The 48,712-nt window shown below is 73.4% G+C and carries 40 protein-coding genes and 1 pseudogene (1 of these 41 running past the window's edge); 19 read left to right on the forward strand and 22 right to left on the reverse strand.

What is annotated here, in order from left to right:
* The 3 genes from IE180_RS23715 to IE180_RS23725 all read right to left on the reverse strand — a co-directional run.
* Positions 1 to 44, reverse strand: the start of a protein-coding gene (locus IE180_RS23715) for an antibiotic biosynthesis monooxygenase family protein (protein ID WP_190158951.1). 250 nt of this gene lie to the left of the window's left edge; the window shows 44 of its 294 coding nt (coding positions 1–44); it begins with the start codon at positions 42 to 44; its stop codon lies off the left edge, out of view.
* Between the two features lie 92 nt (positions 45 to 136).
* Positions 137 to 2,050 (reverse strand): DUF8823 domain-containing protein, encoded by a 1,914-nt coding sequence (locus IE180_RS23720; RefSeq protein WP_444545784.1) that lies wholly within the window; start codon positions 2,048 to 2,050, stop codon positions 137 to 139.
* Between the two features lie 133 nt (positions 2,051 to 2,183).
* Positions 2,184 to 4,574, reverse strand: coding sequence for a serine hydrolase (locus IE180_RS23725; RefSeq protein ID WP_190158953.1), 2,391 nt, complete (start codon positions 4,572 to 4,574; stop codon positions 2,184 to 2,186).
* Between the two features lie 183 nt (positions 4,575 to 4,757).
* Here IE180_RS23725 and IE180_RS23730 point away from each other — a divergent pair, with 183 nt between their 5' ends.
* The 3 genes from IE180_RS23730 to IE180_RS23740 all read left to right on the forward strand — a co-directional run bounded on the left by IE180_RS23730 (position 4,758) and on the right by IE180_RS23740 (position 6,924).
* A complete protein-coding gene (locus IE180_RS23730) occupies positions 4,758 to 5,456 on the forward strand; it encodes a GOLPH3/VPS74 family protein (RefSeq protein ID WP_030315572.1) in 699 nt (232 codons plus the stop codon).
* A 227-nt stretch (positions 5,457 to 5,683) separates the two neighbouring features.
* Positions 5,684 to 6,544 carry a helix-turn-helix domain-containing protein gene (locus IE180_RS23735; RefSeq protein ID WP_190158954.1) on the forward strand — a complete coding sequence of 287 codons (861 nt, stop codon included), beginning with the start codon at positions 5,684 to 5,686 and terminating at the stop codon, positions 6,542 to 6,544.
* 179 nt (positions 6,545 to 6,723) lie between these two features.
* Complete coding sequence (locus IE180_RS23740; protein WP_190158955.1) at positions 6,724 to 6,924, forward strand: DUF397 domain-containing protein; 201 nt, start codon at positions 6,724 to 6,726, stop codon at positions 6,922 to 6,924.
* A gap of 146 nt (positions 6,925 to 7,070) precedes the next feature.
* Here IE180_RS23740 and IE180_RS23745 read toward each other — a convergent pair whose 3' ends face one another.
* On the reverse strand, positions 7,071 to 7,904 hold the full coding sequence (locus tag IE180_RS23745) for a hypothetical protein (RefSeq protein WP_190158956.1): 834 nt from the start codon (positions 7,902 to 7,904) through the stop codon (positions 7,071 to 7,073).
* Between the two features lie 91 nt (positions 7,905 to 7,995).
* Between IE180_RS23745 and IE180_RS23750 the strand changes: the two genes are divergently transcribed.
* Positions 7,996 to 8,778: an SDR family oxidoreductase gene (locus IE180_RS23750; protein ID WP_190159003.1), complete on the forward strand. Its 783-nt coding sequence runs from the start codon at positions 7,996 to 7,998 to the stop codon at positions 8,776 to 8,778.
* Positions 8,779 to 8,946: 168 nt separating this feature from the next.
* Positions 8,947 to 9,174 (forward strand): annotated as a pseudogene (locus IE180_RS36660) (Na+:solute symporter); the annotation flags it as partial.
* A gap of 70 nt (positions 9,175 to 9,244) precedes the next feature.
* Here IE180_RS36660 and IE180_RS23755 read toward each other — a convergent pair.
* From IE180_RS23755 to IE180_RS23765, 3 genes are all read right to left on the reverse strand, one after another.
* Positions 9,245 to 10,363, reverse strand: a complete 1,119-nt coding sequence (locus tag IE180_RS23755; protein ID WP_190158957.1) for an ADP-ribosylglycohydrolase family protein — start codon at positions 10,361 to 10,363, stop codon at positions 9,245 to 9,247.
* Positions 10,364 to 10,872: 509 nt separating this feature from the next.
* Positions 10,873 to 13,458 (reverse strand): bifunctional FO biosynthesis protein CofGH, encoded by a 2,586-nt coding sequence (locus IE180_RS23760; RefSeq protein WP_190158958.1) that lies wholly within the window; start codon positions 13,456 to 13,458, stop codon positions 10,873 to 10,875.
* A gap of 79 nt (positions 13,459 to 13,537) precedes the next feature.
* Positions 13,538 to 14,368, reverse strand: a complete 831-nt coding sequence (locus tag IE180_RS23765) for an LLM class F420-dependent oxidoreductase (protein ID WP_190158959.1) — start codon at positions 14,366 to 14,368, stop codon at positions 13,538 to 13,540.
* Between the two features lie 132 nt (positions 14,369 to 14,500).
* Here IE180_RS23765 and IE180_RS23770 point away from each other — a divergent pair, with 132 nt between their 5' ends.
* The 4 genes from IE180_RS23770 to IE180_RS23785 all read left to right on the forward strand — a co-directional run bounded on the left by IE180_RS23770 (position 14,501) and on the right by IE180_RS23785 (position 16,757).
* A complete protein-coding gene (locus tag IE180_RS23770; RefSeq protein ID WP_190158960.1) occupies positions 14,501 to 15,241 on the forward strand; it encodes a GNAT family N-acetyltransferase in 741 nt (246 codons plus the stop codon).
* A gap of 174 nt (positions 15,242 to 15,415) precedes the next feature.
* Positions 15,416 to 15,883, forward strand: a complete 468-nt coding sequence (locus IE180_RS23775) for a carboxymuconolactone decarboxylase family protein (RefSeq protein ID WP_190158961.1) — start codon at positions 15,416 to 15,418, stop codon at positions 15,881 to 15,883.
* Positions 15,884 to 15,966: 83 nt separating this feature from the next.
* Positions 15,967 to 16,425, forward strand: coding sequence for a carboxymuconolactone decarboxylase family protein (locus tag IE180_RS23780; RefSeq protein ID WP_190158962.1), 459 nt, complete (start codon positions 15,967 to 15,969; stop codon positions 16,423 to 16,425).
* A gap of 113 nt (positions 16,426 to 16,538) precedes the next feature.
* Positions 16,539 to 16,757, forward strand: a complete 219-nt coding sequence (locus IE180_RS23785; RefSeq protein ID WP_190158963.1) for a hypothetical protein — start codon at positions 16,539 to 16,541, stop codon at positions 16,755 to 16,757.
* Positions 16,758 to 16,836: 79 nt separating this feature from the next.
* On the opposite strand, the gene IE180_RS23790 is transcribed toward IE180_RS23785, so the two are convergent.
* The 8 genes from IE180_RS23790 to IE180_RS23825 all read right to left on the reverse strand — a co-directional run bounded on the left by IE180_RS23790 (position 16,837) and on the right by IE180_RS23825 (position 28,474).
* Entirely contained in the window at positions 16,837 to 18,408 is a 1,572-nt protein-coding gene (locus IE180_RS23790; protein WP_190158964.1) for an APC family permease, read from the reverse strand.
* 237 nt (positions 18,409 to 18,645) lie between these two features.
* Entirely contained in the window at positions 18,646 to 20,103 is a 1,458-nt protein-coding gene (locus IE180_RS23795) for an aldehyde dehydrogenase family protein (protein WP_190158965.1), read from the reverse strand.
* The gene (locus IE180_RS23800) at positions 20,100 to 21,827 is read right to left on the reverse strand and encodes an N-acyl-D-amino-acid deacylase family protein (protein ID WP_190158966.1); all 1,728 of its coding nucleotides are present in this window, start codon (positions 21,825 to 21,827) and stop codon (positions 20,100 to 20,102) included. The genes IE180_RS23795 and IE180_RS23800 overlap by 4 nt, the downstream gene beginning before the upstream one ends.
* A 443-nt stretch (positions 21,828 to 22,270) precedes the next feature.
* Complete coding sequence (locus IE180_RS23805; protein WP_190158967.1) at positions 22,271 to 23,395, reverse strand: LLM class flavin-dependent oxidoreductase; 1,125 nt, start codon at positions 23,393 to 23,395, stop codon at positions 22,271 to 22,273.
* A 99-nt stretch (positions 23,396 to 23,494) separates the two neighbouring features.
* Positions 23,495 to 24,256 (reverse strand): SDR family NAD(P)-dependent oxidoreductase, encoded by a 762-nt coding sequence (locus tag IE180_RS23810; RefSeq protein ID WP_190158968.1) that lies wholly within the window; start codon positions 24,254 to 24,256, stop codon positions 23,495 to 23,497.
* Between the two features lie 28 nt (positions 24,257 to 24,284).
* Positions 24,285 to 25,202 (reverse strand): TIGR03619 family F420-dependent LLM class oxidoreductase, encoded by a 918-nt coding sequence (locus IE180_RS23815; protein WP_190158969.1) that lies wholly within the window; start codon positions 25,200 to 25,202, stop codon positions 24,285 to 24,287.
* 308 nt (positions 25,203 to 25,510) lie between these two features.
* On the reverse strand, positions 25,511 to 26,815 hold the full coding sequence (locus IE180_RS36665; RefSeq protein ID WP_229860788.1) for a hypothetical protein: 1,305 nt from the start codon (positions 26,813 to 26,815) through the stop codon (positions 25,511 to 25,513).
* 441 nt (positions 26,816 to 27,256) lie between these two features.
* Complete coding sequence (locus tag IE180_RS23825; protein WP_190158970.1) at positions 27,257 to 28,474, reverse strand: amidohydrolase family protein; 1,218 nt, start codon at positions 28,472 to 28,474, stop codon at positions 27,257 to 27,259.
* A gap of 166 nt (positions 28,475 to 28,640) precedes the next feature.
* Here IE180_RS23825 and afsR point away from each other — a divergent pair, with 166 nt between their 5' ends.
* A complete protein-coding gene (gene afsR / locus IE180_RS23830) occupies positions 28,641 to 31,820 on the forward strand; it encodes an SARP-family global regulator AfsR (protein WP_373302816.1) in 3,180 nt (1,059 codons plus the stop codon).
* Between the two features lie 212 nt (positions 31,821 to 32,032).
* Positions 32,033 to 32,242 carry a hypothetical protein gene (locus IE180_RS23835; protein ID WP_190158971.1) on the forward strand — a complete coding sequence of 70 codons (210 nt, stop codon included), beginning with the start codon at positions 32,033 to 32,035 and terminating at the stop codon, positions 32,240 to 32,242.
* A gap of 266 nt (positions 32,243 to 32,508) precedes the next feature.
* Here the strand turns inward: IE180_RS23835 and IE180_RS23840 are convergent, their stop codons facing one another.
* On the reverse strand, positions 32,509 to 32,739 hold the full coding sequence (locus IE180_RS23840; protein ID WP_190158972.1) for a hypothetical protein: 231 nt from the start codon (positions 32,737 to 32,739) through the stop codon (positions 32,509 to 32,511).
* 80 nt (positions 32,740 to 32,819) lie between these two features.
* Positions 32,820 to 34,406: a FadD3 family acyl-CoA ligase gene (locus IE180_RS23845; RefSeq protein ID WP_190158973.1), complete on the reverse strand. Its 1,587-nt coding sequence runs from the start codon at positions 34,404 to 34,406 to the stop codon at positions 32,820 to 32,822.
* Positions 34,407 to 34,490: 84 nt separating this feature from the next.
* On the opposite strand from IE180_RS23845, the gene IE180_RS23850 reads away from it, so the two are divergent.
* The 3 genes from IE180_RS23850 to IE180_RS23860 are packed head-to-tail and all read left to right on the forward strand — an operon-like array spanning position 34,491 to position 36,838.
* Positions 34,491 to 35,633, forward strand: a complete 1,143-nt coding sequence (locus tag IE180_RS23850; protein ID WP_190158974.1) for a lipid-transfer protein — start codon at positions 34,491 to 34,493, stop codon at positions 35,631 to 35,633.
* A 6-nt stretch (positions 35,634 to 35,639) separates the two neighbouring features.
* Positions 35,640 to 36,065, forward strand: coding sequence for a Zn-ribbon domain-containing OB-fold protein (locus IE180_RS23855; RefSeq protein WP_190158975.1), 426 nt, complete (start codon positions 35,640 to 35,642; stop codon positions 36,063 to 36,065).
* On the forward strand, positions 36,062 to 36,838 hold the full coding sequence (locus IE180_RS23860; protein WP_190158976.1) for an enoyl-CoA hydratase/isomerase family protein: 777 nt from the start codon (positions 36,062 to 36,064) through the stop codon (positions 36,836 to 36,838). The genes IE180_RS23855 and IE180_RS23860 overlap by 4 nt, the downstream gene beginning before the upstream one ends.
* A 956-nt stretch (positions 36,839 to 37,794) precedes the next feature.
* Here IE180_RS23860 and IE180_RS23865 read toward each other — a convergent pair.
* The gene (locus IE180_RS23865) at positions 37,795 to 38,415 is read right to left on the reverse strand and encodes a hypothetical protein (protein WP_190158977.1); all 621 of its coding nucleotides are present in this window, start codon (positions 38,413 to 38,415) and stop codon (positions 37,795 to 37,797) included.
* A gap of 123 nt (positions 38,416 to 38,538) precedes the next feature.
* On the opposite strand from IE180_RS23865, the gene IE180_RS23870 reads away from it, so the two are divergent.
* On the forward strand, positions 38,539 to 38,973 hold the full coding sequence (locus tag IE180_RS23870) for a hypothetical protein (RefSeq protein WP_190159006.1): 435 nt from the start codon (positions 38,539 to 38,541) through the stop codon (positions 38,971 to 38,973).
* Here the strand turns inward: IE180_RS23870 and afsK are convergent.
* Positions 38,970 to 41,393: a protein serine/threonine kinase AfsK gene (gene afsK, locus IE180_RS23875; protein WP_190158978.1), complete on the reverse strand. Its 2,424-nt coding sequence runs from the start codon at positions 41,391 to 41,393 to the stop codon at positions 38,970 to 38,972. The two genes, IE180_RS23870 and afsK, sit on opposite strands and share 4 nt — an antisense overlap.
* Positions 41,394 to 41,554: 161 nt before the next feature.
* Positions 41,555 to 42,340, reverse strand: coding sequence for a VOC family protein (locus tag IE180_RS23880; protein ID WP_190158979.1), 786 nt, complete (start codon positions 42,338 to 42,340; stop codon positions 41,555 to 41,557).
* 281 nt (positions 42,341 to 42,621) lie between these two features.
* On the opposite strand from IE180_RS23880, the gene IE180_RS23885 reads away from it, so the two are divergent.
* Positions 42,622 to 43,269: a TetR family transcriptional regulator gene (locus IE180_RS23885; protein WP_030691742.1), complete on the forward strand. Its 648-nt coding sequence runs from the start codon at positions 42,622 to 42,624 to the stop codon at positions 43,267 to 43,269.
* Positions 43,270 to 43,579: 310 nt separating this feature from the next.
* On the opposite strand, the gene IE180_RS23890 is transcribed toward IE180_RS23885, so the two are convergent.
* Together IE180_RS23890 and IE180_RS23895 are read right to left on the reverse strand one after the other, a co-directional pair.
* A complete protein-coding gene (locus IE180_RS23890) occupies positions 43,580 to 44,050 on the reverse strand; it encodes a nitroreductase/quinone reductase family protein (RefSeq protein WP_190158980.1) in 471 nt (156 codons plus the stop codon).
* Positions 44,051 to 45,223, reverse strand: a complete 1,173-nt coding sequence (locus IE180_RS23895) for an acyl-CoA dehydrogenase family protein (protein WP_190158981.1) — start codon at positions 45,221 to 45,223, stop codon at positions 44,051 to 44,053.
* A gap of 106 nt (positions 45,224 to 45,329) precedes the next feature.
* Here IE180_RS23895 and IE180_RS23900 point away from each other — a divergent pair, with 106 nt between their 5' ends.
* The 3 genes from IE180_RS23900 (at position 45,330) to IE180_RS23910 (ending at position 48,518) form a co-directional block, all read left to right on the forward strand.
* Positions 45,330 to 46,493: a thiolase C-terminal domain-containing protein gene (locus IE180_RS23900; RefSeq protein WP_190158982.1), complete on the forward strand. Its 1,164-nt coding sequence runs from the start codon at positions 45,330 to 45,332 to the stop codon at positions 46,491 to 46,493.
* Between the two features lie 112 nt (positions 46,494 to 46,605).
* A complete protein-coding gene (locus IE180_RS23905; protein ID WP_190158983.1) occupies positions 46,606 to 47,868 on the forward strand; it encodes an FAD-dependent monooxygenase in 1,263 nt (420 codons plus the stop codon).
* Positions 47,865 to 48,518: a pyridoxine/pyridoxamine 5'-phosphate oxidase gene (locus tag IE180_RS23910; RefSeq protein WP_190158984.1), complete on the forward strand. Its 654-nt coding sequence runs from the start codon at positions 47,865 to 47,867 to the stop codon at positions 48,516 to 48,518. Before IE180_RS23905 ends, IE180_RS23910 begins: the two co-directional genes overlap by 4 nt.
* Positions 48,519 to 48,712 lie beyond the last annotated feature (194 nt).

The raw sequence follows: 48,712 nt of genomic DNA on the forward strand, positions 1-48,712 counted from the left end.
TCCTGTCCGGCGCCCGGCAGGTCGAAGGTGACGATGATGGCCATGCGGGTGCCTTTGCCTCGGTCCGCCGCGTGGCTGCGGCAGCGTCCGTGGATCCTAGCGCTTCGGAGCCGTTCGAGCACGCAGAGTGAGACGGTCAGCGGAGTTCTTCCGGGCAGGCCGTGCCGCGCGAGAGTTTGTACGGGGCTCCCAGGCGGTAGACGCCGGCCTTCGGGGCGACGAGTTCCGTCCACTCGTCGCCCTCCGGGTCCGCCTCGGCCTTGAAGAGGCAGCCCTTCTCGTTGGCGAAGACCTTGGGGATCTCGGTCTCCGAGGCCTCGCGGGCCAGCTTCGAGGCCTCCGTCTCCTTCGGCGGTTCGATCTTGCCGCCGTTCTCGTCCATGAGGGCGAGCCAGGGCGAGTACGGGACGCGGATCAGGACCCGGCCGGGGCTGTCGACCCGGATCACGACCTCGTTCTCCTCCGCGCTCTGCACCTCGGCCGGCGGGTCGGCGAGAGGCGTCGGGTTCTGCACCTCGTACAGCCGCCAGTTCTCGTCCGACCAGACCTGCTTCAGGTACGACAGGCCCTCGCCGACCAGCTCCGCCTCCTGCTCGGCGCCCGAGTCGGGGGCTCCGGTGGGCAGGACGACGTAGTGGACCGCCCAGCGGTGGAGCCAGTCCCGGTAGTTCGCGGCGTTCAGCGTGTCGTCGTAGAAGAGGGGATTGCGCTCCATGTCCGCCTGGCGGTTCCAGCCGCGCGCCAGGTTGATGTACGGGCTGAGCGCGGAGGACTCGCGGTGGCTGGACGCCGGCACGACCTCGACCCGCGCCTTGCCCGCGTCCCGGACCTGGAGCTGGTTGACGAGCGGCGCGAGCTCGCGCGCCCAGGACGCGTCCGGGGCGGTGCGGATGACGTCGTCGACGCCCTTGAAGCCGATCCAGAAGTTCAGTCCCGCGACGGCGAGCAGCAGCGCGTACCAGCGGCGTGAGCGCGGCGTCGTGTACGGCAGGGCGGCGAGCAGCACCACGCCCGCGAAGAGCATCGGCAGCCGGGAGATGTTCGAGCCGATCTGGGAGTCGATCAGCCAGGTCAGGAGGGTGCCGATCGTGTAGACCGCCGCCGCCGTGCGGACCGTCCGCCAGGTCTTCGGGACGAGGAGGAAGGTGAGGGCGCCGAAGAGGAGCGGCAGCGCCGTCGAGCCGAAGGCCATCGGCTGCGTGCCCGAGAACGGGAAGAGCCAGGAGGAGAGGGCGACCACCGCCACCGGGGCGAGGCCCAGGGCGTACGCGCCCGGGCGTCGTTTGTTCAGGAACAGTGCCGCCGCCGCGATCCCGAGGAACAGGCCCGCGACCGGGCTGCACGCCGTCGCCAGGCCGGCCAGCGGGGCGGCGACCGCCGCCTTCGCCCAGCGTTTGCGGCGCCAGCGGTACGGCCAGCAGAAGACGGCCGCGACCGCGCCGAGCGCGAACATCATGCCGAGGCCGAAGGTCACCCGGCCCGAGAGCGCGTTGCAGAGGAAGGCGAAGACGCCCGCGATCGAGCAGACCAGCGGGTTGCGGACCGCCCGCACCCGCACCAGGATCAGCGCGGTCAGGCCGGCCGACAGCGTCCCCGCGACCATCATCGTGCTGCGGACGCCGAGCACCGACATCAGGTAGGGCGAGACCACGCTGTACGAGACCGGGTGCATCCCGCCGTACCAGGCCAGGTTGTACGCGGAGTCCGGGTGCCGTCCGACGAACTCGGCCCAGGCGTCCTGCGCGGCCAGGTCCCCGCCGCTGTTCGCGAAGAGGAAGAACCACAGGACGTGGGTGAGGGCGGCGAGCCCGGTGGCCGCCATGACCGTGTACCGGCGCTTGCGCCGTGGGGCGCGGGCGGGGGTGGGAGCGGGGGGTGCCGGGGCCGGTGCCGGGGCGGGCCGCTGCGTCGGAAGCACTATTCGCGGGAGCGAAGAGGGTCCGATATCCGTGGTCGGGCCGCCGTCGGTGTCACGAGCTTCATGGGCATCACGGTAGACGTCGGGGTCGGAGTCCGCGCGGTCGGCGCGTGTCGGCTCGGCGGTGGTCACTGCGGCCCTTTCCCGTGCTGCTGCCCGTCTCGCTTCTCGCTTCTCGCGCGGGTCACGCGTACTTCTCGCCCCCCGGAGACGCTAACAGCCGGGCGCCCCGGAGAATCCGGGGCGCCCGGCCGAGCGGGTGGCCTCAGCCCAGGCGGGTCAGCTTCTTGTCGAAGCCGGGCTCCATCAGGTCGGCCTGCAGGGCGACCGGGGAGCTGACCTTGCCGGTGCCGGTGCCGATCGACACCTGGCCGACGACGTCGCCCGCCTTGCCGGAATGCGGGAGGGCCTTTCCGCCATCCGTGAGCTCCAGCTTCACTTCCAGGCCCGGCCAGCCGACCGCCTTGAGCTCCTTGGTGGCCACGATCGGGGTCCGGCCGCCGAGGCCGTCGTCCACGTAGCCGAGGACCTGGCCCTTCTTGACCACCGCGGCCGAGGTGACGTCCTTCTGGGCCTGCTGGATCAGCTTGAGGCTGTTGTCGATGGCCAGCTGGAGCTTGTCGTTGAGCAGCTTGCCGTTCTTCGCCCCCATGACGATGCCGAGGATGCGCCGGTTCTGGCCGTCCACGACGGTGTTCGCCGCCCAGAGCAGGTTGCCGCCGGCCGGGGTGGAGGAGCCGGTCTTGATGCCGCTCACGCCCGGCTCGAGCAGGATGTTGTTGTTGTTCTCGATCCGGCCGGGGATGCCGTCGACCGTCACGTTCGGCATGTTCACGATCTCGCGGAACACGTCGTACTGCATGACCGCCTTCGCCAGCTTCAGCTGGTCCTGCGGGGTCGACATGGTGGTGTCGAGCAGGCCGGACGGGTCCGTGTACGTCGTCTGGGTCATGCCCAGCCCCTTCGCGGCGGCGTTCATCTTCTCGACGAACGCGGCCTCCGAACCGGCGTCCCAGCGCGCGAGCAGCCGGGCCACGTTGTTCGCGGAGGGGATCATCAGGAGTTCCAGGAGCTCCTTCTCCGTGTACGTCTGGTTCTCCTGGACCGGCGCCGTCGACTCCGACGCGTGCTTCCCCTGGTCGGCGGCCTTCTTGTCGATCGTGATCTCGGGCCCCTGCTGCTTCCCCTTGATCGGGTGGTCGCGGAGGATCACGTACGCCGTCATCGTCTTGGTCACGGACGCGATCGGGGCCGGCTTCTGCGCTCCGTACAGGCCCACGGAACCGACGCCCTCGACCTCGACGGCGCCCTGCCCCTCGGTGGGCCACGGCATCTGCAGCTTGCCGCCGCCGAAGGTGAACGTCGGCTCGGCCGACAGCGTCAGCGCGGGCGCGGGCAGCGGGCGGACCATCTGCGCGATCGCAAAGACGATCAGGAGGAGCAGGACCAGCGGGGTCCAGATCCGCACCCGGCGCAGGGCCGTCCGCAGCGGGCTCGGCGGCGGGGGCGGCGTGTTCGTCAGCTCCGCGAGCAGATCGAGCGGGGGCAGCGGCGGCAGCGGCTGCTGCCGGGTCCGCTCCGGCTCGGTGAGCGCGGCGGGCGCCTTGGGGGCGGGCTCCTTGGGCGCGGGCGCCTTGGACGCGGGGGCCTTGGGGGTCTCGGGAGCCGCAGGGGCCTCGGGCGCCTTGGGGGCGGCCGCCGGGGCCGCGGAGGCCTTGGCGGCCTCCTGCGCCGCCTTCTCGGCCTTCTCGGCCTTCTGCTCGGCCGGGATGTCGGGACGCAGCGCGCGGAAGACACTGGTGCGCTCGCTGTCGGAGTCCGCGGACGGACCGGACGGGAGCTTCAGGGCGGTCGTCGGCTGGTCCACGACCGGCGGCCGGACCATCTTGAACATGGTCGTCGGCTGGTCGACGGGCTCCTCGTCCTTGGAGGAGTCGGAGGAGTCCGAGGAGTCCGAGGAGTCCGAGGAGTCCGAGGAATCGGAGGAATCGGAGGAGTCAGGAGAGTCGGAAGCGTCGGAAGGGGCGGTCTCGTCCGAGGGGTCGGAGGAGTCGGTTTCGTCCGAGGGCTTCGCCGGCTTCTCGTCGGCGTCCGGCTTCCGCGCGGCGAACCAGGAAGCGGAGGGCGCCTTGTCCTCGGCGTCCCCGGCGTTCTCGGTGTTCTCGGTGCCTTCGGCGTCCTCGACGGTCTCGGCGTCCCCGGCCGACGTCTTGCCCTCGGCCTTCTCGACGGATTCCTCGGCCGTCTCGCCGTCGGACTCGCCGTCAGCCTCCTCGGCCCCGCCCTCGTCCTCCGGCTGGGGCTCGTCGGCCCCTTCCGCTCTCTCCGCCGCCTCCGGCTCCTCCTCCGTCGCGACCCACGCCGCCACGGCCGCCTTCAGACGGTCGCCCTCCGCGCCGGGCTCAGCCCCGGCCCCCGGCTCCGAACCCGCCCCGGACTCCGGCTCCGCCTCCGTCTTCGGCTCGTCGTCCTCGGGCGTACGCGGCGTCAGGGTCTTGAACACGGCCGTCGGCTGGTCCACCCGGACCGCCGAGGACGGCGAGGGCTCTGACCCGCGGAGCACGGAAAGCCGAGGATCCCGGCCGCCGCCGCCCGAGGCCGTCGTCTCCTGAGACGACCCCTGCTGCTCCGCCTTGTCGGGGGACTCGCCCGCCACCGTGCCTCCTCCATGCGTCATACGTACGTCCGAACCGTCTACCAGTGTCCTGTGTGAACCCCTTGGCTCCCGTGCTAGACGAGAACGACATACCTGCCGGTTCCCGGATGAACCAACCAGGCGCTCTCGACAGATGAATGTGAGAGGGGTCACCCTGTCATTCATCCACGCGGGGAGGCATGGATGGGCAGGAGCCGCAGAACTATTCCGGAAGAGCTTCTGCTGCTCGCTCTGGACCCGACCACGGGTACCACAGCGCAGCCGCAGTCGCTCGACCTCGGTCTGGCCGGAGCACAGCTAGTGGAGCTGGCTCTGGCAGGCCGGATAGCCCCTGACGGGGATCGTATCGCCGTGGTGATGCCACGGCCGACCGGAGATCCGACACTGGACTCCGCACTGGAGCTGCTGCGCAGGCGCGGCAGTCCGGTTCGGGCCGTCCACTGGATCGGCGGGCCCCGGCTGGGGCTCCGTCAGACGTATCTCTCGCATCTGGAGCGATGCGGCATGGTGCATGCCGTGGAGGGCCAGATGTGCGGGGTGTTGCCGACGACTCGCTACCAGGCGACCGACACGGCGATCAGTCGGGAGATCCGTTCCCGGCTGGACAGTGCGATCCGCACCGGCGTACCGCCGGACCCGCGGACCGCGGCGCTCGCCGCGCTGGCCCACGCGGTCGGTCTCGGCAAGCACCTCTACCCCGGCAACGAAGGACGGTCGTCGCGGTCCCGGCTGCGCGACCTGATCCGGCACGACCCGATGGGCGGACTCGTGGCGCACGCCGTGATGGACGTCCAGAACGGTGCGGCGGCACAGCCGCGCCGGAGCGCCGCGGGCGTCCCGGCGCAGCCTCGCGGCAGCATGGCCCGCGCGGCCGCGCACTGAACACGACCGCCCGACGAGCAGCACCAGCACCACGAACCACCATGACCCGGCACCACGAACCACCTGGAACCACTCCGGGAGCCGCACAGGTGTGCGGGACGGTCTGGACGGCCGTCCCGCACACGTGCGTTGTCCTGTTTTCCCAGCGCGCACCCGGCCATTGGTGGCAGTCTGCCAAGCGGTAGGTACTCACAGCTACGCAGCAGACAGCCGGAGGTGCAGTTTCCGTGGCGTCCAACGTCAACCCCACCGTCAGGCGACGCCGATTGGGCCAGGAGCTGCGCAAGCTCCGCGAGGCGAAGAACATGACGGCCGAGCAGGTCGCCGAGCGCCTCCTCGTCTCCCAGTCCAAGATCAGTCGACTGGAGAACGGCCGTCGCTCCATCAGCCAGCGTGACGTCCGGGACCTGTGCGGTGTGTACGAGGTCGAGGACGAGCGCATGGTCGACTCCCTCATGCAGATGGCCAAGGACTCGCGTCAGCAAGGCTGGTGGCACGCCTTCGGTGACATCCCGTACAGCGTCTACATCGGTCTGGAGACGGACGCGGAGAGCCTGCGGATGTACGAGTCGCAGATCATCCCGGGCCTGCTGCAGACCCCCGCGTACGCGGAGGCCGTGATCTCCGGCGCGATGCCGGAGTCGACTCCGGTGGAGATCGAGAAGCGGGTCACGGTCCGGCCCCGCCGCCAGGACCGGATCCGGGACGAGGAGCGTCCGCTGCGGCTGTGGGCGGTGATCGACGAGGGCGCGCTGCACCGGATCGTGGGCAGCCGGCAGCTGATGGTCGAGCAGCTGGAGCACCTCGTCGAGCAGTCGCACCTGCCGCACGTCACCGTGCAGGTGATCCCGTTCGAGATGGGCGCGCACCCGGGGATCAGCGGGCAGTACTCGATCCTGGAGTTCCCGGACACGTCGGACTCCAGCGTCGTCTACATCGAGGGCGTGACGAGCGATCTGTACCTGGAGAAGGCGCAGGACGTCAGCAAGTACTCCGTCATGTACGAGCACCTCAGGGCGCAGGCGCTGAACGTGGAGCAGACGCGGGAGTTCATCTCGAAGATGGCGAAGAAGCACGCCCAGGGCTGACCTTCGGGGGGCGGGGCAGGCACCGTACACCCCGTGATCGCTTGCGCGGAAGCACGGTTGGAATATGCCACTCGGACGTGTGAACGCCGGTCCCGCCGGACGGGACCGGCGAGTAGCGTCGATCACGCCATCAAGAACGTTGGCGCGACACACTACTCGGCAGAACCGGAGTGAGCAGCATGGCGATTATTCAGGGTGGTACGGACACCTGGACGAAGTCCTCGTACTCGGGCGGGAACGGGGCCTGTGTCGAAGTGAAGTCCCCCGTCATGGCCGCGATCGCGGTGCGGGACTCCAAGGCGCCCGAGGGCCCGTCCCTCTCTTTCGGTCCGGGATCGTGGAACGCCTTCGTCGGCCAGGTGAGCAACGGGGCCCTCTGAGCCCCGGTGCGCGCACGCCGTCGCCGGCAGTACGAGAAGAGCCCTCTCGACCGGTCCGCCGTCCTGGCCGAGGGGGCTCGGCTTCTGCCCGCGCGGAGTCGGCTGCGAAGTCCGCTGCCCCCTCGGCCGCCGGGTCGGCCGCCGGGTCAGCGCAGCTCGTCCACGTAGCGGTCCGTGCCCGGGATCGTCGGGACGAAGGGCGCGACCAGTTCCACCCGCCCGCCGGGGCCTCCGAGGGAATCCAGGTCCGCGAAGTGTTCCGTCCAGCACGCGCGGGGGTCCTGTTCCAGGAACCAGAGCAGGGTCAGCCGGGTGTCGACGCCCTCGACCTGCTTCACGTACGTCATGCGGTCGCCGGGCAGCGGGGTCGGGCGGAAGAGCGTCACCAGCGCCGCCGGTGAGCCGGCGAGGCGGCGGGGCAGGTCGTGGGCGCGGAGGCGGTCGAGCAGGGCCGTCCGCTCCTCCGGGCCCTCGGCGTCGATCACCTGGAGGACCAGACCGGCGTAGGGGTGGTCGAGGGCGTGGAAGTCGCGCGGGCCGGCCGCTCCGTCGCGGTAGACGGTCGCCTCGTGGTCCTGGAACGAGGTGAAGACGTGGGTGCGCTCGTGGTGGACGCGGGCGTCGCGGTTGAGCCGCTTGTTGATGCCGACGGTCCACTTCATGTGGTCGTCGTAGCGGCCCTCGGTGATCCAGTACGTGGAGAGGTAGCACCCGGCGGTGACCGGCCGGGCGACCGCGGACTTCTCCGGGCGCCGCAGCTCCTGGAGCTCACGGGTGGCGACCCAGCGCCGGCCGGCGTACATCCAGGGCATGGCCATGGCGCCCGCGTAGTAGTGGTCGTCCTCGTACCAGCGGTTGTAGGCGTACTCGTGGCCCGGGTGCGGTTCGACCATGGTGATCAGCGCGTGGCCGGGGCGGACCCCGTACGGGCCGACGGCCGCCAGTTCCGCGTACGTCTCGCTGCGGGTCTCCTCGCTCACTCTCGTACCCCTTCCCGTGTCTTCCCTTGTCGGTGACGGACACCTACTCTGACGGACCGTCAGATACATGGCCAGGGTCGAGGAGGTCCGGATGCCGCTCCAGGGGAAGACGGTCGTCGTGTCGGGGGTCGGTGCCGGGCTCGGACACCGGATCGCGGAGACGGTGGTGCGGGACGGGGGCAACGCGGTCCTCGGCGCCCGCACCGAGGCCAACCTCGCCAAGTCCGCGACGGAGATCGACCCGGAGGGCCGCAGCACCGCGTACCGGGTCACGGACATCACCGACGAGGAGCAGTGCGAGGCCCTCGCCGCGCTCGCCGTCGAGCGCTTCGGCGGGATCGACGCGGTCGTCCACGTCGCCGCGTGGGACTCCTACTTCGGAGGCCTGGAGGACGCGGACTTCGGGACCTGGCAGGGGGTGCTCGACGTCAACCTGCTCGGCACGCTGCGGATGACCCGGGCCTGCCTGCCCGCCCTGAAGGAGCGCGGCGGTTCGGTGGTGCTGATCGGGACGCAGTCGGCGGTCGCCGCGCCCTCGCAGGTGCGGCAGGCGGCGTACGCGGCCTCGAAGGGGGCGCTGACCTCGGCCATGTACTCGCTCGCGCACGAGCTGGGACCGCACCGGATCCGGGTCAACACCGTGCTGCCGGGCTGGATGTGGGGGCCGCCGGTCCAGGCGTACGTGCAGTTCGCCGCGCACGCCGAGGGAGTGCCGGAGGCCGAGGTGCTCGCCCGCCTCACCGAACGGATGGCGCTGCCCGAGCTCGCGACGGACGGGGACGTGGCGGAGGCGGCGGTCTTCCTCGCCTCGGACCGGGCGCGGGCCATCACGGGGCAGTCGCTGCTGGTCAACGCCGGGGAGCTGATGCGCTGAGCCGCCTCCCCGGCGAGGCGGCGAGGCGGCAGGTTCATGTCCGTGGAAAAGGCCGGTGAAGCGAAAGGTCTTGCTGCCCCTTGGCCCGTCTCCACAGGGCCGGTGCCTCACGGCTCCCCACACCATGGACCGCGTTCACAAGGCGGACCGGGCCTCATGGAGGGCGCGGTGAACCGTCTCGACCGGGCCGTGCTCATCGGCTGCTTCGGCGTCATGGTCGCGATCGGCGTCCGGTCCCACGAACGCGTGGACACCGTCTCCGACCTCATCACCGCCGGCGGCCGGACGCCCTGCCGGCTCTCCGGCACCTCCCGCCCCATGTCGGGCCACAGCGCCGTCGTGTTCACCGGACACGCGGGCATCGCCCGCACCTACGGCGTCACCTCCCACGTCACGGATCGGATCGGGTCGGGTCGGGTCGGGTCGGACGGCGACGCGGTCCCCGCGCAGCAGGGCGCCGGACGGATCAGCCCCTCGGGTAACGGGCCAGCCAGCCCGGGGAGGACTCCGTCGCACCGTGCAGGGCGGCCCCCTGCGTCATCTCCATCGCGAAGTCGTCCGCGAGCTCCAGGACCGTCGGGCGCCCCTCCAGCTCGGCCAGCCAGGCCGGCGGGAGGGCCGTCTCGCCGTGCAGGGCACCGAGCAGCGCTCCCGTGAGCGCGCCCGTCACCGACGAAGGCCCGTCGTGGTTCACCGCGAGCCGCAACCCGTGCCGTACGTCCTCGCCGACCAGGGCGCAGTAGACCGCCGCCGCCAACTGCCCCTCGGCCCGGTCCTCGCCGGCCCCGAGGGCCGTCACCCGGTCCGCGTCCGGCGCCCCCTCCCGTACGGCGGTCAGCGCGGCCCTCAGCGCCTCGGTGACCGGCTCGTGGCCGGGGCGCACCGCGAGCTGCTCCAGGGCACGGGCCACCGCCGCCTCCACCGAGCCGCCGCGCGCGAGGCCGTGGACGGTGACCGCGAAGGCGCCCGCCGCGAGGCCCGCCTCCGGGGCGCCGTGCGTCTGCGCCGCGCACTCCACCGCCAGCTGGCACACGAGCTGCGGCTCCCAGCCGACGAGCAGCCCGAAGGGGGCGGAGCGGGGCAGGGCCCCGGCGTCCCGCGCGTCCGGGTTCTTCGGCCGGTCGAGCGTGCCGAGGACCTCGTCGCCGAGGCCGGTGAGGCAGGCGCGGGGCGGGTTGCGGCGGGCGTAGAGCCACTCCTCACGGGCCAGCCAGCCGTTGTCCTTGCGGCGCTCGTCCGGGCCCCAGTCGCGCTGGGTGGCCGCCCAGCGCAGATGGGCCCGGTGCACGTCGGTGGGCGGGTGCCAGGCGCCCGTGTCCCGGCGGACCTGGGCCCTGATGAGGCCGTCCACGGTGAACAGGGCCATCTGGGTCGCGGCGGTGACGGCGCCGCGGCGGCCGAAGGCGAACGCCGGGTCCGTGAGTCCGTCAGGTCCGTGGGCCTCGCGGAGCCCGGCGAGGGTGTGCCCGTCGGCGGGCGCGCCGAGCGCGTCACCGAGGGCTCCGCCGAGCAGGCAGCCCCTGACGCGGGCCCGGAAGTCCTGCTGTTCGGCGCGGCCCCACACGGCCGCGGCTGTCGTGGCCACGTCGTGCCCTCCCCCCGTCGAGCGGTCTGCGCAGCACTGTAATGGACCGGGTACGCGCGTTCGGGGCCCGGAACGTTATGTGATCGGACGCCCTTCAGGCCCCGTTTGACCGCGTTGCCCGCCCCTCGCGCCCCGCCCCGTTGGGGGCCCGCGCCCCGCCGTTGTGGGCGGTCGTTCCGCTGGGGCGAGGGGGTCCCCCTGCTCGAACGGAGCCGAGAGCTCGGGGGAGGGTGGGCACAACGGACGGCGCCCCTTGCCGGCGCCCGAGGCTCCCGCGCCTGGACCCGCACCGGAACGTGCGCCGCACGACGTGGTGCGGGTCGGGGCCCGGAACGCGGAGGCGCCGCTCAGGGCGCCGTCCCGTGTGCCCACCCGTCCCGCCCAGCGGGACGATTGCCCACACGGGAGGGTGCGGGAGGGGCATCGCCCCGCAGGGCGCGGGCCCCGCGCGAACAGGGGTGCCGCGCGGTCGAGCGTGGGGCTTGTGCGGTGGGGGCTCGGTTCGGGGGCTACTGCTGGGGCAGGACCGGCAGGAGTTTCGGGAGGTGGCCGTCCGAGGACCTCGCCGTGTGGCGGCGTTCCTCCGGCACCTCGCCGTACAGCGTCGTCCGGGGACGGGCCGGCCGCCCCGCCGCCTCCGCGATCGCCTCCAGGTCGCGGATCGAGCGGTACGAGCCGTAACCGGAGCCCGCCATCCGGGAGATGGTCTCCTCCATCAGCGTCCCGCCCAGGTCGTTCGCGCCCGAGCGGAGCATCTCGGCCGCGCCCTCCGCGCCCAGCTTCACCCAGCTGGTCTGGATGTGGGGGATCCAGGGGTGGAGGAGGAGGCGGGCCATGGCCGTCACCGCGCGGTTGTCGCGGACCGTCGGGCCCGGGCGGGCGATGCCCGCCAGGTAGACGGGTGCGTTGGTGTGGATGAAGGGGAGGGTCACGAACTCGGTGAAGCCACCGGTCTCCTGCTGGATGCGGGAGAGCGTGCGGAAGTGGCCGAGCCAGTGCCGGGGCTGGTCGACGTGCCCGTACATCATCGTCGAGCTGGAGCGGATGCCCAGCTCGTGGGCCGTCCTGACGACCTCGATCCACGTCGCCGTCGGCAGCTTGCCCTTCGTCAGCACCCAGCGGACCTCGTCGTCCAGGATCTCCGCCGCCGTGCCGGGGATCGAGTCGAGGCCCGCCTCCTTCGCCGCCGTGAGCCATTCCCGGAGGGAGAGGCCCGTGCGGGAGGCGCCGTTGACGACCTCCATCGGCGAGAAGGCGTGCACGTGCATCCCGGGGACCCGTTCCTTCACCGCGCGCGCGATGTCGAAGTAGGCCGTGCCGGGCAGGTCGGGGTGGATGCCGCCCTGCATGCAGACCTCGACGGCGCCGACGTCCCAGGCCTGCTGGGCGCGGTCCGCGACCTGGTCCAGCGACAGCGTGTACGCGTCGGCGTCGGTGCGCCGCTGGGCGAAGGCGCAGAAACGGCAGCCGGTGTAGCAGACGTTGGTGAAGTTGATGTTGCGGGTGACGATGTACGTGACCTCGTCGCCGACCGCCGAGGCGCGGACGTCGTCCGCGATGCGGGTCAGGGCGTCGAGCGCGGGGCCGTCCGCGTGCAGCAGGGCGAGCGCCTGGGCGTCGGTGAGCCTCGTCGGGTCGTCGGCGGCCGTGCTGAGCGCCTCGCGGACGTCGGCGTCGACGCGCTCGGGGACCATGCCGGGGGCGGCGGCCTCGCGGAGAGCCTCCCAGTCCCCGTACACGTCGTCGAAGTCCTCGCGCCGGTCGGACGTGCGGCCCTCGGTGTCGATGGCGGTGTGCAGGTCCGTGCGGCCGGTGGCGGTGAAGGCCTCGTCGGGCTCCTGCCAGGGCAGGCCGCGGACGGGCGCGTCGGGGTTCGCGAGGCCGGTCTCGGGGTCGGCGAGGGCGCGGACGTGCGGGAGGAGCCGGGGGTCGAGCCAGGGTTCACCGCGCCGCACGAACTCCGGGTACACGCAGAGTCGTTCGCGCAGTTCGAAGCCGGCGGCCCGCGACCGGGCGGCCAGTTCGTCGATCTTCGGCCAGGGGCGCTCGGGGTTGACGTGGTCGATGGTGAGCGGGGAGACGCCGCCCCAGTCGTCGATGCCGGCGGCGATCAGCCGTTCGTACTCCGAGTCGACGAGGTTCGGCGGGGCCTGGAGGCAGGCGGAGGGTCCCATGATGAGCCGGGCGACGGCGACGGTGGCGACGAGGTCGTCGAGTTCGGCGTCCGGCATCCCGCGCATCGCCGTGTCCGGCTTGGCGCGGAAGTTCTGGATGATCAGTTCCTGGATCGAGTGGTACGCGCGCGCGATCCGGCGCAGCGCGAAGAGGGACTCGGCCCGCTCCTCCGGGGTCTCCCCGATGCCGAGCAGCAGCCCCGAGGTGAAGGGGACGGAGGAGCGTCCCGCGTCCTCCAGGACCCGCAGGCGCACGGCCGGTTCCTTGTCGGGGGACCCGTGGTGGGGGCCGCCGGGCTCGGACCAGAGGCGGGTCGCGGTCGTCTCCAGCATCATGCCCATGGAGGGCGCGACGGGCTTGAGGCGCTGGAAGTCGGTCCAGGACAGGACTCCGGGGTTGAGGTGGGGCAGGAGCCCCGTCTCCTCCAGGATGCGGATCGCCATGGCCCGCACGTACGCGACGGTGTCGTCGTACCCGTGGGCGTCGAGCCACTCGCGGGCCTCGGGCCAGCGGTCCTCGGGCTTGTCGCCGAGGGTGATCAGGGCCTCCTTGCAGCCCGCCTCGGCGCCGCGGCGGGCGACGTCGAGGACCTCGTCCGGCGACATGAACATCCCGTGTCCGTCCCGGCGCAGCTTGCCCGGGACGGTGACGAACGTGCAGTAGTGGCACTTGTCCCGGCAGAGCCGGGTGAGCGGTATGAACACGCTCTTCGAGTACGTGACGACCCCCGGCCGTCCGGCCGCCTCCAGACCGGCGTCCCGCACGCGCCCCGCGGACGCCACCAGATCCGCCAGGTCCTCCCCCCGCGCCCGCAGCAGCACGGCGGCCTCGGCGACATCGAGCGCGACCCCGTCCCTGGCCCGCTTCAGGGCGCGGCGCATGGCGTTCTCGGTGGGTCGTCCTGCCTGGTGATCCGTCATGAACCGAGCATACGAGCGCTCCCCGGCACAGCGGTTCGGGTCCCCGCAGGAACCCGAACCGGCCGCTCCCCGGAGAGGCTCAGAGGTAGCGCGCGTACGCGTCCAGGACGGTCAGGACCTCCGACTCGTCGCCCGGCGGGAGTTGGAGGACCACCTCGTCGCAGCCCAGCTCCTCGTAGTGGGCGATCTTGCCGGGGTTCGGGAGGACCGCGTACGGGACGATCCGGAGGGCCTCCGGGGCGCGGCCGGCCTCCTCCCAGGCCTCGCGGAGGACGGGGAGGGACTCCGCCAGGCCCCGGCCGCCGATCGGCATCCAGCCGTCGGCCTGCGCGGCGACCTGCGCGAAGAGCTTCGGGCCCGCCGCGCCGCCCAGGAGGACGCGCGGGGCGCCGCCGGCCGGCTTGGGCCAGGCCTCCGAGGCCCGTACGGAGTCGCCGTGCTCCCCCTCGTACGCGGTCGGTCCGGGTGCCCACAGGGCCCGCATCAGGTCGAGGCGCTCGCGGCCGAGCTCGCGGCGGGTGGGCCAGTCGACGCCGTGGTCGGCGGCCTCCTCCCGGTTCCAGCCGACGCCGACGCCCAGGGTGAACCGGCCCCCGGAGAGGTGGTCGAGGGTGGCGACCTGCTTGGCGAGCACGATCGGGTCGTGCTGGGTGATCAGGGTGATGCCGGTGCCGAGGCCGAGGCGTTCGGTGACGGCCGCGGCCTGTCCCAGGGCCACGAGCGGGTCGAGCGTCCGGGCGTACTCCCGGGGCAGTTCCCCGCCCGCCGGGTAGGGCGTCTCGCGGGAGACGGGGATGTGGGTGTGCTCGGGGAGGTAGAGCCCCGCGAAGCCGCGCCGCTCCAGCTCGCGCGCGAGCCGTACGGGGCCGATGGTCTCGTCGGTCAGGAAGATCGTGGTCGAGATCCGCATAGCGGAACGGTAGGGCGTGGGGCGCGGATTTCCGAGGGGTGCGACGAGCGGCGCGGCGAGGGATCCGGCGGTTCCCTCCGGTCCGTTCGAAAACCGCCTGCGGCTTCCCGCACCGCCCCCTACCGTGTCCGGGTGCTGAACCGAATCGAGACGTACTACGACGCCGTCCCCCGCTCCGCCGCCCGCGCCGAGGACTTCGGGCCGCTGACCCTCTTCGTACGGGAGGGAGGGGGCTGGCCCTACTACGCCCGCCCGGCGCTCGGGCACCGGGGCCAGGTGTCCCCCGGGGCCGTGGAGGAGGTGCGGGCCCGGCAGCGGGAGCTGGGGGTCCCCGAGGCCTTCGAGTGGGTGGCGGAGACGACCCCGGGGCTGCGGGCCGCCGTGGAGGCGACCGGCCTCACTGTGCACGAGCACCCCCTGATGGTCCTGGAGGGCGAGCCCCTCGCCGTGCCGGAGCCCGAGGACGTCACCGTACGGATGGTGGGCGCCGACGACTCCGCCCTGGAGAGCGCCGTCGCCGCCCCGTACGCCGCCTTCGGGGCGGAGCCGCAGCCCGGCAGCACCGCCCAGGTCGCGCAGCGCCTCACGGCGGGCCTGACCCGGCTCGCCGCGGCCCTGGACGCCACCGGGAGCGCCCTCTCGGCCGGCCAGCACCAGCCCGTCGGGGGCGTCTCCGAGGTCGTCGGCGTCGGCACCGTCCCGGCGGCGCGGCGCCGGGGCCTCGGGCTCGCGGTCACGGCCGCGCTCGTCGCGGACGCCCGCGCCCACGGCGCGGAGCTCGTGTTCCTCACGGCCTCGGACGCGGACGTGGCCCGGCTCTACGGCCGGCTCGGCTTCCGCACGGTGGCGACCGCCCTGATCGCGGAGGCCTGATCGCGGGGCCTGATCACGGGGGGGGCTGAGCACGGGGGCCTGATCACGGGGGGCTGAGCACGGGGGCCGAAAAGAATCCCGGAAAAGTTCTCCGGTCGTGTCACATCCTCGGCGCGCGGTCCGTCAGTGCGGTGAAAGCGACGCACGAGCGACGGAGAACGAGGAGTGCTCACCATGGCGCACACGCCCCAGGCCCGCATGACCAACCCCGCCCACGTCCTGGCCGACGCGGGTCCGGCGATCCAGAACCTGATCAAGGCCACCCGTCAGGGCGGGGTCGACGAGTCGATCCTGGAGCTGGTGCACCTGCGGGCCAGCCAGATCAACAACTGCGGCTTCTGCGTCGACTACGGCGCCAAGAGCGCCAGGAAGAACGGCGTCGGCGACGAGAAGCTGTTCGCGGTCGCGGCCTGGCGCGAGGCGCCCTACTTCTCCGACGAGGAGCGCGCGGCCCTCGCCCTCGCCGAGGCCGCGACCCGGCTCGCCGACGTCTCGGACGCGGTGCCGGACGAGGTGTGGGACGCGGCCGCCGACCACTTCGACGAGAAGCAGCTCGCCGCGATCGTGCTGATGGTGGCCGTCACCAACCTGTTCAACCGGCTCAACGTCACCGTCCGGCAGCCGGCGGGCGCGGGGTTCTGACCATCGGCCCGACGCCCTCGCACGGCCGGGGCGCAGCGCCCGGTCCGCTTCCCGACACCCGTACGCATCCCGAGGAGTCCTTCGTGTCCGCACGCATGCCCAACCCCGCCGCCGTCCTGCCCGGGGCCATGCCGGCGATCCTCCAGCTCGTCAAGACCGTCCAGTCGGGCGGCGACGTGCCCGCCACCACCCTCGACCTGGTCCACCTCCGGGCGAGCCAGATCAACGGCTGCGGGTACTGCGTGGTCGGCGGGGCCCTGAAGTCGCGGAAGGAGGGCGAGACGGACGAGCGGCTGCACGCCGTCGCGGCCTGGCGGGAGACCCCGTACTTCACGGAGGAGGAGCGGGCGGCGCTGGCCCTCGCCGAGTACGCGACCCGGCTCGCGGACCGCCCGGACGCCGTGCCGGACGCGGTGTGGGACGAGGCGGCCCGGCACTACGACGAGAAGCAGCTGGCGCAGCTCGTGCTGTGGCTCGGGCTCACCAACCTCTTCAACCGAGTCAACGCGACGACCCGGCAGCCGGCCGGCGCGACCTGGTAGCCGTCGCGAGGGGCGACCGGATGGCCGTCGCGAGGCGCGGCCGGATGGCCGTCGCGAGGGGCGGGGCGGCCCGCGGTCGTAACCGGAGCTGTGTCGTCCGCGTTGGAGCGGGCATGAAGAGGATCCTCACCGCAGCCGCCCTGACCGTCTTCGCCGCCGCCGGTGCCGCCGGCGCGGCCGCCGGGACCGCGGCCGCCGACACCGGCGGCATGAACCTTCCCTCGGTCGTCCCGCTCAGCGGCGTCCTGACCCCCAAGGCGAGGCCGGCCGGCGCACCCGGCCTGCCGCCCGCCAACGCGGCGGTGGAACGCCTGCTGCCCGGCCGCCACTGACCGGTACGGAGAACGCCGAAGGCGGCTGGCCCCCCACGGGCCCGCCGCCTTCGCGTTTCCGGGACGCCCCGGGAGGGCGTCAGTCCTCGACCACCAGCGCCGGGGTCTCCTTGGTGAGGACCTCGCCGCGGAAGAACGCGGGGCTCCTGCGCTGCATGACCAGCATGATCACCACGCCGAGGAGCAGCAGGCCGACGCCGATCACGAAGACCGAGCCGACGCCGAGGACCGAGGAGCCGGAGCCGTAGGCCGGGTCCCACATGTCGTAGAGCGTCTTGCCGAAGACGGCGGTCAGCATCAGGCCGCCGAGGAACGGGATCACGCCCTTGAAGGCGAGGTCGCGGGCGGAGCGGAAGAGCTCGGCGCGGAAGAACCAGACGCAGGCGAAGGCCGTCAGCGCGTAGTAGAAGCAGATCATCAGGCCGAGCGCGTAGATGGTGTCGACCAGGACGTTCTCGCTGACCAGGGTCATCACGGTGTAGAAGACGCCGGTGGCGACGCCGGCCACGATCGTGGCCTTGCCGGGGACCTTGAAGACGGGGTGGACCCGGGCGAAGGACGGCGGCAGCGCCTCGTAGCTGGACATGGCGAGGACCGTGCGGGCGACCGGGATGAAGGTGGTCTGCAGGCTCGCGGCGGCGGAGGCGAGGACGGCCACGAAGAGCGCGATGCCGAGGACGGGGCCCATGACGGGGCCCGCGAGGGCGGCGAAGACGTTGTCGGAGGTCTCCGGGTTGGCGAGGCCGAGGCCCTTGTCGCCGGAGCCGACGACCATCTGGGCGGCGACGCCGGTGGCCAGGTAGGAGCCCACCAGGACGACCATCGAGATGAGCGCGGCGCGGCCCGGGGTCTTGTCGCTGTCGGTGGTCTCCTCGTTGGCCGTGAGGCAGGTGTCCCAGCCCCAGTACATGAAGATCGACAGCGAGAGGCCTGCGGTGAAGGCGGCGAAGGAGCCGACGGAGAAGGGGTTGAGCCAGGACCAGGAGAAGCTCACCCCGGTCGGGAAGTCGACCGAGCCGGCCTTGGAGAAGGCCATGACGACGAAGACCGCGAGGACGGCCAGCTGGAGGCCGACGAGGGTGTACTGCACGCCCTTGGTGGCGGTCATGCCGCGGTAGCTGATCGCGGTCGCGGCGGCGATCAGGGTGAGGCAGGTGAGGATGTGGACGGCCTTGTTGTCGTCCAGGGCGGCGATCGAGGGGTTGCCGCTGATCTCCCCGGCGAGCAGCCAGAAGTACGAGGTCGCGACGCCGGCCAGGTTGGACAGCACGATGATCGTCGCGATGACCAGGCCCCAGCCGCACATCCAGCCGACCTTGGGGCCGAAGGCCTTCACGGTCCAGGTGAAGGAGGTGCCGCAGTCCGGCATGCGCTTGTTGAGCTCGCGGTAGGCGAACGCGACGAGCAGCATCGGCAGGAAGCCCGCGAGGAAGACGGCGGGCATCTGCAGCCCGACCTCGCCGGCGGTGGAGCCGAGCGTGGAGGTCAGGCAGTAGACGGGGGCGACGGTCGAGATGCCGATGACGGCACTGCCGAGGAGGCCCACGGAGTTGCCGCCGAGGCCCTTGGTGCGCACGCCGGGGGTGCCTCCCGGGGCGTCGACGCCCCCTGCCGTGTCTCCGGCCTGCGGCCGCACGTCCACCTGAGTCATGAACTCGACGTTAAATGCTGCGGTTTCCATATCCGGAGGGACTTGCTCCGCTCAAGTGATCGATCATGACCTTGTATTGCGGGGGTCGAATCGGACACTCGCCGATGATTGAAAGATCGACCAACCGAGCGGGCCGGGAAACCGATAGCCCCGACGACGAGTGTCCGATATGCGGGAACCGCAGCTGCGCCCCAAATGTCCGTTTCAAAATTTTCCAAAGAAATTTTCGAGACGGTCCTACCCCGGCCAGACGACCGCCTGGAGCTCGCTGTACGCGTGCAGCGCGTACGAGCCCACGTCCCGCCCGACACCGCTCTTCTTGAAGCCGCCGAACGGCGCCTCCATGTTCCGGCCGATCGTGTTCACCCCCACCCCGCCGGCCCGCAGCCGGGCCGCGACGCGGAACGCGCGGGCCACGTCGCCCGACCACACGTAGTCGATCAGCCCGTAGTCGCTGTCGTTGGCGAGCGCGACCCCCTCCTCCTCGTCGTCGAAGGGGACGACCACGACGACCGGGCCGAAGATCTCCTCCCGCACCACCCGCATCTCGTTGGTGCAGTCGGCCAGCAGCGTCGGGGCCACGTAGAAGCCCTTCGCGAAGTCCGGACGCCCGCCGCCCGCGACGACCCGCGCCCCTTCCTTCCGCCCGAGCTCCACGTACGCCTCGACCCGGTCGCGGTGCGCCGCCGAGATCACCGGGCCGACCACCGTCCCCCTCTCCGCCGGGTCCCCCACCCTCATGAAGGCCAGGTGGCCGGTCAGCCCCTCGATCAGCCGCTCGTAGATCCCGCGCTGGGCCAGCACCCGGGTCGGCGCGGTGCAGATCTGCCCGCTGTAGAAGGCGAAGGTCGTCCCGATCCCCGCCACCGCCGCGTCCAGGTCGGCGTCGTCGAAGACGAGCGCGGCCCCCTTCCCGCCCAGTTCCATCAGCTGCCGCTTGAGCGAGCGGCCGCAGACCTCGCCGATCGCCTGCCCGACGGCCGTGGAGCCGGTGAAGGAGACCATGTCGACGTCCGGGGAGTCGACGGCGGCCTCGCCGACCGCCTGCGCGGAGCCGGTGACGACGTTCACCACGCCCGCCGGGACCCCGGCCTCCTCCAGGGCCCGGGTCATCGCGTACACGGAGAGCGGGTCCTGCGGGGCCGGCTTCACCACGACCGTGTTGCCCATCGCGAGCGCCGGGGCGATCTTGCCGGCCGGGTTGGCCCAGGGGTTGTTGTACGAGGTGATGCAGGTGACCACGCCGACCGGACGCCGCACCGCCACCGCCCCGAAGACGCCCGCCCTCCCCATCGGGCCGGCCTCGTTGATCTGCGGGGGCAGCGCCCGCTCGACCGGTTCCATCGCCCCGCGCGCGTACCGGCGGAACCGGGAGACGCCGACGGCGACCTGCATCCCGCGCGCGGTGCCGGTGGTGGCGCCGGTCTCGGCCCGGGCGAGGAGCGTGTTCTCCTCGGCGTCCCGGGCCATCAGGTCCGCCGCCCGGTCGAGGATCGCCGCCCGCTCCTCCGGCCTCGTGCGGGACCAGGTCGCGAAGGCCTCGCGGGCGGCGGCGGCCGCCTCGTACACCTGCTGCCCGCTCGCCTCCGGGGCGAGCCCGACGACCTCCTCGGAGGCCGGGTCGATCACCTCGTAGTGACCGCCGTCGGGCTCGACCCACTCCCCCCCGATGTAGAGGCGCTCGATCCGGGTCATCGCGTGCTCACCGTCCTCGTGTCACGGCCCGAGCGCAGCACCTTGCCGGGGATCGCGCCGGTCACCCGGTCGTCCCGTACCGTCTCCACGCCGTTGACCCGCACCGACACGATCCCGACCGCCCGCGAGTCGAGGCGCGGGCTGTCCCCCGGCAGGTCGTGCACCAGGGTCGCCGGACCGGCGTCGATCCGCTCCGGGTCGAAGAGGACCAGGTCGGCGTGGAAGCCCTCCGCGATCCGGCCGCGCTCCCGCAGCCCGAAGAGCCGGGCCGGGTCGTCGCTCAGCATCCTCACCGCCCGCTCCAGCGGGACCAGCTTCCGGCCGCGCAGACAGTCCCCGAGGAAGCGGGTCGTGTACGGGGCGCCGCACATCCGGTCCAGGTGCGCGCCCGCGTCCGAGCCGCCGAGCAGCACGTCCTCGTGCTCCCAGGTCTCCCTGCGCAGGGCCCAGGAGGCCGGGTCGTTGTCGCTGGGCATCGGCCACAGCACGGTCCTCAGGTCGTCGTTGGCGCAGATCTCGACGAGGGCCTGGAAGGGGTCCTGGCCGCGCTCGGCCGCGATGTCGCCGACGACGCGCCCGGTGAGGCCCTCGTTCTCCCTGCTGTACGTGTCCCCGATGACGTACCGGCCGAAGTGCGCGAGCCGCCGGAAGACCCCGGCCTCCTTCGAGTCCGCGCGCCGCAGCATCCCGGCGCGCACGTCCGGGTCGCGGAGCTTCGCGATCCGCTCCGGCACGGGAAGGCCGAGGACCTCGCCCCACCCCGGGATGAGGTTGAGCGCGCAGAAGGTGCCGAGGGACATGTTCATGGGGGTGAGGATCGGCATCGTGAGCGCCACGATCCGGCCGCCGGACTTCCGGGCCCGCTCGGAGGCGGTGAGCTGGCGCGGGACGCGCTCCGGGACGGCGGCGTCGACGGTGAGGACGTTCCAGTTGAGGGGCCGCCCGGCGGCGGCGGTCATCTCGACGAACAGCTCGATCTCCTCGTCGGAGAACTGGTCGAGGCACCCGGCGAGGATCGCCTCGATCTGCGTCCCCTCGTGCTCGCCGACGGCCCTCGACAGGGCGATCAGCTCGGCGGGCGCGGCGTACCGGGAGGCGACGGGGGCGCCGTCGCCGTCCGCGTGGGTCGAGGACTGGGTGGTGGAGAGCCCCCAGGCGCCGGCGTCCATCGCCTCCTTGAGCAGACCGACCATCCGGTCCAGCTGCTCGGGCGTCGGCTGCCCGCCGACCGCGTCCGCGCCCATCACGTACCGGCGCAGGGCGCAGTGGCCGACCATGAAGCCGGCGTTGACGGCGATCCGGCCGTCGAGGGCGTCGAGGTACTCGGCGAAGGACGACCAGCTCCAGTCGACGCCCTCCTCCAGGGCCTTGAGGGCCATGCCCTCGACCTTCGACATCATCCGGCGCGTGTAGTCGGCGTCCTCGGGGCGGTCGGGGTGGAGCGGAGCGAGCGTGAACCCGCAGTTGCCGCCGGCGACGGTGGTGACGCCGTGGTTCATGGACGGGGTGGCGTACGGGTCCCAGAAGAGCTGGGCGTCGTAGTGGGTGTGCGGGTCGACGAAGCCGGGGGCGAGGACGAGGCCGGTGGCGTCCTCGGTGGTGTGCGCCGTGGCCCCCTGCTCGGGGAAGACGATCCGGCCGTCACGTATGCCGACGTCGGCGGTGCGGGCGGGGGCGCCGGTGCCGTCCACGACGGTGGCGCCCTTGATCAGATGGTCGAGCATGACGGTCCCTCTCTGTCCGCTGTCCTCTGTCCGTGGACGTGGGTGTCCGGGCCTCCGTCCGTGGACGTGGGTGTCCGGGCCTCCGTCCGTGGACGTGGGTGTCCGGGCCTCCGTCCGTGGACGTGGGTGTCCGGGCCTCCGTCCGTGGACGTGGGTGTGCCCCGGACCGGGGCCGCCGCGGAACGGCCTCCGGCCGGGGCCGGTACGGGGCGGCGGTCCGGGAAGACGCCACCCCGCGCTTCAGCGCCCCACCGCCGCGGGCCCCGCCCGCCGGGGACGGGAGGGGCACCGCCCGTCGGGTGCGGGCTCGCACGGGCGCGGGGCGCACCCCGGTCGGCACGGGTCCCGCGTAGGCGCGGGCCGCGCGAGCGGGGCCGCCCCGGCGGGTGCGGGCCCCTCGTGGGGGGGGCGGCGGTCGAGTCGGTGTGGCCCGCGCCGGGACGTCAGGTGCCCGCCGACCGGCGCATGCGGGTCGTGCGGTGGACCGGGTCCGTGTCGATCTTCGGGATCACGTGCTCCCCGATCAGCTTGATCGAGTTCATCGTGTCCTCGTAGGAGATGCCGATGGGGAGGCCGAAGGACAGCTGGTCGGCGCCCGCCTGCTCCCACCGCTTGCACTGGGCCAGGACCTCGCCCGGGTCGCCGCAGATCATCAGTTCCTCCTGGATGAGGAGTTCGATGATCTCGGCGGAGTACTCGGGCAGCAGCTCCGGCCACTCCGGGATGCCCTCCGGCCGCGGGAAGGTGTCGTGGTAGCGGAAGAGAAGGGACTGGAGGTAGTTCAGTCCGCCGCCCACCGCGATCTCGACCGCCTTCTCGTGCGTCTCCGCGCAGATCGCCGTCGACGTCACCATGACGTTGTCGTTGACGAAGTCGCCGACCGCGCGTGCCTCCTTGATCGCGTTCTTGTAGGACTCGACGACCCACTCCATGTCGGAGACCTTCTGGACGCTGAAGCCGAGGACCCCGAGGCCCATCTTCCCGGCCATGGCGTACGAGGAGGGGGAGCCGGCCGCGTACCACATGGCGGGGTGGGACTTCCCGTACGGCTTGGGGAGGATCTTGCGGGGCGGCAGCGACCAGTGCTTGCCCTGGAAGCCGGCGTACTCGTCCTGGAGCCACATCTTGGGGAACTCGGCGATGGTCTCCTCCCAGATCTCCTTCGTGTGGTTCATGTCGGTGATGCCCGGCATGAACCCGAGGATCTCGTGGGAGCCCGCCCCGCGCCCGGAGCCGAACTCGAACCGTCCGCCGGAGAGGTGGTCGAGCATCGCCACCTTCTCGGCGACCTTGACCGGGTGGTTGACGGGGGCGAGGGGGTTGAAGATGCCGGAGCCGAGGTGGATCCGTTCCGTCGCGTGGGCGAGGTAGCCCAGGTAGACGTCGTTGGCGGAGAGGTGCGAGTACTCCTCCAGGAAGTGGTGCTCGGAGGCCCAGGCGTACTTGAAGCCGGACCTGTCGGCCTGGATGACGTACTCGGTCTCCTCCATGAGGGCCTTGTGCTCGGCTTCGGGATCGGTCTCGGCGCGCTTGCCGACGTATCCCTGTACGAAGATCCCGAATTCCAAGGGGGTTCACCGTCCTCATCATTTCTGACGATGCGTCAGATTCCTTGATGTGCCCGACTCTCGCACCGCGGTGCGGGAGCGTCAATACCTGACGAGCCGTCAGAAAAGGCTGACGCCCGCCAGCCAGCCGCCGTCGATCACGAACGGCTGGCCCGTGATGTACGCCGAGTCCTCCCCGGTCAGGAAGAGCGCCAGGGCCGCCACCTCCTCCGGCCGGCCGATCCGCCCGAGCGGCACGAGCTTGCGGTACAGCTCGGCCGTGGCCGCCGGGTCCACGCCCTCCGGGTTGCTCATGGGGGTGTCGATCGCACCGGGGCAGACGGCGTTCACCCGGATGCCCTTCGCCGCCAGCTCCAGGGCCGCGACCCGGGTGAGCCCCAGGACCGCGTGCTTCGTCGCCGCGTAGGCGCCGACCCCCGCCATGCCGGTCAGCCCCGTGTACGAGGCGGTGTTGACGATCGTCCCGCCGCCGGCCGCCGCGATCTCCGGCGCGACCGCCCGGATGCCCAGGAAGCAGCCGGTCTGGTTGACCGAGACGACCGCCCGGAACTCCTCCAGCGGCGTCGACACCAGCTCGTTGAAGCGGAGGATCCCCGCGTTGTTGACGAGCCCGTCGACCTTCCCGAAGCGCTCCTCGGCCGCAGCCACGGCCGCCGCCCAGTCGCCCTCGCTCGTCACGTCCAGGTGGACGTACGCGGCCCGGTCCTTCCCCAGCTCCTCGGCCAGCGCCTCGCCGGCCTCGTCCAGGACGTCCCCGAGGACCACCTTCGCGCCCTCGGCGGCGAACAGCCGTGCCTCCTGTTCGCCCTGCCCGCGCGCCGCCCCGGTGACGAGGACGACCCTCCCGTCGAGCTTTCCCATGTCCGCACTCCCTACAGGTCCACGAGGCCTACAGATGGGGGGCGACCTCCGCGCCGAAGGCCGCCATCTGGTCGATGAGTTCGGCACGGCTCCGGGAACGGAACCGGACCTGGATCTGGTCCACGCCCATCTCCCCGTACGCGCGCAGGGAGGCGGCGAGCTCCTCCGGCCGGCCGCTCAGGGTCCGCCGGCCGACCTCCCAGCCGGGCGCGCCGACGTACAGCGCCTCGGTGATCGCGCCGACGGTGATCGGCTCCGCGATCCCGGCCTCCGCGCGGAGCCCCAGCAGCTTCCGGATCTGGCCGGCGAGCTTCTCGCGCGGATCGCCCTGCGGCAGCCAGCCGTCGCCCTTGAGCGCGGCCCGGCGCACGGCGGCCGGGGAGGATCCGCCCACCCAGAGCGGGACCCGCTCCTGCGCGGGCCGGGGCAGCTGCCCCAGGTCCTTGAAGGCGAAGCGCTCCCCCGCGTGCTCCGGGTACTCCTCGGGCCCGAGGGCCGCCCGCAGCGCGTCGACCGTCTCGTCGAGCACGGCGCCCCGGCGGGCGAAGTCCACGCCGAGCGCCTCGAACTCCTCCTGGACGTGCCCGGCGCCGACCCCGAGGAGCAGGCGGCCGCCGGAGAGGTGGTCGAGCGTCGCGTACGCCTTGGCCGTGACGAGCGGATGGCGCAGGCCGACGACGGCGACGTGCGAGAGGAGCCGGACGCGCTCGGTGGCCGCGGCGAGGTAGGAGAGCGTGGCCACCGGGTCGTACCAGACGGTGCCCATCGGCCCGGCGAGACGGCGGGGAACGGCGACGTGGTCGCAGCTCGCGAGGTAGTCGAATCCGTGCGCCTCGGCGGCCCGGGCGACGGCGAGCAGGTCCGCCGGACCCGCGGCCGTCTCCCAGGGCTCGGCGTAGAGGGTGCTCTGCGACTGGACCGGCAGCTGCATGCCGTAGACCACCATGGAAAACCCCCTTGAGCCCCGGGCACGCAGCCCTGAACTGACGGACCGTCACTTCATCGAGCAGGCCCATGCTCGTACCTGACGGACCATCAGGCAAGGGGTGGGGGATCCGGGACCCCGCAGGGATCCGGAAGGATCCGGAGCGGGCCGGAGGGATCCGGAGCGGGCCGGAGGGATCCGGAGCGAGCCGCGAAGCGAGCCGGCCGCCCGAACGGCCCGGAACGCGCCCACTCGACCCGAAACACCCCGCTCGGGCAGCGGAGCTGCCCGAGCGGGGTGACGGCCTTCGTCCTCGGAACGCCGGTGGGTCAGGTGCTGTCCGCCGCGCCGGTCGCCCTGGCGTGGCGCACCAGGGCCGATCCGGTCAGGCAGACGATGCCCACGGCGCTCAGGAGCGCCAGCGCCTTCGCCCAGGCGAAGGTGGTGGCGAGACTGGTGCCCAGCAGGTCGCCGCCGCGCGCGCTCGCGACTCCGTGGAGCGCGATGACGACGATGGCGAGGCCCGCGCCGGCGGCCCAGACGATCAGCGTGTCCCGGGCCACGAGCCACACCGCGCACGCAAGGCAGAGCACGGTGACGACCGCGGACACCGCCTCCGCGTCGCCGCCCGAGCGCAGGCCCGCGAGGTCCACCGGCAGGTGGAGGAGGCCGCAGGCGAAGAGCGCGAGCGCCGCGGGCCAGCGCAGGGCCGACCGCAGTGCGGGCGAGGCGGTGTGGCTGCCGGGCCCCGAGGCCAGCGCGCCGTCCAGGCCGGACTTCCGCTCCTTGGCACCCCGGCCGCGCTTCGGGGCGGTGGCGGCCGGTGCCGCTCCCTCGCCCTTCTTCTCCCTGGCGGGTTCGGCCTGCCGCGTCCCGCCGTCCCCGCCCGCGGCGTTCTGCCAGTCGCTGCTGTCGGCGCCGAGGATGCCGACGAGCCGGACCACGTCCTCGACCGGCCGGCCCACCGCCGCGGCGCGCAGCGTGGTCTCGGCCTGGTGGAGGTCGTACCCGGACGCGTTCAGCAGCGCGAGCAGCTGGCGCACCTCGTCCAGCGGACGGGTGACGGCCGCCGCGCGGAGCGCCACGTCCGCGGGACTGGAGAGTTCGCCGGTCTCCTGGAGGCGGGCCACCAGCGCGGCCACCTCCTCCACCGGCCGCTCGGTCGCCGCCGTCCGCAGAAGCGTGTGCACCGCTTCGTCACCGGTCTCGTCGTGGGCGGCCGCCGGCTCGGGAGCGGCGTGCGGCCGCGGGTCGGCCGGGGGTTCGGGGGCTTCCTGGGCGACCTGCGGCTCCGGGCCGGCCGAGGACTCCGGGCCGGCCGAGGCCATCGGGTCGGCCGACGACTCAGGAGCGGCCGGGTCTTCCGGGGTGGCCGGGTCTTCCGGGGTGGTCGAGGACTCCGGGGTGGCCGAGGACTCCGCGGCGGCCTGCGCCTCCGGCTCGGCTGGAGGTTCTGGGCCGACCGGGAACTTCGGATCGGCCGGGAACTTCAGAGCGGCCGGGAACTTCGGAGCGGCCGGGAACCGCAGATCGGCCGGAAGCTCCGGGGCGGCCGGAGACTGCACGGCGGCCGGGGACTCCGCGGCGACCGGGAACTCCGGTCCGGCCGGGGACTCCGGTTCGGCTGGGAGCACCGGCGCCGTCGGGGCCGCCGGGCCGGCCGGAACCGCCGTTCCCACCGGTACGGCGGGGGAAGTGGGCGGTCGATCGGGGTAGGGGGGTGTGCCGAACGCCGGGGACGAGGAGACAAGCGGCTGGCGGGACGGACCCGGGCGAGGCTCTGTGGTCGGTTCTATCTCGTCGTCCGCCGGTCGGATGTGCGGGAGGTCGGGGGTCATGTCACAGGCTCCGTTCGTGAACATCCCGGGGGACGTCCACCATGGCTGTCTCGTGATGTGCAAGAAACGCACACTTGACTACTATTTGTGCGCAGCTCATGACATGACGCCATCAGGGGGCGGCCTCGTTGGGCCGATGGGGCGACGAGCGGCCCGGACCGGGGCGTACGGCGGGGCCCGCACGGATGCGGCCGGGCCCCCTCCGGAGGGGGCCCGGCCGCATCCGGAGGGCGGGCCCTACGGCCGCCAGAGGCCGTCCGGCGTCAGTCCGAGGAGCTCGATCGCGTTGCCGCGGACGATCCGCTCGACGACGTCCGCCGGCAGGTGGCCCATCTGCGTCTCGCCGACCTCCTTCGACTTGGGCCAGGTGGAGTCCGAGTGCGGGTAGTCGGTCTCGTACAGGACGTTCCCCGCTCCGATCGCGTCGAGGTTGCGGAGCCCGAAGGCGTCGTCGAAGAAGCAGCCGAAGACGTGGTCCGCGAAGAGCTCGGAGGGCGGGCGGGTGACCTTGTCGGCGACGCCGCCCCAGGCGCGGTTCTCCTCCCAGACGACGTCGGCGCGCTCCAGGATGTACGGGATCCAGCCGATCTGGCCTTCCGCGTACATGATCCGCAGGTTCGGGAAGCGCTCGAACTTGCCGCTCATCAGCCAGTCGACCATCGAGAAGCAGCAGTTCGCGAAGGTGATGGTGGAGCCGACGGCCGGCGGCGCGTCGGAGGAGGTCGACGGCATGCGGCTGGAGGAGCCGATGTGCATCGCGATGACCGTGCCGGTCTCGTCGCACGCCCGGAGGAAGGGGTCCCAGTGGTCCGTGTGGACCGAGGGGAGGCCGAGGTGCGGCGGGATCTCGGAGAAGGCGACGGCCCGGACCCCGCGCGCGGCGTTGCGGCGGACCTCGGCGGCGGCGAGCTCGGGATCCCAGAGCGGGATGAGGGTGAGCGGGATCAGCCGCCCGCGCGCCTCGGGCCCGCACCACTCCTCGACCGTCCAGTCGTTGTAGGCGCGGACGCAGAGCAGCCCGAGCTCGCGGTCGCTCGCCTCGGTGAAGGTCTGCCCGCAGAAGCGGGGGAAGGTGGGGAAGCAGAGCGCGGACTGGACGTGGTTGACGTCCATGTCGGCGAGCCGGTCCGGCACGGAGTGGGAGCCGGGCCGCATCTGCTCGTACGTGATGACTTCGAGGCGTATCTCGTCCCGGTCGTAGCCGACGGCGGTGTCGAGCCGTGTGAGGGGTCTGTGCAGGTCCTCGTACACCCACCAGTCGCCGATCGGGCCCTCGTCCCCCCGGTCGCCCATGACGGGGGCGAACCTGCCGCCGAGGAAGGTCATTTCCTTGAGCGGGGCGCGGACGATCCGGGGTCCGGTGTCGTGGTACCGGGACGGGAGCCGGTCCCGCCAGACGTGCGGGGGCTCCACGGTGTGGTCGTCCACCGAGATGATCTTCGGGAAGGTCTCCATGGCTTTCACGGTAGCGCTGATCTGACGGGCCGTCAGCTGTCGGGCGCCGGAACCACCGGGTCACCGGTGCACAACGGCTTCACAACGACCGACCCGATGCTGACGGACTCCCTCCGGACAAGGCAGACTGTCCTGGGCGAAACCAGCGGCAGCGGCAGGGGGAGCGATGGACCGTGAGAACGGGCCGCGAGTTCCAGCGCGGTTCCCGGGCGGAGACGACGCCGAGGCCGGATCCGGTGTGCCCGCCCAGCGGAACGGCCGGAGGACGGCCGTCACCGGCGGCGACCGGACCCGGCACACGGCCGGCGGCGGAGACACGTCCGGCACCACGAAGGCGCCCCGCGGCGGAGACACGTCCGGCACCACGGACACGCCCCGCGGCGGAGACACGACCGGCACCGCGCAGAAGACCGGCACCCCGGACACGCCCCGCACCAGGCAGGTGGCCGGCGAAGGGCTCCGCTTCGGGGTGCTCGGCCCCGTCCGCGCCTGGCGCGACGGCGAACCCGTCCCCACCGGCTCCCCGCAGCAGCGCGCCCTGCTCGCCGCGCTGCTCCTCCGCGGCGGCCGCACCGCCACCGCGCACGAGCTGATCGACGCGCTCTGGGGCGAGGAACCCCCCTCCCAGGCGCTCGCCGCGGTCCGTACGTACGCCTCCCGGCTCCGCAAGGCCCTCGACCCGGACGTCCTCGTCAGCGAGTCCGGCGGCTACGCGCTCCGCACCCCCGCCGCCGCGCTCGACGTCACCGCCGCCCAGGAGCTCGCCGCCGAGGCCGAGAAGCTCCGCGCGGCCGGAGACCGGGCGGGCGCCCGCGCGCGGCTCGCCGAGGCGCTCGACCTGTGGGACGGCGAGGTGCTGGCCTCCGTGCCCGGCCCGTACGCCGAGACCCAGCGGACCCGCCTGGAGGAGTGGCGGCTCACCCTCCTCGAAACCCGCCTGGACATCGACCTGGAGGTCGGCGCGCACGCGGAGGCCGTCTCCGAGCTGACCGCGCTCACCGCCGCGCACCCCCTGCGGGAACGCCTGCGCGAACTCCTCATGCTCGCGCTCTACCGCAGCGGCCGGCAGGCGGAAGCCCTCGCGGTGTACGCGGACACCCGCCGGCTCCTCGCCGACGAACTGGGCGTCGACCCGACCCCCGAGCTGTCCCGGCTCCAGCAGCGCATCCTCCAGGCCGACGCCGAGCTCGCGCGCCCGGTGGAGGAGCCGGCCCCCGCCGCCGCGCCCGTGGCCCGCCCCGCCCAGCTCCCGGCGACGGTCCCGGACTTCACCGGCCGGTCGTCCTTCGTACGGGAACTGGGCACGCGGCTCGCCACCGCCGAGGGATCCGTCATGGCGGTCTCGGCGCTCGCGGGCATCGGCGGCGTCGGCAAGACCACGCTCGCCGTGCACGTCGCCCACGAGGCCCGGCCGCACTTCCCGGACGGCCAGCTGTACGTGGACCTCCAGGGCGCCGGCTCGCGCGCCGCCGCGCCGGAGACCGTCCTCGGGTCCTTCCTCCGCGCCCTCGGCACCCCCGACTCGGCCATCCCGGACTCGCTCGACGACCGGGCGGCGCTGTACCGCTCGACGCTCGACGGCCGCCGGGTCCTGGTCCTCCTGGACAACGCCCGCGACGCGGCCCAGATCCGCCCCCTGCTCCCCGGCACGGCGGGCTGCGCGGCCCTGGTCACGAGCCGCATCCGCATGGTCGACCTGGCGGGCGCGCACCTGGTGGACCTGGACGTGATGTCTCCGGAGGAGGCGCTCCAGCTGTTCACGAGGATCGTGGGCGAGGAGCGGGTGCAGTCGGAGCGGGAGGCGGCCCTGGACGTGGTCGCGGCCTGCGGCTTCCTCCCGCTGGCGATCCGCATCGCGGCGTCCCGCCTGGCGGCGCGGCGGACGTGGACGGTCTCGGTCCTGGCGGCGAAGCTGGCGGACGAGCGGCGCCGCCTGGACGAGCTCCAGGCGGGCGACCTGGCCGTCAAGGCGACCTTCGAACTCGGCTACGGCCAGCTGGAGCCGGCGCAGGCCCGCGCCTTCCGGCTCCTGGGCCTGGCGGACGGCCCGGACATCTCGCTGGCCGCTGCGGCGGCGGTCCTGGACCTGCCCCTCTGGGACACGGAGGACCTCCTGGAGGCCCTGGTCGACACGTCCCTGGTGGAATCGGCGGCCCCCGGCCGCTACCGGTACCACGACCTCGTCCGGCTCTACGCGCGTGCGTGCGCGGACCGCGACGAACAGCGCCCGTCGGAGAAGGAGGCGGCGCTCTCGCGCCTCCTGGACTTCTACCTCTCGACGGCGGCGAGGGTGTACGCCATCGAGCGCCCCGGCGACCGGCTGGTCGACCACCTGGAACCGACCTCGTACGAGGGCCTCGTCTTCACGGACCGCCACGCGGCCCAGGACTGGCTGTACGCGGAGGCGAACTGCCTCCTGGCGTGCGTCCGCCAGTCGGCCTCGTCCCCGACGACCCTGCGCCGGGGGGTGGACCTCCTGTGGGCGTCCCTGGACCTCGCGGAGTCGGGCGCGAACTCCAGGGAGTACGAGGCGGTGGCGACGGTGCTGCGGGAGGCGGCGAGCGGGGCGGGTGACGTCCGCACGGAGGGCCGCGCGGCGCTGACCCTGGCGTACGTCCAGCACGTGTCGGGCCGCTTCGACGAGGCCGACGGCCACGCCCACGAGGCGATGGACCTCGCCTCCGCGACGGGTGACGGTCTTCCGCTGTGCTGGGCGGCCAACGCCCTGGGCATCATGGCTCTCTACCAGGGCCGGAACGCCGACGGAGAGCGCTTCCTCGCCCAGGCGACGGCGGCGTTCCGGTCCTGTGACGACGCGGCCGGCGAGGCCAGCGCCCTGTGCAACCTCTCCCGGATCCACCTGGCCATGGGACAGACGGACATCGCGGTCGAACTGGCCCAGCGCGGAACCGACATGTACGACGCCCTGGGCCACTCCCTCAAGGGCGCCAACGGCCGCTACGCGCTCGGGCTCGCGCTGACCCAGAGCGGTCAGCTGGTCGAAGCCGCGGCGCGGCTCACCGAGGCCCTCGAAGTGTTCCAGGACAGCAGGCAGCGCCTCTGGGAGGGCATGTCGCTCTTCCGGATCGCCGAGGTGGACATCGCCGCTCACCGGTACGCCCAGGCCGCGGCGAACTCCGAGATGGCCCTGGTCATCCTCCGGGGAGTGGGCGGCGAGTGGCGTCGTGGGCAGGTCCTCGTCGTTCTGGGGCGCGCGCTGTCCGGCATCGGGCAGCACGGACGGGCACGGGTCTGCTGGCAGGAGGCCCTCGACATCTTCGTGGAGCTGGGCTCGCCGGAGGAATCAGAGGTGCGGGCCCTCCTGCTGGAAACGGCCGCGGCCTGACCACTGAGCTGCCCGTTCATCGTTCGTTTATGGCGGTGGGGCAGTCTTCTCTCATCGATCCGCCGTGTCGGGGGGCAGACGGGTCGATGGTACGGCCGTCACACCGTCGCACTAGGGTGAACGGCTCCGAGTGGGCCCTCCGGCTGTCCACGGGGGAACGGCTGGCAGGGCCCACTCGCCCCATCCGAAGTCATTTACGGGAGTTGATCAGAATGGCCGACCTGAACCCGACGAACCCGCTCGCCGCCGGCGAAGAGATCGTCAGCAAGAACATGCACGCGACGGACGCTCCGCTCACCGACGCCGTGGCCGAGAAGCTCGGCCTCAGCGGCAACATGCACGCCACCGCGGAGCCCATCGACGCCGCCGCCGGCACGGCCACCACCGACAACATGCACGCCACGAGCGAGCCGGCCAACTAAGCCACTCCCGACGGGGAACGGCACCGGCGGCGACTTCGGGGGAGCTGCCGGGGCCGGACAGGGGGTCCGGTCGACGGGGGAGCACACGGGCTCGGGGGACACCCGGCGGAACCAGGGGGGATCCGTCCGGGCAGGGCCCGTGCGCAACGCGATCGGACCACCGCACGACGGAGGGGCCGGGCATCCGCCCGGCCCCTCCGCCCGTTCGGCACCGCCCCTCGATCCGGACGTCCGCCGTCCCCACCGGGCCCCGCGTTCCCGGGCCGTCAGCGGGCGCGGCAGCCGAGGCCGCCGGACTTCCGGGGGGCGGCGGGTGCGCCGGCGACCGTGATGCGCAGGTGGAGCGTGCCGTCGCCGAGCCTCGCCGTGACGAGTTCCCCGTGGCGGCAGGGGCGGACGGTGATGTGGGCGGGACCGGACGGCAGCCGGACGGTGAGGATCACGCCCTGGGCGGCCTGCCGCGGGGTGGGCGTGAGGGGGATCTCTTGCGTCGGCACCGGCTGCTCCTGGGGTGGGGAGAGGCGAAGGGCTGCTCATCCGACCTGCGGGAGAAGGGAGTTGGTTGCGCTCCTCGCCCTCAGACGGCCGGGCGCGCCCTCAGTTCTCCCTTCACCACCTTCCCGCTCGCGTTCCTCGGCAGTTCCTCCACGAACTCGACCTCCCTCGGCACCTTGTAGTTCGCCATCTCCCGGCGGGACCAGGCGATGACGTCGTCGGCCGTCAGGGTCGATCCCGCCCGCCGGACCGCGAAGGCCTTGCCGACCTCGCCCAGGCGCGGGTCCGGGACGCCGATGACGGCGACGTCCGCGATGTCGGGGTGGAGGCCGAGGAGCTGTTCGATCTCGGCCGGGTAGGCGTTGAAGCCGCCGACGATGAACATGTCCTTCAGGCGGTCGGTGACGCGGAGGTTGCCGGCCCCGTCCAGGACTCCGATGTCGCCGGTGTGCAGCCAGCCGTCCGGGTCGATCGCCGCCGCCGTCGCCTCCTCGTCCTCGAAGTAGCCGCTCATCACGTGGTGGCCGCGGACCAGGATCTCGCCGGAGTCGGAGAGCCGGAGTTCCGTGCCGGGGATCGGACGGCCCGACGTCGTGGCGATCGTCTCGTCGGGGTCGTCGCGGCGGCACATGGTGACGACGCCGCTCGCCTCGGAGAGGCCGTACGCGGTGAGGACGGTGCCCACGCCCAGCTCGGAACGGAGGCGTTCGACGAGCCGCAGCGGGACGACGGCCGCTCCCGTCACGACGAGGCGGAGGGTGGAGAGGTCGTGCGCGGGGCGGGCCGGGTGGTCCAGGAGGGACTGGTGGAGGGTGGGCGGTCCGGGGAGGACGGTGACGCGCTCGGCGGCGACGGTGGCGAGGACGGTGTCCACGGCGAAGACGGACTGGGGGACGATCACCGCGCCCCGCATGAGGCAGGCGAGGACGCCGGCCTTGTAGCCGAAGGTGTGGAAGAAGGGGTTGACCACGAGGTAGCGGTCGCCTTCCCGGAGGCCGGCGAGTTCGGACCAGATCGCGTAGCAGCGCAGGGTCTGGGCGTGGCTGATGACGGCGCCCTTGGGGCGCCCTGTGGTGCCGGAGGTGTAGACGACGTCGGAGGGGGACGCGGGGTCGATGCCGTCGGCGCGGGCGCGGACGCGGGCGGCCGGGACGGTGTCCCCCTCGGCGAGGAAGGCCTTCAGGGTCGTCCAGCCCGCCTCGTCGGGGGCGGTGTCGCCGAGGACCACCACCCTTTCGAGGTCGGGGAGTTCGACGTCCGCGCGGCGCAGGGAGGCCACGTACGAGGTGCCGAGGAAGGTGCCGGTGACGAAGAGCAGCCGGGCGCGGGAGCGCCGGAGGACGTAGGCGGCCTCGGTGCCCTTGAAGCGGGTGTTCAGGGGGACGAGGACGGCGCCGGCGGTGACGGCGCCGAGGGCGGAGACGATCCAGTCGAGGGTGTTGGGGGCCCAGATCGCGACCCGGTCCCCGCCGCGTATTCCGGTGGCGAGGCAGGCGGCGGCGGCCCGTTCGACGCGCTCGCCGAGTTCGGCGTACGTGACCCGGACGCGGCCGTCGACGACGGCCTCGCGCTGCCCGTGGCGTTCGGCCGCCGCCCGTACGAGGGCGGGGATCGTGCCCCATTCCAGGTCGCCGCGCGGGTCCTCGCCCCGCTCCGTGCCCACGTCCATGCCCGACCTCCCTGTAGCTGACTAACCGTCAGATTAGTTGTAGCCTGACGCGCTGTCAGCAGTGCTGCCCCATGAGGAGGTTCGGTGCTCAAGGACGCCACGGCCATCGTCGGGATAGGACAGACCGCCTTCGCGAAACAGCTCCACGAGACCGAGAAGACCCTCGCCTGCCGGGCGGTCCTCGCCGCCCTCGACGACGCCGGGATCGACCCCGGCGAGGTCGACGCCTTCGCCTCGTACACGATGGAGGAGACCGACGAGGTCGAGGTGGCGAAGGCCGTCGGGGCGGGCGACGTCACCTTCTTCAGCAAGGTGGGGTACGGCGGCGGCGGCTCCTGCGCCACCGTCGGCCACCTCGCCGCCGCCGTCGCCACCGGACAGGCGAGCGTCGGCGTCGCCTGGCGGTCCCGGAAGCGGGGCTCGGGCCCGCGCCCCTGGAAGAACACCGCCGTCCAGCTCCCCACCCCCGGCCAGTGGACCCGCCCCTTCGGGCTGCTCCGCCCCGCCGACGAGATCGGCATGCTCGCCCGCCGCTACATGCACGAGTACGGCGCCACCCGCGACCACCTCTTCAACGTCGCCCTGGCCTGCCGCAACCGCGCCAACCAGAACCCCGCCGCGATCATGTACGAGCGGCCGCTGACCCGCGAGATGTACATGACCGCACGCTGGATCAGCGAACCCCTCTGCCTCTTCGACAACTGCCTGGAGACCGACGGCGCCCTCGCCTGCGTGATCGTCTCCGCGGAACGCGCCCGCGACTGCCGGCAGAAGCCCGTCTACGTGCACGCCGCCGCCCAGGGCCTGCCCGCCCAGCACCACGGCATGGTCAACTACTGGAACGACGACCCGCTCTCCGGCCCCGCCTGGACCGCCGCCCGCCACCTGTGGAAGCAGGCCGACTTCGGCCCCGCCGACGTGGACGTCGCCCAGATCTACGACGCCTTCACCCCCCTCGTCCCGCTCTCCCTGGAGGGCTACGGCTTCTGCGGGCGCGGCGAGGGCGGCGCCTTCACCGAGGGCGGCGCCCTGGAGATCGGCGGCCGGCTGCCGCTCAACACCGGCGGCGGCGGGCTCTCCGAGGCGTACGTGCACGGCTTCAACCTCATCAACGAGGGCGTCAAGCAGCTCCGCGGCACCTCCACCGCCCAGGTCCCCGACGCGACCACCTGTCTGGTCACGGCCGGCGAGGGCGTCCCCACATCGGCCGTCCTGCTGAGGAGCTGAAGCCTGATGCTGACACCGGTCATCGACGAGGACGGCGCCCCCTTCTGGGAGTACGCCGCCCGGGGAGAGCTCCGCGTCCAGGCCTGCGCCGCCTGCGGCGAGCTCCGCTTCCCGCCCCGCCCCTGCTGCCCGCACTGCCGGTCCTTCGACAGCGAGTGGCGGCTCATGTCCGGACGCGGCCGGATCTGGTCGTACGTCCTCCCCCACCCGCCGCTCCTGCCCGAGTACGCCGCCCAGGCCCCGTACAACGCGGTGCTCGTCGAACTCGCCGACGCCCCCCGCATCCGCCTCGTCGGCAACGTCGTCGCCGCCCCCGGCGCCCCCCTGAACTCGGTCGACCCGGCCCGGCTGCGCATCGGCGCCCCCGTGCGGGTCGCCTTCACCGAGGTCGACGGCGTCACCGTCCCCCGCTGGCTCCTGGAGCGGTCATGAGCATCCGCGTCGAGCGCGACGAGAGGACCGGGGTCGCGGTCGTCACCCTCGACCGGCCGGAGAAGCACAACGCCGTCACCCTCGACATGGCCCGCGAACTGGGCGCCGTCTGGAGGGGGTTCCGGTACGAGGACGAGGTGCGGGCGATCGTCGTCACCGGCGCCGGCGACCGGGCCTTCTGCACCGGGATCGACCGGGAGGACGCCGGAAGGATCCCGCAGCCCTCCTCCCCGTACACGATCGACGACCCCCTCCTCACCCTCGGCCCCAAGGCCAACGACCTGTGGAAACCGGTGATCGCCGCCGTCGAGGGCATGGCCTGCGGCGGGGCCTTCTACCTGCTCGGCGAGGCGGAGTTCGTCGTCGCGGGCGAGAACGCCACCTTCTTCGACCCGCACACCACCTACGGCATGGTCAGCGCCTTCGAGACCGTCCACATGGCACGGAGGATGCCGTACGGAGAAATCGCCCGGACGGCCCTCATGGGCACCGCCGAACGGGTCTCCGCCCGGCGCGCGTACGAGACGGGGCTGGTCTCCGAGCTGACCGGCCCGGGCGGCGCGCTCGACGCCGCGCGGGCGGCCGCCGCCGTCATCGCCTCCCACCCCACCGAGGCGGTCCAGGGAACCGTACGGGCGCTGTGGTCGGTCGACGAGGCCGCCCGGGCCCAGGCCCTCGCCCACGCCGCGCACCTGGTGACGCTCGGGAACCTGCCGCCGGACCGGCAGGGGGAGCTGTTCACCCGGAGGAGCGGCGGGTACCGGATCCGATAGCGGATGGGAAGGTCTGTTTCGATGGATCACTGATCGATGAGACGCCGTCAACGGCGTTGGTCCAGAACCTTGTTCACGGCAGGATCGGGCATCGCCCGTCCGCTGTGGCCTGCAACGGGGAGCCGTGAGGGGACGACGCGTCGTCAAGGCGGGACTCGCGGCCGGAGCCGCGCTCATGCCGGCCGGCCGCGGCGGCGGGAGCGACCCGGTGACGGGCGCGGCCGCCGCCGGAGGCGCCGCCGGGGAGGCAGGGCAGGGCGACGGCGACGCCTCCGGGACCGCGTCGCCCGCGCAACCGGGCAGCCTCACGGCGGCCTTCCGCCAGGCCATCGACAGCGGCGACGGGGGCAGGGCCCACCAGGTCGTCCTGCGCTCCTCCGCCGCGAAGGACGGCGCCTTCGCCGGCGAGCGCTCCACCACCCTGCCGACCGGCACCGAGCCGGCCGCCGGCTGCGAGGACGACGGGCCCAGCCACCGCGTCTCCACGGCCTTCGACAAGGGCCTCACCCGGGTCGCCGGGATCGTCAACGGGGACCGCGCCGCCGCCTTCGACCTCGCCACCGGCCGCGAGGTCGGCGCGCCCGACCCCGATTCCTTCACCAAGCGCCCGGACAGCAACGGTGCCGCCCTCCACCCGGTGACCGGCCGCCTCTGGTACGACCCGGGGCGCCACGACTACGAGGCCACCTACTCCCTCGCCCCGCGGGACCCCGAGGGCGGCCTGAAGGCCGGGGACCTCATCCCCGAGAACGACCGGATCAACGGGCAGCCGGTCCTCGCCCCGGACGGCAAGGGCTTCGCCTTCCTCTCCAGGGGCGAGGACGGCCGCAGGGGCCTGTTCCGCGGGGACTTCTCCGGCGGCGCGCCCGTGAAGATCACCAGCGTGGCCCCCCCCGGTCCCGGACGCGGACCACCTCCGCACGACGCTGATCCGCTGGAACCGAGAAGAGCGGCGGTCAGCCGCTCGACGGGCTCGGGGAGGCGCCCGCCTCCCTGCGCACGTCGTGCACGTGGCAGCTCTTCACCTGGCCGACGCTCCCGGGGTTCTTCATCGGGACGTCGTAGATCCTGCCCGCCCCGCTCTCGACGCCGACCACGATCTCGCCGCTGTCGGCCCGCGAGCCGTCGGCCCGCTCGAACTCCAGGACGATGCGGAACGTGCCCGTGACCCCGGTCCGCGGCATGACCCGCACCGTCGCGGTGGTGTCCGCCTTGCCGGCCCGCTTGCCCTTGCGCTTCTTCCCGGCGGGCTCCACGCAGTCGATCACGTCGACGACGACCTCGGCGTCCGTCGCGGTCGGGGCCGGCGAGGCGGTCGCCGTGGAGCCGCCGGAGCCGTCGTAGTCCTCGTAGTCGTCGTTGCCCTGCTCGTCGCTGGAGCAGCCGCCGCCCGAGTCGTCGTCATCGTCGTCGGAGTGCGAGTGGCTCCGGCTCTTGCCGCCCTTGCTCTTCCCGCTGCTGCTCTTCCCGCTGCCGCCGCCGCTGCTCCCGTGGCCGCCCTTGCCGGTGTGGAAACCGGTCAGCGCGAGGACCACCACGGTGAGCGTCGCCGCGAGCTTCACGCGCGTCCGTACCATCGCCGGCTCCGTCCTGTCTGTCGTGTCCGCGCCACCCTAGCGGCGGCCCGCGCCGCCTGGCAGGGCCCCCTCACCCGGCGTAGCGTCGGAGACGAGGGCCGGACCGCCGAGAAGGCCGCACCGATGACCCGCGACACGGCCGGCTCCGTCCTGGCTCTCGCCGGAGCGACGGCCGCCGTCCGGAGCCCCTTCCGTGCCCGGTACGACGGCCGTCCCGGGCGTGACCACGCCATCGACGAGCTGTTCACCGGCGTCACCGACGCGCAGCACGCCCGCGGGCCGAGCCGGGTGGGCCGGGCCCCCGGCACCCGCACCCGCCGCTGGACGGCCCGCCGGGCGACCGGCCCCGGGAGGCACGGAGCCCGACGGATCAGGCCCCGACGGACCGGTCCCCTGCGGACGGGGGCCGACGGGCCCGTCCCTCGCGGACGGGGCCCCACGGACCGGTCCCCCGCGCACGGGCCCCGGTCGGACCCGTCCTCCGCGGCCCCGACCCAGACCCACGACGTGCCCACCCGGGACCGGGACGACGGCAGTCCGCCGCCCCCGCGGTCCTAGCGCGCCGCCGCGCCCCTGCCCGTCGCCGTGCCCTTGGCCGCGTCGAGCGCGTACACGCAGCGGTCCTTGCTGCACGCGTACACGACCCCGCCCTTCGCCACCGGCGAGCCGGTGATCTCGCCGCCCGTGGCGAGCTTCCAGCGGAGCTGACCGCCGGTCGCGTCCAGGGTGTACAGGACGTGGTCGGCCGAGCCGAAGTGCACCCGGCCGTCGGCGACGACCGGGGAGCCGACCAGTTCGCCGCCCGCCGCGAACCGCCACCGGGGGGTGCCGGTGACCGCGTCGAGCGTGTAGAGCGCGCTGCCGCTGCCGACGTGGACGTTGCCGTCGGCGACGAGCACCGGCTCGGTGGACTGGCGCGGCTCGGTCGCGATCCGCCAGCGGTCCTGGCCGGTGGTGGCGTCGAGGGCGTACACGGTGCCGAGGTGGTCCGAGAGGTACACCCCGCCGCCCGTGACCGCCGGTCCCGGCGCGAACGCGGGCGGGGAGAGGAAGACCGCCGGGGCCTCGAAGTGCCAGCGGACGTGCCCGCCCGCGATGTCGATCGACAGGACCCGGGTCCCGGCGGAGACGTACACGCAGCCGTCCTCGGCCGAGGCCACCCGGACCGGCACGTTGGCGCAGGAGGCGGCGTCGCCGATCGGGTACGACCAGCGCTCCACGCCCGTGCGGGCGTCGAGGGCCTGGAGCCGGGCGTCCCGCCACACGTACACGGTGTCGCCGTGCACGGCGGGCCCCGCCTCCGGGGTCTCGAAGTCGGTCTGCGCACCGGTGAGCTCCCACAGCTTGGCGCCGTTGGAGGCCTCCCAGCCCTGCACCCCGCCGCCGCGCGTGCCGGTGACGACCGTGCCCCGGTCGACCTTCAGCGAGTACACCCAGGCGTCCGTGCGCAGCCGCCAGCGCTCGCCGCCGTCGCCGGCGTCGAGGGCGTACAGGGTGGGGCCGTCGGAGGCGTGGATGCGGCCCGAGGCGACGGCCATCGACCAGGCCACGTCCCGGGTCTTGAACTGGCGCCGCCCGCTGCCCGTGTCCAGGGCGTGCACCTCGAACGAGGTCACGTACAGCAGGTCGCCGTCGACGACCGGGGTGCCCCAGACGTCGTTCGACATCCGGAAGCGCCAGGGCCGCCAGTGGCCCGGCTCCGGCGGGGGCTGCGGGGCCGCCGTCTGGTCGGTGCCCTGCGAGGGCACGGACGGACGGGAACCCTGCTGCGGGGCCTGTTCGGCTCCGTGCGGGCCGCCGCCGGGCGGGCGGATCCAGCCGGTCGCGGGGCCCGCGTCGGCGCCCCGGCCGACGGCGAGCGCGGCCCGGGTGTCGGCGACCCGGGGGCCGGGGCCGATCGGCACGGTCGCGCCGCCGAGGCGGACGGGGCCGCCCGCGCCCTCGGCGGGACCGGCGTGCCGGCCGCCGACGGGCGCGTGCTCGGGCGCCCGCTCCGGCGCCCGCTCCGGGAAGCGGGGGTCGGGGCGGGGGCCCGGCGGGTTCGCCGGGGGCCGCGGCGGCGCCGTCGGAGCGGGCAGCTGGCGGCCGCCGCCGCGGCGCTGCTCGATCATGGCGGTGGCGCTCTGCGGCAACCAGGCGGACGCCGTGCCGCTGTCGTCGCTGCCGGGGCCGAAGAGGTGCGGGGCGAGCTGCGCCTGGAGGTCGGCCGGGGTGGGCCGGCGGGTGACGTCCATCTGCATGCAGGACTCGATGAGGGGCCGCAGCTCCTCGGGCAGGCCTTCCAGGTCGGGGCCCTCGCGGAGCAGCATGAAGACGGTCTCGACCGGGTTGGCGCCGTGGAAGGGCGCGTGACCGGTGGCGGCGAAGACCAGCATCGAGCCCAGCGAGAAGACGTCGCTGGCGCCGGTGACGCTGCGCGAGTCGCGGGCCTGCTCGGGCGACATGTAGGCGGGCGTGCCCACGGCGACGTTGGTCATCGTCAGCCGTGTGTTGGAGACGCCGGACGCGATGCCGAAGTCGATCACCCGGGGGCCGTCCTCGACGACGAGGACGTTGGACGGCTTGAGGTCGCGGTGGACCAGGCCCGCTCCGTGGATGGACTGCAGGGCCTCGGCGACACCGGCGGCGAGCCAGCGGACGGCCTGGGCCGGGAGCGGCCCGCACTCGTTCACTATTTCTTCGAGGGAGGGCGCCGGCACGTAGGCGGTGGCCAGCCAGGGCACGGCGGCGCGCGGGTCGGCGTCGACGACGGCGGCCGTGTAGAAGCCGGAGACCGCCCGGGCGGCCTCCACCTCCCGGGTGAAGCGGACCCGGAACAGCTGGTCCTCCGCGAGCTCCGTGCGCACGGTCTTGATCGCCACGCGCCGGCCCGAGGCCGAGCGCGCGAGATAGACCAGGCCCATTCCGCCCGCGCCGAGCCGGCCCAGCACCTCGAAGGGCCCGATGCGTCTCGGGTCGTGCTGCGTCAGCTGTTCCACTTGCCTGCCACCTCCCCGTACGGGCCATGAGGGTACGGCCCCGTGGCCCTGATTCTTCCTGTCCGAGGGCCCGGTTGCGAACCCGGGGGCGGATCGGGGTGTCACGCGCCACGACGGGGTGCTGCGGTACGGGGGCGTCGGCCGGTGCGGCCGGGGACGGATCAGTCCGTAGCGGATGGTTTCGGCTCCGCGCGGACGGCGAAGCGGGCTCCCTGGTTGTCGTGGAGGACGGCGACGCGGCCGTGCGGGGCGTCGTGGGCCGGGGTGGCGACGCGGCCGCCGAGCCGGACGGCGGTCGCGCAGGCCTCGTCGCAGTCGGCGACGGCGAAGTGCACGAGGACGTGGCCGGGCATCTCGGCGGGGAAGTCGTCGGTGATGACGGCCCGGCCTCCGAAGGGGCCGCCGGGCCGGGAGCCGGGCGGGGACCAGACGCGGTAGTCGAGGCCCGCGTCCCCGCCCTCCCCGGCGGCGCCGGCCCGGCGGCCGAGGTAGCCGAAGACGGTGGCGTAGAAGGTGTCGACGGCGTCGGGACGGCGGGTGTAGACCTCCATCCAGCAGAAGGACCCCGGCTCGCCCGTGACCTCGAAGCCGTCGTCGTCGCCCTCCTGGCGGAGGCCGAAGACCGCGCCGCCGGGGTCGGCGGCGAGCGCGTAGACGCCGAACGGGCCGACGGGGTAGGGCTCCATGACCATCTGCCCGCCGGCGGCCTTGATCCGGGTGGCGAGGGTGCCGGCGTTCTCGGTGGCGAGGTAGGGGGTCCAGGTGGTGGGCATGCGCCCGTCCCGCTTGGGGACGAGTCCGGCGACCCGGCGGCCGCCGAGGAGGGCCTCGTCGCGGTCGGGGTCGAAGGTCCAGCCGAAGAGCTCGCCGTAGAAGCGCTTGCCCGCCTCGAGGTCGGGAAGCTGTGCGTCCACCCAGCACGGGGTGCCCTCAGTACGTACGGCCATGTCCCCACGCTAGGGCGGCGGGGGCCGCGCCGCACGCCCCGGGATGCGAACAAAGGGGCGATTCGTCGGGTCGGAGCCCTTGCGGCGCTTGATTCGTCCGCCGGCCTCGTCCACGGCCCGTCCATGAGCCTGTTCGGGTGGGGCCCCCGACCCGGCGGCGAGGTGGCCGGAACCGTTCCTCCCCTCCGGCGCGGGCACCCGCGCCGACCTCGCAGAACGGGGTGCACCCCATTTGCAGTCGGCCGAATCGCGCGCTGATCCCCCCTCGGTAAGCTGACGGCATGACAGGACAAGTACGCACCGTCGACGGCCGCGTGGCCGGACGACGCGGTCAGGCGACGCGGCAGAAGCTGCTCGACTGCCTCGGTGAGATGCTCAGCTCCTCGCCCTACCGGGACGTCAAGGTCATCGATGTGGCCCGGAAGGCGGGTACTTCACCCGCGACGTTCTATCAGTACTTCCCGGACGTCGAGGGAGCGGTCCTCGAGATCGCGGAGGAAATGGCCAAGGAGGGCGCCGCGTTGACCGAGCTGGTCAGCGGTCGCTCCTGGGTCGGCAAGGCCGGATGGCAGACCTCGGAGGAACTCGTCGAGGGATTCCTGGACTTCTGGCGGAAGCACGACGCGATCCTGCGGGTCGTGGACCTCGGCGCCGCCGAGGGCGACAAGCGGTTCTACAAGATCCGCATGAAGATCCTGAACTCGGTCACCAACTCCCTCACGGACGCGGTGAAGGAGCTCCAGAGCAAGGGCAAGGTCGACAAGGACGTCAGCCCCGCCGCGATGGCCGGCTCCCTGGTGGCGATGCTGGCCTCGGTCGCCGGTCACCAGAAGGGCTTCCAGACCTGGGGTGTGAAGCAGGCCGAACTCAAGCCGAACCTGGCCCTGTTGGTGCACCTGGGCATCACGGGCAAGAAGCCGACCAGGTAGCGCCGTCCCTTCCTTCACCCGTCCTGTCGTCGACGCCGACGGCGCCCCGTCCCCGCGAGCCCGGGGCCGGGACCGCCGTCGGCGTCGCCGTGTCCGGGCACGGTGACGTCCACCCGGTCGGGTGCGACGGCATCCGCCCGGTCCGGCGCGGTGACCTCCGCCCCGGCCGGGTACGGCGACGTCCGACCGGCCGAGCACGGCGACGTCCGCCGTGGCCCGACGCGGCGACGTCCGCCACGGTCCGGACGCGGCGACGTCCGCCACGGTCCGGACGCGGTGGCGTCCGTCCCGTTCCGGCGCCGCGCGGCCGCTATCGGCGCGTGAGGCGGAAGAGCCGGATCTCGCGCTCGATCCGTGCCTGGTACGTGGCGTACGGCGGCCAGAACTCCAGCGCCGCCCTCCAGGCCGCCGCCCGTTCCTCGCCCGCGAGCAGCTCCGCCCGTACGGGCACGTCCTCGCCGCGCCAGTTGATCTCGACGTCCGGGTGGGCGAGCAGGTTCGCCGTCCAGGCCGGATGGCCGGGGCGGCCGAAGTTGGAGCCGACGAGGAGCCAGCGGCCGTCCCCCTCCGGCATGCAGGCGAGCGGGGTGACCCGGGGCCGCCCGCTCCTCGCGCCCCGGGCGGTGAGGACCACGCCGGGCAGCATCCGCGCACTGAGCAGTACTTTTCCCCTGGTCAGCCGGTGCACGGCCCGGTCCATGGCCGGGATGAGGCGCGGGGCGACCCTGGCGAAGGCGCGGGTCGAGGAGACCTTCTGCACGAGCTTCCGTCCGGCGGCCATCTACGCCGCCTCCTCTCCGAGGAGTCCGGTCCGTTCCGCCGCCCGGGCGCGCAGGCGGCGGGCGGGGCCGAAGAGCAGTTCGTCGGAGGCGGCCCGTTCGAGGTACGGGTGCTCCTCGTCCTCCCGGGAGAGGGACTCCTCGGCGGTGGCGCGCAGCGCCTCCAGGGCGTGGGCGAGGGCGAGGGGTCCGCCGTGGGGTCCGGGGCCGGGTTCGCGGGCCGCGCAGTACGTCAGCGAGCGGGCCGTCCCGGTTTGGACGCGGAGGTCGGCGAGGCGGTGCCGGGCGGCGCGGGGGGAGCGTGCGGACCGTTCGCGGGGGGCGAGGCGCTCGACGGCGCGGTCGAGGGCGGCCGCGGCGGCGCCGACGGCCTCGGCGGCCAGCATCACGGCGGCGGCGCGGCCGGTGGCGGCGAGGGCGCCGAGGACGTCGGCCGGTTCCTCGCCGAGGAGTTCGGCACCGGTGTCCCGGAACTGGACGGCGGCCCGGGGCCGGCTGCGGTCGAGGGCGGGCTGCCGGGTCCGTACGAGTCCGGGGGCGTCCGCGGGGACGAGGAAGAGCAGCGTGCGGCTGCGGGCGAAGCCGCCGGTGTGGGCGGCGACGAGGAGCAGTCCCGCGGTGTCCCCGTCGAGGACCTGGGCGGCCTCGCCGTAGAGGCGCCAGCCGCCGTCCGCCGCGCGGGCGGCCTGGATGCCGCCGGCCCGGCCGCCGCCCGACCAGTCGCCGTCGGCGTTGTCGCCGGTGAGGCCGAGGGCGAGGGCGATGCCGGAGGGGGCGGCGAGGGCGCAGGTGAGGGTGGAGTCGGCGATGCGCGGGAGGAGTGCGGCGCGCTGGGCGGGGGTGCCGAGGGCGGCGAGGAGCGGGGCGGTGAGGACGGTGGTGGCGAGGAGCGGGGAGGGGGCGAGGGCGCGGCCGGTCTCCTCGCAGACGAGGGCGAGTGCGACGGGGCCGCGGCCGGCGCCTCCGTACTCCTCGGGGAGGGTGAGTCCGGCGAGGCCGAGGGTGCCGGACAGGCGGGTCCAGAGCGGGGTGTCGCGCCCTTCGGTGGTGGCGGTGGCCGCGCGGCCCTCCCGTGCCCCGGCCCGCTCGCCGAACAGTTCCCGCAGGGTCCGGCGGATCTCCTGCTGCTCCCCTGTGAGCGGTTCCGTCGGCGGGGCGAAGTGCGAGGTGTCCATGGAGCTCCCTCCGTATCTGACGGTGCGTCATGTTAGGGCGGTGCGGGGCCGGTTGCCCAGAGAGGCGCCGGTCCCGATTCAGGAGATCTGATGTACCGTCAGTTCCATGTCCACCACCACGCGCAGCTCCCGCCGCGTCGCCGTCGTCGGCGTCTCCCTCTCCGACTGCGGCCGGGTCGACGAGGCCACCCCCCACGCCCTGCACGCCCAGGCCGCCCGCCGCGCCCTCGCGGACAGCGGCCTCGACCGCTCGCTGATCGACGGCCTGGCCTCGGCGGGCCTCGGCACGCTCGCCCCGGTCGAGGTCGCCGAGTACCTGGGCCTGCGCCCCCGCTGGGTGGACTCGACCGCCGTCGGCGGGGCCACCTGGGAGGTCATGGCCGCGCACGCCGCCGACGCCATCGCCGCCGGCCACGCGAACGCGGTCCTGCTGGTGTACGGCTCCACCGCCCGCGCCGACATCCGCGCCCGGCGCCGCACCTCGAACCTCTCCTTCGGCTCGCGCGGCCCGCTCCAGTTCGAGGTCCCCTACGGGCACACCCTGATCGCCAAGTACGCGATGGCCGCCCGCCGTCACATGCACGAGTACGGCACGACCCTGGAGCAGCTCGCGGAGGTGGCCGTCCGGGCGCGGGCGAACGCGGCGCTCAATCCGGAGGCGATGTTCCGCGACCCGATCACCGTCGACGACGTCCTGGACGGACCGGTGATCGCGGACCCGTTCACCAAGCTGCACTGCTGCGTCCGGAGCGACGGCGGCTGCGCGGTGCTGCTCGTGGCCGAGGAGTACGCCCGGGACTGCCGCAAGGCCCCGGTCTGGGTGCTCGGCACGGGCGAGCACGTCTCGCACGCCGCGATGTCGGAGTGGGAGGACTTCACGGTCTCCCCGGCGGCCGTCAGCGGCCGGCTGGCCTTCGAGCGGGCGGGCGTCCGGCCCGCCGACGTCGACCTCGCCGAGATCTACGACGCCTTCACCTACATGACGCTGGTGACCCTGGAGGACCTGGGCTTCTGCGCGAAGGGCGAGGGCGGCGCGTTCGTCCAGGAGGAGGACCGGCTGCCGGTGAACACGGACGGCGGCGGCCTCTCGGCCTGCCATCCGGGGATGCGGGGCCTGTTCCTGCTGGTGGAGGCGGTGCGGCAGCTGCGCGGGGAGGCGCCGGGGCTCCAGGTGCGGCGGCCGGACGGCTCGCTGCCGGAGCTGGCGGTGGCCTCGGGGACGGGGGGCTGGTTCTGCTCCTCGGGGACGGTGGTGCTCGGCCGGGGCTGACCGGGCGCGGGAAGGATCTATACAAGCGTCATAGACAAGCGTGTAGGACATCCGTATAGTCCTGTTCGCGGGCAGGTGAACGGCCCGCGGACACCCGACGAGGAGCCCTGCCGTGACCAGCACCCCGAAGACCGCGAAGACCGTCCTGATCTCCGGCGCCTCGATCGCCGGCCCCGCCCTCGCCCTCTGGCTGCACCGCTACGGCTTCGTCCCCACCGTCGTCGAGCGGGCCCCCGAACTCCGCACCGGCGGCTACAAGGTCGACATCCGCGGCACCGCGATCGAGGTCTGCCGCCGGATGGGCGTCCTCGACGAGGTCCGCGCCAACTCCACCGACATGCGCGGCGGTTCGTACGTCGACGGCACCGGCCGCACCATCGGCGAGCTGCCCGCCGACATCTTCGGAGGCCGCGTCGAGGAGGACGACGAGATCATGCGCGGCGAGCTCGCCCGCATCCTGTACGACCGGACCCGCGAGGACGTCGAGTACGTCTTCGGCGACTCGATCACCGCCCTCGCCGAGGACGCCGACGGCGTCACCGTCACCTTCGAGAGCGGCACCGTCCGCCGCTTCGACCTGGTCGTCGGCGCCGACGGACTCCACTCGAACACCCGGCGGCTCGCCTTCGGCCCCGAGGAGCGGTTCAAGCGCCACCTCGGCGCGTACATCTCCATCTTCACGGCCCCCAACCACCTGGGCCTGGACCGCTGGGAGACCTACCACGCGCTCCCCGGGAAACTGGTCTGCGTCTACAGCTCCGCCGGCGAGACCGACGCCAAGAACCTCTTCGTCTTCTCCTCGCCGGAGGAGCTCGCCCCTCACCACCGGGACACCGCCGCCCAGAAGCGCGCCCTCACCGACGCCTTCGCCGGCGACGGCTGGGAGATCCCCCGGCTCCTCGGCCACGCCGCCGAGGCCGAGGACTTCTACCTCGACTCCATGTCCCTCGTGGAGATGGACCGCTGGTCCACCGGCCGCGTCGTCCTCCTCGGCGACGCCGCCCACTGCGCCTCCCCGGCCTCCGGTCAGGGCACCGGCCTCGCGCTCACCGGCGCCTACGTCCTGGCGGGCGAACTGGCCCGGGCCGGTGGCGACCACACCGTGGCCTTCGCCCGCTACGAGCAGCACATGCGGCCGGGCGTCGAGCGGAACCAGAGGATGGCCGAGGGCTTCGTCAAGGAGATGACCGTCGACCGCAAGTGGAAGATCGCCCTGCGCATGTTCATGGTCCGGACCCTGCCGAAGACCCCCTGGAAGAACCTCATCGCGAAGAAGATCCGCGACGAGATCCAGGCGTGCGCCAACGCGGTCCCGCTCGCCGACCACACGGCGCCGGCCACGAACGCCGCCGCACGCCCTACCGTGACCGCATGACCGACTTCCACCACGCCCTCCGCTCCCTCCGGGTCTGGGACACCGACCTCCCGTCCTTCGACCCGGCGAGCGCCCCGCCCGAACCGCTCCCCCTCTTCCGGGACTGGTTCACGGCGGCGGCCGCGGCCGGCCAGACCGAACCGCACACCCTCTCCCTGGCCACCGTGGACGAGGACGGCAGGCCCGACGTCCGTACGGTGATGCTGCACGACGCCGACGCCCGCGGCTGGCACTTCGCCTCCCACGCCACCAGCGCCAAGGGCCGCCAGCTCGCCGCCCGCCCCGAGGCCGCGCTCGGCTTCTACTGGCCGGTCCAGGGCCGCCAGGTCCGGATCCGGGGCCACGTCACCACCGGCACCCCCGAGGAGGCGTACGAGGACCTCCACGCCCGCACCACCGGCGCCCTCGCCTCGGCGCTCGTCGGCCGGCAGAGCGAGGTCCTCGACTCCCCCGGCACCCTCGCCGCGGCGAGCGCGGAGGCCTGGCGCCGGGCCGAGGAGGAACCGGACGCGGCCGCCCCCACCTGGACCCTGTACGTCGTCGAACCGGCCGAGGTCGAGTTCTTCCAGGGCGACGCCCGCCGCCGCCACGTCCGCCTCCGCTACCGCCGCACGCCGGACGGCTGGGCCCGCGAACTCCTCTGGCCCTGAAGGCCGTCGACCCCGCCGCGCACGCGGCCCCGAAGACCGTCGGCCCCGCCGCGCACGCGGTCCCGATGGCCGTCGACCCCGCCGCGCACGCGGTCCCGATGGCCGTCGACCCCGCCGCGCGCCCGGCCCCGACGGCTAGGAGATGTCCGGCCGATCATGTGACTACTCCGCCGTCGTGTCGTTGATGTGGACAT

This window comes from Streptomyces litmocidini, from assembly GCF_014649755.1.
GTDB lineage: Bacteria > Actinomycetota > Actinomycetes > Streptomycetales > Streptomycetaceae > Streptomyces > Streptomyces litmocidini.

What these genes read in the sequence shown, in the direction of transcription:
- IE180_RS23730 (WP_030315572.1), top strand. Translation starts at nt 4,758, where the DNA reads ATGGGCAGGAGCCGCAGAACTATTCCGGAAGAGCTTCTGCTGCTCGCT.
- IE180_RS23740 (WP_190158955.1), top strand. Translation starts at nt 6,724, where the DNA reads ATGGCGATTATTCAGGGTGGTACGGACACCTGGACGAAGTCCTCGTAC.
- IE180_RS23750 (WP_190159003.1), top strand. Translation starts at nt 7,996, where the DNA reads ATGCCGCTCCAGGGGAAGACGGTCGTCGTGTCGGGGGTCGGTGCCGGG.
- IE180_RS23760 (WP_190158958.1), bottom strand. Translation starts at nt 13,458, where the DNA reads ATGACGGATCACCAGGCAGGACGACCCACCGAGAACGCCATGCGCCGC.
- IE180_RS23765 (WP_190158959.1), bottom strand. Translation starts at nt 14,368, where the DNA reads ATGCGGATCTCGACCACGATCTTCCTGACCGACGAGACCATCGGCCCC.
- IE180_RS23775 (WP_190158961.1), top strand. Translation starts at nt 15,416, where the DNA reads ATGGCGCACACGCCCCAGGCCCGCATGACCAACCCCGCCCACGTCCTG.
- IE180_RS23785 (WP_190158963.1), top strand. Translation starts at nt 16,539, where the DNA reads ATGAAGAGGATCCTCACCGCAGCCGCCCTGACCGTCTTCGCCGCCGCC.
- IE180_RS23790 (WP_190158964.1), bottom strand. Translation starts at nt 18,408, where the DNA reads ATGACTCAGGTGGACGTGCGGCCGCAGGCCGGAGACACGGCAGGGGGC.
- IE180_RS23795 (WP_190158965.1), bottom strand. Translation starts at nt 20,103, where the DNA reads ATGACCCGGATCGAGCGCCTCTACATCGGGGGGGAGTGGGTCGAGCCC.
- IE180_RS23800 (WP_190158966.1), bottom strand. Translation starts at nt 21,827, where the DNA reads ATGCTCGACCATCTGATCAAGGGCGCCACCGTCGTGGACGGCACCGGC.
- IE180_RS23810 (WP_190158968.1), bottom strand. Translation starts at nt 24,256, where the DNA reads ATGGGAAAGCTCGACGGGAGGGTCGTCCTCGTCACCGGGGCGGCGCGC.
- IE180_RS23815 (WP_190158969.1), bottom strand. Translation starts at nt 25,202, where the DNA reads ATGGTGGTCTACGGCATGCAGCTGCCGGTCCAGTCGCAGAGCACCCTC.
- IE180_RS23825 (WP_190158970.1), bottom strand. Translation starts at nt 28,474, where the DNA reads ATGGAGACCTTCCCGAAGATCATCTCGGTGGACGACCACACCGTGGAG.
- afsR (WP_373302816.1), top strand. Translation starts at nt 28,641, where the DNA reads ATGGACCGTGAGAACGGGCCGCGAGTTCCAGCGCGGTTCCCGGGCGGA.
- IE180_RS23835 (WP_190158971.1), top strand. Translation starts at nt 32,033, where the DNA reads ATGGCCGACCTGAACCCGACGAACCCGCTCGCCGCCGGCGAAGAGATC.
- IE180_RS23845 (WP_190158973.1), bottom strand. Translation starts at nt 34,406, where the DNA reads ATGGACGTGGGCACGGAGCGGGGCGAGGACCCGCGCGGCGACCTGGAA.
- IE180_RS23855 (WP_190158975.1), top strand. Translation starts at nt 35,640, where the DNA reads ATGCTGACACCGGTCATCGACGAGGACGGCGCCCCCTTCTGGGAGTAC.
- IE180_RS23860 (WP_190158976.1), top strand. Translation starts at nt 36,062, where the DNA reads ATGAGCATCCGCGTCGAGCGCGACGAGAGGACCGGGGTCGCGGTCGTC.
- IE180_RS23865 (WP_190158977.1), bottom strand. Translation starts at nt 38,415, where the DNA reads ATGGTACGGACGCGCGTGAAGCTCGCGGCGACGCTCACCGTGGTGGTC.
- IE180_RS23870 (WP_190159006.1), top strand. Translation starts at nt 38,539, where the DNA reads ATGACCCGCGACACGGCCGGCTCCGTCCTGGCTCTCGCCGGAGCGACG.
- IE180_RS23880 (WP_190158979.1), bottom strand. Translation starts at nt 42,340, where the DNA reads ATGGCCGTACGTACTGAGGGCACCCCGTGCTGGGTGGACGCACAGCTT.
- IE180_RS23885 (WP_030691742.1), top strand. Translation starts at nt 42,622, where the DNA reads ATGACAGGACAAGTACGCACCGTCGACGGCCGCGTGGCCGGACGACGC.
- IE180_RS23890 (WP_190158980.1), bottom strand. Translation starts at nt 44,050, where the DNA reads ATGGCCGCCGGACGGAAGCTCGTGCAGAAGGTCTCCTCGACCCGCGCC.
- IE180_RS23895 (WP_190158981.1), bottom strand. Translation starts at nt 45,223, where the DNA reads ATGGACACCTCGCACTTCGCCCCGCCGACGGAACCGCTCACAGGGGAG.
- IE180_RS23900 (WP_190158982.1), top strand. Translation starts at nt 45,330, where the DNA reads ATGTCCACCACCACGCGCAGCTCCCGCCGCGTCGCCGTCGTCGGCGTC.
- IE180_RS23910 (WP_190158984.1), top strand. Translation starts at nt 47,865, where the DNA reads ATGACCGACTTCCACCACGCCCTCCGCTCCCTCCGGGTCTGGGACACC.